The sequence below is a fragment of the Roseomonas acroporae genome, assembly GCF_023223525.1.
GTDB lineage: Bacteria > Pseudomonadota > Alphaproteobacteria > Acetobacterales > Acetobacteraceae > Roseomonas_E > Roseomonas_E acroporae.
This window is the reverse complement of sequence record NZ_JALPRX010000031.1, coordinates 1-54,743: the sequence shown is the minus strand read 5'-3', so window position 1 is coordinate 54,743 and position 54,743 is coordinate 1. Positions and strand designations below refer to the sequence as shown.

The 54,743-nt window shown below is 73.8% G+C and carries 51 protein-coding genes; 30 read left to right on the top strand and 21 right to left on the bottom strand.

What is annotated here, in order from left to right; genetic code table 11:
• Positions 1–37: 37 nt before the first annotated feature.
• Positions 38–1,153, bottom strand: coding sequence for a LacI family DNA-binding transcriptional regulator (locus M0638_RS08650; RefSeq protein WP_248666573.1), 1,116 nt, complete (start codon positions 1,151–1,153; stop codon positions 38–40).
• A gap of 215 nt (positions 1,154–1,368) precedes the next feature.
• Between M0638_RS08650 and M0638_RS08645 the strand changes: the two genes are divergently transcribed.
• Genes M0638_RS08645 through M0638_RS08620 form a run of 6 tightly spaced genes read left to right on the top strand, consistent with a single transcriptional unit; the run spans position 1,369 to position 7,251 of the window.
• On the top strand, positions 1,369–2,469 hold the full coding sequence (locus M0638_RS08645; protein WP_248666572.1) for a TauD/TfdA family dioxygenase: 1,101 nt from the start codon (positions 1,369–1,371) through the stop codon (positions 2,467–2,469).
• A 54-nt stretch (positions 2,470–2,523) separates the two neighbouring features.
• Positions 2,524–3,501, top strand: coding sequence for a Bug family tripartite tricarboxylate transporter substrate binding protein (locus tag M0638_RS08640; RefSeq protein WP_248666571.1), 978 nt, complete (start codon positions 2,524–2,526; stop codon positions 3,499–3,501).
• 13 nt (positions 3,502–3,514) lie between these two features.
• Positions 3,515–4,798, top strand: a complete 1,284-nt coding sequence (locus M0638_RS08635; protein WP_248666570.1) for an aconitase/3-isopropylmalate dehydratase large subunit family protein — start codon at positions 3,515–3,517, stop codon at positions 4,796–4,798.
• On the top strand, positions 4,795–5,295 hold the full coding sequence (locus M0638_RS08630) for a LeuD/DmdB family oxidoreductase small subunit (RefSeq protein WP_248666569.1): 501 nt from the start codon (positions 4,795–4,797) through the stop codon (positions 5,293–5,295). The genes M0638_RS08635 and M0638_RS08630 overlap by 4 nt, the downstream gene beginning before the upstream one ends.
• A gap of 23 nt (positions 5,296–5,318) precedes the next feature.
• On the top strand, positions 5,319–6,221 hold the full coding sequence (locus tag M0638_RS08625) for an isocitrate lyase/PEP mutase family protein (RefSeq protein ID WP_248666568.1): 903 nt from the start codon (positions 5,319–5,321) through the stop codon (positions 6,219–6,221).
• Between the two features lie 25 nt (positions 6,222–6,246).
• Positions 6,247–7,251, top strand: coding sequence for a Bug family tripartite tricarboxylate transporter substrate binding protein (locus tag M0638_RS08620; RefSeq protein ID WP_248666567.1), 1,005 nt, complete (start codon positions 6,247–6,249; stop codon positions 7,249–7,251).
• A gap of 96 nt (positions 7,252–7,347) precedes the next feature.
• On the opposite strand, the gene M0638_RS08615 is transcribed toward M0638_RS08620, so the two are convergent.
• The 7 genes from M0638_RS08615 to M0638_RS08585 form a co-directional block, all read right to left on the bottom strand.
• Positions 7,348–8,346 carry a Bug family tripartite tricarboxylate transporter substrate binding protein gene (locus M0638_RS08615; RefSeq protein ID WP_248666566.1) on the bottom strand — a complete coding sequence of 333 codons (999 nt, stop codon included), beginning with the start codon at positions 8,344–8,346 and terminating at the stop codon, positions 7,348–7,350.
• A gap of 129 nt (positions 8,347–8,475) precedes the next feature.
• Positions 8,476–9,678, bottom strand: coding sequence for a pyridoxal phosphate-dependent aminotransferase (locus M0638_RS08610; RefSeq protein ID WP_248666565.1), 1,203 nt, complete (start codon positions 9,676–9,678; stop codon positions 8,476–8,478).
• A gap of 280 nt (positions 9,679–9,958) precedes the next feature.
• Positions 9,959–11,158, bottom strand: a complete 1,200-nt coding sequence (locus M0638_RS08605) for a pyridoxal phosphate-dependent aminotransferase (protein ID WP_248666564.1) — start codon at positions 11,156–11,158, stop codon at positions 9,959–9,961.
• A 36-nt stretch (positions 11,159–11,194) separates the two neighbouring features.
• On the bottom strand, positions 11,195–12,007 hold the full coding sequence (locus M0638_RS08600) for an ABC transporter permease (protein WP_248666563.1): 813 nt from the start codon (positions 12,005–12,007) through the stop codon (positions 11,195–11,197).
• A gap of 40 nt (positions 12,008–12,047) precedes the next feature.
• Positions 12,048–12,914 (bottom strand): ABC transporter permease, encoded by an 867-nt coding sequence (locus M0638_RS08595; protein ID WP_248666562.1) that lies wholly within the window; start codon positions 12,912–12,914, stop codon positions 12,048–12,050.
• Positions 12,914–14,053: an ABC transporter ATP-binding protein gene (locus tag M0638_RS08590; RefSeq protein ID WP_248666561.1), complete on the bottom strand. Its 1,140-nt coding sequence runs from the start codon at positions 14,051–14,053 to the stop codon at positions 12,914–12,916. The genes M0638_RS08595 and M0638_RS08590 overlap by 1 nt, the downstream gene beginning before the upstream one ends.
• 8 nt (positions 14,054–14,061) lie before the next feature.
• On the bottom strand, positions 14,062–15,267 hold the full coding sequence (locus M0638_RS08585) for an extracellular solute-binding protein (protein WP_248666560.1): 1,206 nt from the start codon (positions 15,265–15,267) through the stop codon (positions 14,062–14,064).
• A 405-nt stretch (positions 15,268–15,672) separates the two neighbouring features.
• Here M0638_RS08585 and M0638_RS08580 point away from each other — a divergent pair, with 405 nt between their 5' ends.
• From M0638_RS08580 to M0638_RS08560, 5 genes are all read left to right on the top strand, one after another.
• Positions 15,673–16,068 (top strand): hypothetical protein, encoded by a 396-nt coding sequence (locus M0638_RS08580; RefSeq protein WP_248666559.1) that lies wholly within the window; start codon positions 15,673–15,675, stop codon positions 16,066–16,068.
• Positions 16,069–16,164: 96 nt separating this feature from the next.
• Positions 16,165–19,755 carry a glycosyl hydrolase family 28-related protein gene (locus tag M0638_RS08575; protein WP_248666558.1) on the top strand — a complete coding sequence of 1,197 codons (3,591 nt, stop codon included), beginning with the start codon at positions 16,165–16,167 and terminating at the stop codon, positions 19,753–19,755.
• Positions 19,755–20,555, top strand: coding sequence for a hypothetical protein (locus tag M0638_RS08570; RefSeq protein WP_248666557.1), 801 nt, complete (start codon positions 19,755–19,757; stop codon positions 20,553–20,555). Before M0638_RS08575 ends, M0638_RS08570 begins: the two co-directional genes overlap by 1 nt.
• Positions 20,556–20,625: 70 nt before the next feature.
• Positions 20,626–21,000 carry a phage tail fiber protein gene (locus M0638_RS08565; protein WP_248666556.1) on the top strand — a complete coding sequence of 125 codons (375 nt, stop codon included), beginning with the start codon at positions 20,626–20,628 and terminating at the stop codon, positions 20,998–21,000.
• Between the two features lie 550 nt (positions 21,001–21,550).
• Positions 21,551–23,092 (top strand): hypothetical protein, encoded by a 1,542-nt coding sequence (locus tag M0638_RS08560; RefSeq protein WP_248666555.1) that lies wholly within the window; start codon positions 21,551–21,553, stop codon positions 23,090–23,092.
• 203 nt (positions 23,093–23,295) lie between these two features.
• Here the strand turns inward: M0638_RS08560 and M0638_RS08555 are convergent, their stop codons facing one another.
• The gene (locus M0638_RS08555) at positions 23,296–23,952 is read right to left on the bottom strand and encodes a flavin reductase family protein (protein ID WP_248666554.1); all 657 of its coding nucleotides are present in this window, start codon (positions 23,950–23,952) and stop codon (positions 23,296–23,298) included.
• A 551-nt stretch (positions 23,953–24,503) separates the two neighbouring features.
• Positions 24,504–25,202 carry a DUF2848 domain-containing protein gene (locus M0638_RS08550; protein WP_248666553.1) on the bottom strand — a complete coding sequence of 233 codons (699 nt, stop codon included), beginning with the start codon at positions 25,200–25,202 and terminating at the stop codon, positions 24,504–24,506.
• A 260-nt stretch (positions 25,203–25,462) separates the two neighbouring features.
• On the opposite strand from M0638_RS08550, the gene M0638_RS08545 reads away from it, so the two are divergent.
• Genes M0638_RS08545 through M0638_RS08525 form a run of 5 tightly spaced genes read left to right on the top strand, consistent with a single transcriptional unit; the run spans position 25,463 to position 29,900 of the window.
• Positions 25,463–26,335, top strand: a complete 873-nt coding sequence (locus M0638_RS08545) for a branched-chain amino acid ABC transporter permease (protein WP_248666552.1) — start codon at positions 25,463–25,465, stop codon at positions 26,333–26,335.
• Position 26,336: 1 nt separating this feature from the next.
• Positions 26,337–27,179, top strand: a complete 843-nt coding sequence (locus tag M0638_RS08540) for a branched-chain amino acid ABC transporter permease (protein ID WP_248666551.1) — start codon at positions 26,337–26,339, stop codon at positions 27,177–27,179.
• Entirely contained in the window at positions 27,176–27,937 is a 762-nt protein-coding gene (locus M0638_RS08535) for an ABC transporter ATP-binding protein (RefSeq protein ID WP_248666550.1), read from the top strand. Before M0638_RS08540 ends, M0638_RS08535 begins: the two co-directional genes overlap by 4 nt.
• 3 nt (positions 27,938–27,940) lie before the next feature.
• Complete coding sequence (locus M0638_RS08530) at positions 27,941–28,687, top strand: ABC transporter ATP-binding protein (protein WP_248666549.1); 747 nt, start codon at positions 27,941–27,943, stop codon at positions 28,685–28,687.
• Between the two features lie 34 nt (positions 28,688–28,721).
• A complete protein-coding gene (locus tag M0638_RS08525) occupies positions 28,722–29,900 on the top strand; it encodes an ABC transporter substrate-binding protein (protein WP_248666548.1) in 1,179 nt (392 codons plus the stop codon).
• A 41-nt stretch (positions 29,901–29,941) separates the two neighbouring features.
• Here the strand turns inward: M0638_RS08525 and M0638_RS08520 are convergent, their stop codons facing one another.
• On the bottom strand, positions 29,942–30,487 hold the full coding sequence (locus M0638_RS08520; RefSeq protein ID WP_248666547.1) for a MarR family winged helix-turn-helix transcriptional regulator: 546 nt from the start codon (positions 30,485–30,487) through the stop codon (positions 29,942–29,944).
• A 284-nt stretch (positions 30,488–30,771) separates the two neighbouring features.
• On the opposite strand from M0638_RS08520, the gene M0638_RS08515 reads away from it, so the two are divergent.
• From M0638_RS08515 to M0638_RS08505, 3 genes are read left to right on the top strand one after another with little or no spacing between them, the layout of a single operon-like run.
• Complete coding sequence (locus M0638_RS08515; RefSeq protein WP_248666546.1) at positions 30,772–31,257, top strand: flavin reductase family protein; 486 nt, start codon at positions 30,772–30,774, stop codon at positions 31,255–31,257.
• Between the two features lie 55 nt (positions 31,258–31,312).
• The gene (locus M0638_RS08510) at positions 31,313–32,791 is read left to right on the top strand and encodes a 4-hydroxyphenylacetate 3-hydroxylase family protein (protein WP_248666545.1); all 1,479 of its coding nucleotides are present in this window, start codon (positions 31,313–31,315) and stop codon (positions 32,789–32,791) included.
• A gap of 16 nt (positions 32,792–32,807) precedes the next feature.
• The gene (locus M0638_RS08505; protein WP_248666544.1) at positions 32,808–33,188 is read left to right on the top strand and encodes a cupin domain-containing protein; all 381 of its coding nucleotides are present in this window, start codon (positions 32,808–32,810) and stop codon (positions 33,186–33,188) included.
• 85 nt (positions 33,189–33,273) lie between these two features.
• On the opposite strand, the gene M0638_RS08500 is transcribed toward M0638_RS08505, so the two are convergent.
• The 4 genes from M0638_RS08500 to M0638_RS08485 are packed head-to-tail and all read right to left on the bottom strand — an operon-like array spanning position 33,274 to position 37,896.
• Entirely contained in the window at positions 33,274–34,224 is a 951-nt protein-coding gene (locus tag M0638_RS08500) for a tripartite tricarboxylate transporter substrate binding protein (protein WP_248666543.1), read from the bottom strand.
• A 53-nt stretch (positions 34,225–34,277) separates the two neighbouring features.
• The gene (locus tag M0638_RS08495; protein ID WP_248666542.1) at positions 34,278–35,063 is read right to left on the bottom strand and encodes an SDR family NAD(P)-dependent oxidoreductase; all 786 of its coding nucleotides are present in this window, start codon (positions 35,061–35,063) and stop codon (positions 34,278–34,280) included.
• A 46-nt stretch (positions 35,064–35,109) separates the two neighbouring features.
• A complete protein-coding gene (locus M0638_RS08490) occupies positions 35,110–36,141 on the bottom strand; it encodes a zinc-dependent alcohol dehydrogenase (protein ID WP_248666541.1) in 1,032 nt (343 codons plus the stop codon).
• A gap of 15 nt (positions 36,142–36,156) precedes the next feature.
• A complete protein-coding gene (locus M0638_RS08485) occupies positions 36,157–37,896 on the bottom strand; it encodes an acetolactate synthase catalytic subunit (RefSeq protein ID WP_248666540.1) in 1,740 nt (579 codons plus the stop codon).
• A gap of 95 nt (positions 37,897–37,991) precedes the next feature.
• Here M0638_RS08485 and M0638_RS08480 point away from each other — a divergent pair, with 95 nt between their 5' ends.
• Positions 37,992–38,678, top strand: a complete 687-nt coding sequence (locus M0638_RS08480) for a GntR family transcriptional regulator (RefSeq protein ID WP_248666539.1) — start codon at positions 37,992–37,994, stop codon at positions 38,676–38,678.
• Between the two features lie 201 nt (positions 38,679–38,879).
• On the opposite strand, the gene M0638_RS08475 is transcribed toward M0638_RS08480, so the two are convergent.
• Both M0638_RS08475 and M0638_RS08470 read right to left on the bottom strand, forming a co-directional pair.
• A complete protein-coding gene (locus M0638_RS08475) occupies positions 38,880–39,479 on the bottom strand; it encodes a Crp/Fnr family transcriptional regulator (RefSeq protein ID WP_248666538.1) in 600 nt (199 codons plus the stop codon).
• Positions 39,480–39,784: 305 nt separating this feature from the next.
• Positions 39,785–40,549 carry an enoyl-CoA hydratase/isomerase family protein gene (locus tag M0638_RS08470; protein WP_248666537.1) on the bottom strand — a complete coding sequence of 255 codons (765 nt, stop codon included), beginning with the start codon at positions 40,547–40,549 and terminating at the stop codon, positions 39,785–39,787.
• 218 nt (positions 40,550–40,767) lie between these two features.
• Here M0638_RS08470 and M0638_RS08465 point away from each other — a divergent pair, with 218 nt between their 5' ends.
• From M0638_RS08465 to M0638_RS08420, 10 genes are all read left to right on the top strand, one after another.
• The gene (locus M0638_RS08465) at positions 40,768–41,256 is read left to right on the top strand and encodes a MaoC family dehydratase (RefSeq protein ID WP_248666536.1); all 489 of its coding nucleotides are present in this window, start codon (positions 40,768–40,770) and stop codon (positions 41,254–41,256) included.
• 109 nt (positions 41,257–41,365) lie between these two features.
• Positions 41,366–42,325 carry a Bug family tripartite tricarboxylate transporter substrate binding protein gene (locus M0638_RS08460; RefSeq protein ID WP_248666535.1) on the top strand — a complete coding sequence of 320 codons (960 nt, stop codon included), beginning with the start codon at positions 41,366–41,368 and terminating at the stop codon, positions 42,323–42,325.
• Positions 42,326–42,580: 255 nt separating this feature from the next.
• Positions 42,581–43,975: an aminotransferase-like domain-containing protein gene (locus tag M0638_RS08455; RefSeq protein ID WP_248666534.1), complete on the top strand. Its 1,395-nt coding sequence runs from the start codon at positions 42,581–42,583 to the stop codon at positions 43,973–43,975.
• 324 nt (positions 43,976–44,299) lie between these two features.
• Positions 44,300–44,743 carry a RidA family protein gene (locus M0638_RS08450; RefSeq protein WP_248666533.1) on the top strand — a complete coding sequence of 148 codons (444 nt, stop codon included), beginning with the start codon at positions 44,300–44,302 and terminating at the stop codon, positions 44,741–44,743.
• Positions 44,744–44,759: 16 nt separating this feature from the next.
• On the top strand, positions 44,760–45,929 hold the full coding sequence (locus M0638_RS08445) for an aromatic ring-hydroxylating dioxygenase subunit alpha (RefSeq protein ID WP_248666532.1): 1,170 nt from the start codon (positions 44,760–44,762) through the stop codon (positions 45,927–45,929).
• Entirely contained in the window at positions 45,919–46,719 is an 801-nt protein-coding gene (locus M0638_RS08440) for an ABC transporter permease (protein WP_248666531.1), read from the top strand. Before M0638_RS08445 ends, M0638_RS08440 begins: the two co-directional genes overlap by 11 nt.
• A 180-nt stretch (positions 46,720–46,899) precedes the next feature.
• Positions 46,900–48,054: an aromatic ring-hydroxylating oxygenase subunit alpha gene (locus M0638_RS08435; RefSeq protein ID WP_248666530.1), complete on the top strand. Its 1,155-nt coding sequence runs from the start codon at positions 46,900–46,902 to the stop codon at positions 48,052–48,054.
• Positions 48,055–48,081: 27 nt separating this feature from the next.
• Entirely contained in the window at positions 48,082–48,876 is a 795-nt protein-coding gene (locus M0638_RS08430) for an ABC transporter ATP-binding protein (protein WP_248666529.1), read from the top strand.
• Between the two features lie 102 nt (positions 48,877–48,978).
• Positions 48,979–49,821: an ABC transporter permease gene (locus M0638_RS08425; RefSeq protein ID WP_248666528.1), complete on the top strand. Its 843-nt coding sequence runs from the start codon at positions 48,979–48,981 to the stop codon at positions 49,819–49,821.
• Positions 49,818–50,885 (top strand): ABC transporter substrate-binding protein, encoded by a 1,068-nt coding sequence (locus M0638_RS08420; RefSeq protein ID WP_248666527.1) that lies wholly within the window; start codon positions 49,818–49,820, stop codon positions 50,883–50,885. Before M0638_RS08425 ends, M0638_RS08420 begins: the two co-directional genes overlap by 4 nt.
• Positions 50,886–51,023: 138 nt before the next feature.
• On the opposite strand, the gene M0638_RS08415 is transcribed toward M0638_RS08420, so the two are convergent.
• The 4 genes from M0638_RS08415 to M0638_RS08400 form a co-directional block, all read right to left on the bottom strand.
• The gene (locus M0638_RS08415; RefSeq protein ID WP_248666526.1) at positions 51,024–51,437 is read right to left on the bottom strand and encodes a GCG_CRPN prefix-to-repeats domain-containing protein; all 414 of its coding nucleotides are present in this window, start codon (positions 51,435–51,437) and stop codon (positions 51,024–51,026) included.
• 174 nt (positions 51,438–51,611) lie between these two features.
• Positions 51,612–51,869 carry a hotdog family protein gene (locus M0638_RS08410; RefSeq protein WP_248666525.1) on the bottom strand — a complete coding sequence of 86 codons (258 nt, stop codon included), beginning with the start codon at positions 51,867–51,869 and terminating at the stop codon, positions 51,612–51,614.
• Positions 51,870–52,085: 216 nt separating this feature from the next.
• On the bottom strand, positions 52,086–52,790 hold the full coding sequence (locus tag M0638_RS08405) for a nucleotidyltransferase family protein (protein WP_248666524.1): 705 nt from the start codon (positions 52,788–52,790) through the stop codon (positions 52,086–52,088).
• 309 nt (positions 52,791–53,099) lie between these two features.
• A complete protein-coding gene (locus M0638_RS08400; RefSeq protein WP_248666523.1) occupies positions 53,100–54,128 on the bottom strand; it encodes a GHMP family kinase ATP-binding protein in 1,029 nt (342 codons plus the stop codon).
• Between the last annotated feature and the right edge of the window lie 615 nt (positions 54,129–54,743).

Genomic DNA, 54,743 nt, shown 5'->3' with positions numbered 1-54,743 from the left:
GCGCCGGGCGCATCGCCGATCCGGCCGGGTAGCCCGGTCACCCCGTCTCCCGGCCCGCATCCCCGTGGCTGGCGCCCGTCGCCGCGCCGGCGGGCAGGCGCGCCGAGCGCCCGACATGCAGCGTGCCGCGCAGCGTGACGAGTTCGTCGGGGGCCGCCGGATCCTCCATGCGGGCGAGCAGCAGGTCGAGCCCGCGCCGCACCACGGCCCGGAGCGGCTGCACGATCGTGGTCAGCGCGTAGGGCGGCCGCAGCGCCGCCGCCACCCCGTCGAAGCCGACCACCGAGACGGCGCCGGCCGCTTCCACGCCCTCCCCTTCGACCGATGCCCCCACCGGCACGGCGCCGGCGCGCAGCGCGTCGATCAGCCCCATCGCCAGCCCGTCGCCGACGGCGAACACGGCATCGGGCCGCTCCCCGGGCGGCATGGCGGCGATCCGCTCCCCCGCCGCCCAGCCGCCCTCGCGGGTGGCGCCGCCGTCGAAGCGGCAGGCCAGCGCCACGCCCCGCGCGGCGAGGCGTTCGACGAAGCCGCGCTCCCGGTCCAGGCTGGTCGAGGTGTCGGCATTGCCGCCGACCACCGCGAAGCGCCGGTGGCCGCCGGCGAGCAGGAAGTCGGCGAGCCGCGCCCCGCCCTCCGCGTTGTCGCAGCACACGGCGGCACCGTGCTCGCGCGCGACGCGGTTGATCATGACCAGGGGCACGTCGTTGCCGGCGCAGATGGCGGCGATGCGCGAGGGCAGCGCGGCCGAGGTCACGAGGCAGCCATCCACCTGGTACTGCAGCAGGGCCTGGGCGGTGCGGTCGTCCATCGAGCCCTCGCCGGCGTGCAGCAGCAGCAGGCGCAGGCCGCGTTCGGCCGCCTGCGCGACCAGCTCCTCCAGCAGGGCCGGGTAGAAGGGGTTCTGCATCGGCCCGAGCACCAGCCCGATCAGGCCGCTGCGCCCGCCGAGCAGGGTGCGCGCCAGGGCGTTCGGCGCATAGCCGGCCTCGGCGGCCAGCGCGTCGATACGGCGCCGCGTCGCGGGCGAGATGCGCGCATCGCCGCGCAGCGCGCGCGAGACGGTCGAGATCGAGACGCCGGCCGCCTGGGCAAGGGAGAGCAGCGTCGCCCTGGCACGGGCAGGCCGCGTCGGCGGGGCCGGAACATCCATGCGGCGATCCTAGCAGAGATCGGCACAGGACAAAGCTTTGCATGATTCCTGTCCCGCATGAGCCATTCAGGACGATATTGCACTGCAATATAGCCGGATTTTCCTTGTGCAAAGGTTTGAACAAAATTCTTGCAAGCCTGCCGTCCGCCGCGCATGCTCCGGCCCGCCGGCCGATCCGGACAGCGACGAACAACGAAGAAGCAAGGGGGAAGCGGATGCGCCGCAGGATCCTGTCCGAAGCCGATTGGCGGCCCACCGACATCGAGGCCTCCGAGCGCTGGCTGCGTCCGGTGACGGCGGCGGAGTCGGCCGACCTCGCCGATGCCGTGACGGCGCTGCGGGCGAGCGGCCGGCCGCTGCTCGAGATCACCCGCCGGGACGTGCCGCTCGGCCGCTTCGCCGCGGTGCTGGACAAGGCGCGCGCCAGGCTGGAGGACGGGCCGGGCTTCGTCGTGCTGCGCGGCCTGCCCACCGCCGACCGGCCCGCCGAGGAGAACCGGCTGATGGCCTGGGCCATCGGCACGCATCTCGGCGTGGCGCGGCCGCAGGGCAGGCAGAGCCAGCTCATCTCCGACGTGCGCGACGCGGGCGGCACCTACCGCAGCGGCAGCGGCCGCGGCTACAACACGAATTCCGAGCTGGACTACCACACGGATGGCAGCGACGTGGTCGGGCTGCTCTGCCTCAACACCGCCCGCAGCGGCGGGCTCAGCCGGCTCTCCAGCGCCGTCGCCATCCGCAACGCCCTGCTGGAGACGAGGCCGGATCTGGTCGAGGCGCTCTACGGCCTGTTCCCGCACAGCCGCCAGAACGAGGAGGCGGCGGACGAAGCGCCCTGGTACATGGCGCCGGTGTTCAGCGAGCGCGACGGCGCCTTCGCCTGCCGCTACATCCGCAACCACATCCGCTCGACGCAGGTGCCAGGCGGGGCGATGGAAGGCGCGCCGCGCCTGACGCCGCTGCAGCACGAGGCGCTCAATGCCGTGCAGCGCATGGCGGAAAGCCCGGAATTCTCCTTCGACATGTGGCTGGAGCCGGGCGACTTCCAGCTCGTCAACAACCACGTCCTCGTCCACTCCCGCACCCACTACGAGGATTTCGAGGAACCCGGGCGCAAGCGGCACCTGCTGCGGCTGTGGCTCTCCGTGCCAGGGGCGCGGCCGCTCTCGCCGGCGCTGCGCGAGGTCTACAAGAGCGTCGAGCCGAACAGCGTGCGCGGCGGCTTCCAGGGGCGCGGCATCACGCCCGAGCTGGTCGCCTACCAGGCGCGCGCCGCGGCCGAACTCGGGATGCGCGACACGCCCTACCGGCTCTGACGCGGCGAGACACGGCGGCGGCCGGAAGCAGGGATGCGGGGAAGGAAAACGGGAATGACCATCCAGCGCAGGGCGCTGCTCGCGGGTGCCGCCGGCCTCGGCCTCGCCCCGGCCGCCGCCACGCGGGCACGGGCCGAGACCTGGCCCAGCCGGCCGATCCGCGTCGTGGTTCCCTACTCGCCCGGCGGCGGCACCGACATCTTCACCCGCGCCCTGGCCGAGAGCCTGCGCGCGCGCCTGGGCGAGACGCTGGTCGTCGAGAACCGCGCCGGCGCCAACGGCGTGGTGGGCGCCGAGATGGTGAAGAACTCTCCGCCCGACGGCTACACCTTCGCCGTCTGCACCGGCGCGCACGTCGTCAACCGCTACGCCATGCGCTCCATCCCGTTCCATCCGGTGCACGACTTCACGCCGATCGCGCTGCTCTCCAGCTTCGCGCTGCTGATCGCCGTGCATGGCGGCGCGCCCTGGCGCGACATCGCCGCGCTGGTGCGCGACGCCAAGGCGAGGCCCGGCGCCATCTCCTACGGCACGACGGAGGCCGCCACCAGCTTCGCGGGCGGCGACTTCGCCCGCAAGGCCGGGATCGGCATGACGGAGATTCCCTATCGCGGCAGCGGGCCGATGCTGAACGACCTGATCGCCGGCCACCTGCCCACCTGCTGGACCAGCACCGTCTCCGTGCTGCCCTACATCCAGGACGAGCGCATCCGCGTGCTCGGCGTCACCTCGGCCGAGCGCTCGCCGCTGCTGCCCGGCGTGCCGACCATCGCCGAGGCGGGCGTGCCCGGCTACGAATTCACCGCGTGGTACGGCATGTACGGCCCGCCCAATCTGCCGGCACCGATCGCGCTGCGCATGGCCACGGCCATCGAGGAGTCGCTGCAGGAGCCGGCGCTGCGCCGGAAATTGCAGGAGCTGGGCGCCGACGTGAAGCCGGTCACCGGCGACCGCTTCGCCGACTTCCTGCGCCGTGACGATGCCCGCTGGGCGCAGGCTGCGCGGGACGGGCTGATCAACGTCTCGCAGTAGGAACCCGCGCCGCATGACCGGCCTGACCATCACCGAGAAGATCCTCGCCGCCCATGCCGAGGGCGGCAGCGCCCGGGCCGGCGGCATCGCCACCATCCGCCCGGACGTGGTGCTGCTCAACGACGTCTCCGGTCCGCTCGCCTTCGAGCAGTTCGAGGCGATGGGCGCCGCGCGCCCCTTCGATCCGGCGCGCATCGTGCTGGTGGCCGACCACTTCGCCCCGGCGCCCAACGTCGCCGCCGCCGGCGCCATCCGCATGACGCGCGAATTCGCCGCGCGCCACGGCATCGCGCACTACTACGAGCCGGGCTCGGGCGGCATCGAGCACACGCTGCTGGCCGAACTCGGCATGGTCGGGCATGGCGGCATCGTCTTCGGCGCCGACAGCCACACCTGCACGGCGGGCGCCTTCAACGCGCTCGGCATCGGCTTCGGCTCGACCGACCTCGCGGCGGCGCTCGCCACCGGCCGGCTCTGGCTGCGCGTGCCGGACAGCATCCGGGTGGCGCTGACCGGCGCGCCCGGCCCCTACGTCACCGGCAAGGACGTGATCCTGGAGGTGATCCGCCGCATCGGCTCCGACGGCGCGGCCGATGCGTCGCTGGAATTCGGGGGCCCGGGCGTCGCCTCGCTGCCGGTGGATGCGCGCATGGCGGTCGCCAACATGGCGGTGGAGGCCGGCGCCGACACCTGCGTCTTCGAGGGCGACGCGCTCTCCGCCGCGCGTGCCGCCGAGACCGGCGCGCCGGCCGCGCCGCCCGTCGCCGCCGACCCGGATGCCGCGTACCGCGCGCGGATCGCGATCGACCTCGGCGCGCTGGAGCCGATCGTGGCGCGGCCGCCCTCGCCGGCCGCCGGCGTGCCGGTCGGCGCGCTGCGCGGCCAGCGCGTGGACCAGGTCTATATCGGCAATTGCGCCAACGGCACGATCACCGATCTGCGCCAGGCGGCCGAGATGCTGCGCGGCCGGCGCGTGGCGCCCGGCGTGCGCCTCGTCGTGGTGCCGGCGACGCAGCGCATCTGGCGCCAGGCCCTGGCCGAGGGGCTGCTGGACGCGCTGGCCGCCGCCGGCGCCGCCGTCTCCACCCCCACCTGCGGCGCCTGCTTCGGCGGCCACATGGGCATCCTCGCCGCCGGCGAGACCGCCATCGCCACCACCAACCGCAACTACCGCGGCCGCATGGGCGACCCGGACTCGCAGGTCTTCCTGGCCAATGCCTGGGTCGCCGCCGCCGCCGCCGTCGCGGGCGAGATCGTCCCGCCCGGCAGCCTGCCCGTGCCCGCGGAGGCCGCATGATGCCGGGGATCGCGATGCAGGGAGTCGTCCACCGCTACGGCGACGAGGTGAACACCGACGTCATCCTGCCCGGCCGCTACCTCGCCCTGCGCCGGCCGGAGGAGCTGCGGGTGCACTGCCTGGAGGGGCTCGATCCCGGCTTCGTCGATCGCGTCCGTCCCGGCGACATCCTCGCCGTCGGGCGCAATTTCGGCTGCGGCTCCTCGCGCGAGCACGCGGTGGTGGCGCTGCGCGCGGCGGGCGTCGGCGCCATCGTCGCCGTCAGCGCGGCGCGCATCTTCTACCGCAACGCCATCAACCTCGGCCTGCCGGTGCTGGTCTGCCCGGAGGCGGCGCTGGCGCTGCGCGCGGGCGAGCCGGCGACCATCGACCTCGAACACGCCACCATCCATCAGGGCGGCGCGACCTGGCAGGCGCAGCCGCTCGGCGCGGAGGTGCGCGCCATCCTCGCCGCCGGCGGGCTGGTGCCGCGCGTCCGCGCCCTGCTCGCCGCCTGAACCGATTCCACAGGAGACCACCCATGGCCGATCCCAGGCTGAAGGCCGCGCTGCGCGCCGGCGAGTTCATCGTCGCCCCCGGCATCTTCGACATGATCTCGGCGCGCGTCGCCGACCGGATGGGCTTTTCCGCCCTCTACGCCACGGGCTATGGCACCGTCGCCTCGCATCTCGGCGTGCCGGATGCCGGCATCGCCACCTACACCGACATGGTCTCGCGCATGGCCCGCTTCGCGCAGGGCAGCAGGACGCCCGTCATCGCCGATGCCGATACCGGCTATGGCGGCCTGCTCAACGTGCGCCACACCGTGCAGGGCTACGAGGCGGGCGGCGTTACCGCGATCCAGATCGAGGACCAGGAGGTGCCGAAGAAGTGCGGCCACACCCCGGGCCGCCGCGTCATCCCGGCCGAGGAGATGGCGCTGAAGATCGAGGTCGCGGTGGAGGCCCGGAAGAGCGACGACTTCCTGATCATCGCCCGCACCGATGCCCGCACCACGCTCGGCCTCGACGAGGCGATCCGGCGCGGCAGGCTCTACCGCAAGGCCGGCGCCGACATCGTGTTCATCGAGAGCCCGGAGAGCGAGGAGGAGATGCGCCGCATCGGCGGCGAGATCGACGCGCCGCTGCTGGCCAACAACGTCGACGGCGGCGGCCGCACGCCGATCCTGTCGCGCGAGACGCTCGCCGCGATCGGCTACAACATCGCCATCTACCCGGCGCTGGGTTTCCTGGCGGTGACGCGGGCGCTGGAGCAGGCCTATGCCCACCTGCTCAGGGAGGGCGACACCAACGCCCTGCCCGCCGGCACGCTCTGCGACTTCGCCGCGATGAACGAGCTGATGGGCTTCCCGGAGGTGTGGGCGTTCGACGCCAAGTGGGCGAAGGCCGGCCAGGACGGCGGCGGCCGCCAGGCGGCCGAGTAGGCAGGGGAGCGGAGAGGGGAACGCCATGCACGGCTCCATCACCCGTCGCGGCCTCGGCGCGCTCGGCGCCGGGCTGCTCGCCGCGCCGGCGCTCCCCCGGCGCGGCGCCGCCGCCGGCACCGCCGCCGATTGGCCGGACCGGCCGGTGACGCTGGTCGTCCCCTTCACCCCCGGCGGCGCCTCCGACACGCTGGCGCGCCAGATCGGCCAGCACTTCCCGCGCTTCGCCAACGGCCAGCCGCTGGTGGTGGAGAACCGCTCGGGCGCCGGCGGCACGGTGGGCGGCGGCTACGTCGCCGCGCAGCAGCCGAACGGGTACACGCTGCTGATGGCCGATGTCGGCGCCAACGCGATCGGCCGCGAGCTGAACCCGCGCCTCGGCTTCGACCCGATGACGGCCTTCACGCCGATCATCCACCTCGTCAACCTGCCCGCCGTGTTCTTCGCCCACCCCGACGTGCCGGAGCGGACGCTGCCCGAGGTCATCGCCAGCGCGAAGGCGCGGCCGGATTCGTTCAGCTACGCCTCGGCCGGCGTCGGCAACGGCAGCCACCTGTTCATGGCCCTGCTCTGCCGCCGCGCCGGCGTCTCCATGATCCACGTGCCCTACCGCAGCGGCTCGGAGATCGTCACCTCGGTGATGCGGGGCGAGACGCAGCTCGGCTTCCCCAGCCTCTCCTCGGCGCTGGGGGCGTTGCGCGCCGGCTCGATCCGCCCCATCGCCATGGGCAACCCGGAGGGCAGCCCGGCCCTGCCGGGCATCCCGCCCGTGAGCCGCGTGCTGCCGGGCTTCGACGTCGCCGTCTGGTACGGCGTCGCGGCGCCCGCCGGCATGGCGCCGGATCTGGCCCACCGGATCAACGAGGTGTTCGGCCGGATCGCCGCCCTGCCGGCGGTGCGCGAGGCGGTGTTCAGCACCCAGGCCGGCCAGGTGGTCGGCGGCTCCTCGGAGGATTTCGCCCGCTTCCTGCGCCGCGAATACGACACCTGGACGCCGCTGATCCGCGAGGGCGGCATCCGCACGGAGTAGCGGCCGGCGCCGGCACCGGCGCGCCGGCCATCGCGAGCGTCGCCCGCGCCCCGGGAGGCGAACGGTCCGCGCCTCAGGAGGCGAACGGTCCGCGCCTCAGGAGGCGACGATGTTCGCGTCCCTGGCCACCCGGGTCCAGTCGGCGACGAAGCGCGCGATGTGGTCCGTGTAGGCGGCCCCCAGCATCGGCTGCGGCGGCGGGTAGCTCGCCAGCTCCTCGAAGCGCGTCCGCAGCTCGGGGCGGGCCAGCAGGCGCGGGATCTCGGCGGTCAGGCGCTCCGCCACCGGCGCGGGCAGGTTCCGCGGGCCGGACAGGCCGATCCAGTTGCCCGCCGTCATGCGCGGCAGGCCGAGCTCCGCGCAGGTCGGCACGGCGGGGAACAGCGGGACACGCACGGCCGAGCTCATGGCCAGCGCCCGCAGCGTGCCGTCGCGCAGCATGCCGACATTGGTGGTCAGCGGGTCGATCAGGCTGTCGATCGCGCCCGCCATCAGGTCCTGCAACCCCGGCGCGCTGCCGCGATAGGGCACGTGCGTCAGCTTCGGCAGGTTCGCGTCGCGCTCCATCACCGCGCCGAGCAGGTGGCCGGAGGAGCCGATGCCGGAGGAGCCGTAGGTCACGTTGCGGTCGCGCGCGGCGGCGCGCAGGTCGTCCAGCGTGCGGAAGGGGGAATCGCCCTTCACCAGGATCACGCTCGGCGTGTCCACCAGCATGCCGAGATGGGTGAAGTCGGCCACCGGGTCGTAGGGAAGCTGGGGGTAGATGCCGGCGGCGAAGCCGTGCGGCGAGGCGTGGCTGATGACCAGCGTGTAGCCGTCGGCCGGGCTCTTGGCGACGTGGTCGGCGCCGATCGTGCCGCCGGCGCCGGCGCGGTTGTCGATCACCACGCCCTGGCCGATCGCCTGCCCGAGCGGCGGCGCCACCAGCCGGCCGATCACGTCGGCCAGGCCGCCGGGCGGGAAGGTGGCGACGAGGCGCACCGGGCCGCGGCCGGGCCAGGCGCCGTTGGCCTGGGCGCGCGCCCCCCGGATCCGCAGGAGGGTCGGTACGGCGAGGAGGCCGGCGGAGGCGGCGAGGAGCTGGCGACGACGCATGGGGCGGGTTCCGGCGAAGGGTTTCGCGCCGGAACGGAGCAAGTCGTATGCCAGATGATGGGCGGGCCGGGGGCCCGCCTGCGGCGATCCATGCGGGCCAGCGGCGGCCTCGTGCCGCCGCGGCGGGGCTCAGCGCAACGAGCGGCAGAACTCCTGGATGCGGGCGCAGCCCTCGCGCAGGCTCTCGGTGTCGGTGGCGTAGGAGATGCGCATGTAGGGGCTCATGCCGTAGGCAGCGCCCTGCACGGCGGCGACGTGCTTCTCCTCCAGCAGCGCCGTCACGAAATCCGTGTCGCCGTCGATCCGCCGGCCGCCCGGCGAGGTCTTGCCGAGGCAGCCGGCGATGTTCGGATAGACGTAGAAGGCGCCTTCCGGCTTGTGGCAGGAGATGCCCTCGGCCTGGTTCAGCCAGTCCACCACGAGGTCGCGGCGCTCCCGGTACACGGCCTGCCGCTCGCGGATCAGGTCCTGCGGCCCGTCCAGCGCCGCCGCCAGCGCCGCCTGCCCGACGGTGGAGACGCCGGCGGTGAGCTGGCCCTGCACGTTGGCCATGGCCTTGATCAGCGGCGCGGGGCCGGCGCCGTAGCCGACGCGCCAGCCGGTCATGGCGAAGGTCTTGGAGGCGCCGTTCAGCGTCAGCACGCGGTCGCGCAGCGCCGGCTCCACCTCGGCGATCGTGCAGAACTCGAAGCCGTCGTAGAGCATGTGCTCGTACATGTCGTCGCTCATCACCCACAGGTCGGGGTGGCGGCGGAGCACCTGGGCGATGGCGTGCAGCTCGGCGCGGGTGCAGGCGGCGCCGGTCGGGTTGTTCGGGAAGTTCAGGATCACCCAGCGCGTGCGCGGGGTGATGGCGGCCTCCAGATCCTCGGGGCGCAGCTTGAAGCCGTTGTTCTGCGGGCAGTTCACCAGCACCGGCACGCCGCCGACCAGCTTGGCCATCTGCGCGTAGGAGACCCAGAAGGGCGCCGGGATCACCACCTCGTCGCCCGGGTCCACCGTGGCCAGCAGCGCGTCCATGATGATCTGCTTGCCGCCGTTGGCGACCAGGATCTCGTTCTCGGCGAAGTCGAGGTTGTTGTCGCGGCGGAACTTGCGCCGGATGGCGTCGCGCAGCGCCGGGGTGCCGGCATAGGGCGGGTACTTGGTGTCGCCGGCCAGCGCCGCCCGGTGCGCCGCCTCGATGGCGTGCGCGGGGGTGCGGAAGTCGGGCTCGCCGGAGGAGAGGCTGATGACCCGGATGCCGCCCTTGGCCATCTCGCGCGCCTTGGCCGTCATGGCGGCGGAGGCGGCGACCTCGACGTTCTGCAGGCGCTGGGCGATGGCGGGCATGAGCGGGCTTCTCTGGGTGCGGGGCCGATGGCCGGCGTGGCCTCGGGGCTCTGCCCCGGACCCCGCCAGGGAAGGCGCCGCCTGCCCTGGACCCATCCGCCCAGGGGCGCAGCCCCCTTGGAAACCCCGTTGCGGGACGGCTGGCCCGGCTGGGGGAACGGCCGGGGCCCCGAACGAGGAGAGGTGCAGGAGGGCCTTGCCCTCCTGCCGGATGGGTACCCAGGGAAGGCGGCGCCTTCCCTGGCGAGGTCCGGGGGCTGCGCCCCCGGCCCCGGCCTTCTCAGCGCAGCCCCTGGCAGAACTTCTGGATGCGCCGGCACGCCTCCTCCAGCGACTTGTCGTCGGTGGCGTAGGAGATGCGGAAGTGGCCGGGAAACATGAAGGCGCTGCCGTGGACGGCGGCGACGCCCTCCTCGTCCAGCAGCGCCACCACGAAGTCCTCGTCGCTCTCGATCTTCTTGCCGCCGGCGGTGGTCTTGCCGAGGCAGCCATGCACGTCCGGGAACACGTAGAACGCGCCCTCCGGCTTGTGGCAGCGGATGCCCGGCGCCTGGTTCAGCATCTCCACCACCATGTCGCGGCGGCGCTGGTAGGCGGCCACCATGACGGGGATGCTGTCCTGCGGGCCGGTCAGGGCCTCCAGCGCCGCGGCCTGGGAGATGCTGGAGGTGCCCGAGGTGCTCTGGCTCTGCAGCTTGTCCATGGCCTTGATCAGGGCGACCGGCGCGCCGGCGAAGCCGATGCGCCAGCCGGTCATGGCATAGGCCTTGGAGCAGCCGTTCATGGTCACGGTGCGGTCGCGCAGCCTCGGCTCGACCTGCAGGATGGTGGCCGGCTTGAAGTCGTAGGTGAGCTTCTCGTAGATGTCGTCGGTGAACACCCAGACGTCCGGGTGGCGCAGCAGCACGTCGGTCAGCGCCTTCAGCTCGGCCGCGGTGTAGGCGGCGCCGGTCGGGTTGCAGGGGTTGTTCAGCACCAGCCACTTGGTGCGCGGCGTGATCGCGGCCTCGAGCTGCTCGGGACGCATCTTGAAGCCGGTGTTCTGGCCGCAGGGGACGATGACCGGCTTGCCCTCGGCCAGCTCCACGATGTCGGGATAGCTGACCCAGCAGGGGGCGGGGATGATCGCCTCGTCGCCCGGGTTGATGGTGGCCAGCAGCGCGTTGAAGATCACCTGCTTGCCGCCGGTGGAGACGATGATCTCCTCCGGCTTGTAGTCCAGGCCGTTCTCGGTCCGGAACTTCTCGGCGACGGCCTTGCGCAGCGCCATGGTGCCGGCGTTGTCGGTGTACTTGGTCTCGCCGCGCTGGATGGCGGCGATCGCCGCGTCCTTGACGTTCTGCGGCGTGTCGAAATCGGGCTCGCCGGAGGACAGGCCGATCACGTCCCGCCCCGCCGCTTTCAGCGCGCGCACCTTGGCGGTGATCGCCATGGTCTGCGACGGGGAGATGCGGTCGAGGCGGTCGGCAATGAGCTTCATCGGTCCTGTACCCGTTCTGGCGGGAAGAGGCGGAACCTAGCCGCCGTGGGGGGCGCCTTCAACCCGCGCAAGCCGGTCCAGGATCAGGGCAGCCATGCCGAGGCCGCCGCCCAGCGCCGCCAGCAGCACCGCCGCCAACGCGTTCACCTCCGGCGTCAGGCCCAGGCGCAGCGCCGAGAACAGCACCATGGGCAGGGTGGTGGCGTCCGGCCCCGAGACGAAGCTCGCCACCACCACGTCGTCGAGCGAGAGGGTGAAGCCGAGCAGCCAGGCGGCGGCCAGCGCCGGGGCCAGCAGCGGCAGGGTGACGGTGAGGAAGGCCGTGCCGGGGCCGGCGCCGAGGTCCCGCGCCGCCTCCTCCAGCGCCGCCTCCATCCCGGCCAGCCGCCCCTGCACCACCACGGCGGCGTAGGCGGCGCCGATCGTCGCATGGGCGAGCAGCAGGGTGGCGGCGCCGCGCGCCGGCGCCCAGCCGAACACCCCTTGCAGCCCGGCCTGGACGGCGACGAGGAACAGCAGCAGCGAGAGGCCGGTGACGATGTCGGGCAGCACCAGCGGCGTGCCGAGCAGCGCGCCGAAGGCGCCGCGCCCGGGGAAGCGGCCGAGGCGGGCCAGCGCGTAGCCGGCCAGCGCGCCGAGCACGGTGCCCAGAGTCGCGGCGCCGGCGGCGATGCGCAGGGAGAGCCAGGCGGCCTCCAGGATGCGCTCGTCGGCGGCCAGGGCGGCGAACCAGCGCAGGGAGAAGCCGCCCCACTCGAACGGCGTCGGCCCGCCGCTGAAGGCGTAGGCCACCAGCAGCAGGATCGGCGCGTAGAGGAAGGCGAGGCCGAGGGCGAGGCCCCACCTCATGGCCCGCCCCCTGCCGCCGCGCGCCGCGCGGCCCGGCCCCTCACCGCCGTTCCTCCAGACGCTGGAACAGCGCCACGGGCAGGATCAGCAGGGCGAGCAGCGCCACGGCCAGGGCGGCGGCGCGCGGCCAGTCGCGGATGGTGAAGAACTCCGTCCACAGCACCCGGCCGACGAGCTGCGCCTCGGGCGGGCCGAGCAGCTCGGGGATCACGAATTCGCCCGCCGCCGGGATGAACACCAGCAGGAAGGCGGCCGCGGCGCCGGGGGCGGAGAGCGGCAGGGTGACGGTGCGGAACACCGTCCAGCGCGACGCGCCGAGATCGGCCGCCGCCTCCTCCAGCGCCGGGTCGCGCCGGGCGAGCGTCGCGTAGAGCGGCAGCACCGCGAAGGGCAGGTAGGCATGCGTCATGCCGAGCAGCATGGCCGGCTCCGAGTAGAGCAGCCGCAGCGGCTCCTCGGTCAGGCCGAGCGCGAGCAGCACGCCGTTCACCCAGCCGCTGTCGCGCAGCAGGCCGATCCAGGCGGCGAGGCGCAGCAGCAGCCCGGTCCAGAAGGGCAGCAGCACGGCCAGCAGCAGCAGCGGGCGGCGGCGCGGCGGGGCGGCGGCGATCGCCAGCGCCATCGGGTAGGCGAGCAGCAGGCAGAGCCCGGCGGTCAGCCCGGCGACGCGCAGGGAGCGCAGGAAGGCGAGGCCGTAGAACGGGTCCTCGGCCAGGGCGGCGAAGTTCCCGGCCGTGCCGCGCCAGGCCCAGGCGCCAGCCTCACGCGAGAGGGGGGGGTCGAAGGGCGGCATGCCCTCGCCTGGGGAGGAGAGAGCGATGCCGAGCACCACCAGCAGCGGCACCGCCACGAACAGCACCAGCCAGAGGGCGGGCGGCAGCAGCACCAGGGCGCGGAAGCGTCGCATCAGTCGGCGAGCGGGACGTTGGCCGAGTCCGGCCAGCGGAGCCGGATGGCGGCGCCGCGCGGCGGCGGCGGCTCGGCGGGGCCGAGGGCGACGCGCAGCGAGGCGCCGCCGGGCAGCCCGACCAGCACGGTGGAGCCGGCACCGCGATAGGCCACCTCGCGCACCGTGCCGGCGGCGGCGTTGGGCTCGGTCGCCATGCCGGGCGCCGGGGCGGCGGCTTCCGCCGCCAGCCGGATGCGCTCCGGCCGCAGCGCCACGGTCAGCGGCGCGCCCTCCGGCGGCGGCGCCCCGGCGAGCCGCAGCGCCAGCCCGCCCGCGCAGCGCAGCAGCCCGCCCGCGACGTGCCCCTCCAGCAGGTTGGCGCCGCCGAGGAAGCCGGCCACGAAGCGCGTCGCCGGGCGCTCGTACAGCGCCTCCGGCGTGTCCACCTGCACCAGCCGGCCGCCCTGCATCACGCCCACCCGGTCGGCGAGGCTCAGCGCCTCCTCCTGGTCGTGCGTCACCATCACGAAGGCGGTGCCCTGCGCCTCGGCCAGCCGCCGCTGCAACGCGCGCAGCTCGAAGCCGGTGCGCTCGCGCAGCCCGGCGTCGAGCGCGCCCAGCGGCTCGTCCAGCAGCAGCAGGCGCGGGCGCTTGACCAGCGAGCGCGCCAGCGCCACGCGCTGCCGCTGCCCGCCCGAGAGCGCGTGCGGCCGCCGCCGCGCCAGCCCCTCCAGCCCGACCAGCGCCAGCGCCTCGTCCACGCGCCGCGCCAGCGCCGCGCCGCGCACCCCCTCGCGCCTGAGCCCGTAGGCGACGTTGTCGAACACCGAGAGGTGCGGGAACAGCGCGTAGGCCTGGAACATCATGTTCACCGGCCGGTGCTGCGGCGGCAGCCCGGCGAGGTCGCGCCCCTCCAGCAGCAGCCGGCCGGAATCCGGCGCGTCGAAGCCCGCGATCAGCCGCAGCAGCGTGGACTTGCCCGAGCCCGAGCCGCCGAGCAGGGCGAAGAACTCGCCGTGGCGGATCTCGAGGTCGAGCCCGTCCAGCACCGTGGCGGCGCCGAAGCGGCGGGTCAGCGCCTCGGCGCGCAGCAGCGGCGGCCCCTCGGTTCCGAGGGCGGCGGCAGGCGCGGGATGGCGGCCCGGGATCGCGTCCATCGACCGATTCAGCGCCCGGCCTTGAAGCGGGTCCAGAGCCGCATGCGCGGCCGCTCCGCCGCGGCCGGCAGCGTGCCCACCACGAAGCCGCGCGACAGCGCCTCGGCCGAGGGCCAGACATCGGGGTCGTCGCGCACCTCGGGCACCACCAGCGGCCGCGAAGCCGGCACGGCGTTGGGGTAGCGCACGCGGCTGGTGATCGCGGCCATGATCTCGGGGCGCAGCAGGAAGTCGATCAGCCGCTCGGCGCCCTCCGGGTTCGGCGCGTCGGCCGGCACGGCCAGCATGTCGAAGGAGAGCTGCGCGCCCTCGCGCGGCGCCACGTAGCGCAGCACCACGCCGCGCCCCGCCTCGCGCGCCCGCGCCGCCGCCTGGATCGCGTCGCCGGAATAGGCGAGGGCGAGGCAGATCTCGCCGGTCGCCAGCGCGTCGATCATGCCGGCGGAGTTGATCGCGCGCACATGGGGGCGGATCGCCAGCAGCGCCGCCTCGGCGTCGCGCAGGTCGGCCGGCGCGGCGCTGCCGGGCGGGCGGCCGAGCCAGCGCAGCACGCTCGGCAGCACGTCGGTCGCGCTGTCCATCACCTGGATGCCGCAGCGCGCGAGGCGCGCGGCGTTCTCCGGGCGCAGCAGCAGGTCGAGGCTGTCCTGCGGCGCGTCCGGCGCCAGCGCCCGCACGCGGTCGGGGCGGATCGCCAGCCCGACCGTGCCCCAGAGATAGATCGCGCCGTGCCGGTTGCCGGGATCGACGGTCGCGACGCGCGCCATCAGCGCGGGGTCGAGGTTGCGCCAGTTCGGGATGCGGGCGCGGTCGAGCGGGCGCAGCGCGCCGGCGCGCAGCAGGCGCGCGAAGGTCGGCTCGGCGGTCGGCACCACCAGGTCGTAGCCGGAGCGGCCGGCGGAGAGCTTCCCCTCCAGCGTCTCCAGGCTGTCGAACACGTCGTAGCGCACGCGCAGCGCGGTCTCGCGCGTGAAGCGCTCCAGCACGGCGGGGTCGATGTAGTCGGACCAGTTGTAGACGTTGACCGTGCCCGCCTCCGCCTCGACCCCGGCCCGGGCCGGCACCGTCAGGCAGCAGGCGGACAGCAGGAGAAGCAGGCGGAGCCGCCGCGCCGCCAGGGCCGCGCCCGGCGGGAGCCAGCGGCTCCGGGGACGGGCCCGGGTGGCGGTCCCGGCGCGGCGCGTCGGGCGGCGGAGGGGGGCGGCAGCCGGCATCGGACTCCTGCGGCGGGGCGCTGCGTGGCCGGATCGTAGGATACGCTTCGCGGGACCGCGACGTGCCGCGTGGCGGTGAAGGCGGGCAGGACGCGGGCGGCGGCGGGGCGGCGGGGCGGCGGGGCGGCGGGGCGGTAGCAACTAGGATATTTTTCCTTGACATGGGGAAAAAGTTCCGGCAAACGGGGTCTGCCACCGGGCGAACTGCGCCCGGCGCGTCCCCCCTCCCCCCGTCCCGCATCGTTCCAGCGTGGCGGCGCACCCTTCCGGCACCGGAAGCGGCGCGCCGCCCGAGGAGGATCCGCATGTCCGCGACCCTGCCCCACCGGTGCCGCGGCACCGGTGCGCCCGCGCGTGCCGCGCGCGACCGCGCCGTGCCGGCGCGCACCGGCGGCTGAGCGACCCATGGCCTTCGACCCGCACAACCTCACGGTCCTCGCGCAGGGGAACGGCTTCACCCTCTGGCACTACCGCACCGCCGAGCCGCAGGCCGCGGTGATGGCGGTCGGCTACTTCGACACGGCATGGAACACGCTGCAGATCGGCGACGTGATCGTGCTGCACACGGCCGACAGCGTCGCCCTGACGCCGGTGCACGCGCTGCCGCCGCCCGGCACCAGCCTCGGCGGCCGCCTCGTGCTCGACGACGCGCCGACCGGGCAGGCCGGCCTCGCCACGTCGAGCCACCTTTTCGCCCTTTCGCTCGCCGCCGCCGCCGGCTTCGCCGTCGCGCGGCCGGCGGTGCTGCACCAGGCGGGCGGGCGGCTGCTGCTCCAGAACGGCGGCACGCTGCTGGTCTGACCGGCCGCCGCGCCGGGCACCGCCGACGCCCTCTCCCTTCCCCCGACGCCACCCCTGCCGCCCCACGGCGATCCCGACACGAGGATTCACCGACCCATGGCCGATGCCAAGATCACCGACCTGCCTTCGGCGAGCACGCTGAGCGACACCGACCTCGCCCCGATCGTGCAGGGCAACGGCAGCGGCGCCGAGACACGCCGCGCGACGGTGGCGCAGCTGCGCGCCGGCGTGACCGGCGAGCGCCTGGTGCACGTGCGCGACTTCGGCGCCACCGGCGACGGCGTCACGGACGACACCGCGGCCTTCGTCGCCGCGCTGGCGGCGGGCAGCCGGGTGGAGCTGACGCGCGGCCGCACCTACGTGGTGGGCGAGCTGACGATCACCGGCGGCCACACGCTGGAGGGCAACGGCGCCACGCTGCGCGCCCGCGCCGGCGCCGCCTACATCCTCAAGCTGAGCGGCCTCCGGCCGCAGCTGCACAACCTCGAGCTGGAGGACGGCACGCTGGCCCTGCCGCGCCAGACCACGCTCGCCACCGCCGCCGCGACGGGCGCCACGAGCCTCGCCGTGGCCTCGGGCAGCGGCATCCAGGCACGCATGACCGTGGCAGTGGAACTCGACAGCGGCGACTGGCACCTCGCCCTCGCCACGGCGGCCACGGGCGGCGCGGTGACGCTGGACCGCGCCCTGCCGGGCGCCGCCGCCGCCGGCCGCCGGCTGCGCGCGGTGCACGCGGCCCTCTGGCTGACCGACGCGCAGCGCTTCGTGGTCAGCCGCGTGCTGTTCACGAGCTGCTGGGGCGCCCTCGTCGCGAAGCCGGAGGCGGCGGGCGGCACCGGGCCGCGCAACGGCGAGATCAGCCACCTGCGCGGCACCGGCGCGCGGCTGTTCGGCGCCGCCGCCTATGCCGGCGCCGCCGACATCCTCTGGGCCGACCTCGGCTTCGACGGCGCCGACGCCACGAGCGGCACCGCCGTGGCCACCGGCGCCGCCGCCTTCACCCTGCCGGCCAGGGCCTTCCTCAGGAGCGAGGTCTCGGTCAGCGTCAACGGCGTGGCGCAGGATGCCAGCCGGTGGAGCTTCGCCTCGGGCGGCGCCGCCATCCAGTTCGCGAACGGCTACGTCCCGGCCAGCGGCGCCTCGGTGGCGATGAGCGTCGTGCAGCGCGGCGCGCGCGGGCTCTACTTCGACGGCACCGTCGCCGCCGCGAACGGCGCCGGCCAGCGCCTCGCCGACGTCACGGTCAGCGGCGCGGCGGTCGGCCTGCACCTGCGCGCCGCCGCCGCCGTGCTGTGCCGCGACCTGGTGGTCGCGGCGCCGAGTCTGGACGGGGTGCGCATCGAGGACGGGCTGGCCGATGCCCGCTTCAGCGGCTGCGCCGTGGCCGGCGCCGGCGGCGCGACGCTGCGCGCCTCGGGCACCTGCACGCGCGTGCTCATGGAGGGGCTGCAGACCGCGCGCGCCGCGGCGGCGGACCGGGCCGACGGGCTGCTCGGCGACAACGTCGTGCTGGCCTCCGGCACCATCGTCGCGATCGACACGGCGAGCTGGCGCGGCCCGGACTTCGTCGTCTCGGGCGGCGGCAGCGCGCCCGGCGCGCTCTCGCCGGCCGCCGCCATGCCGGCCGGCGGCACCGCCGCGCGCCCCGCATCCCCCGTCAAGGGCCAGTTCCGCTACAACACCGACACCGACCGGATGGAGGTGTTCGCCGGCGCCACCGGCGCCTGGGGCGAGCCGGCGCTGCGCGGCGGGGACACCATGACCGGGCCGCTGACCCTCGCCGGCGACCCGACCGCGGCGCTGCACGCCGCCACCAAGCAGTACGTGGACGCCAATGCCGGCGGCGGCGGCGGCTCCTTCACGCAGTCCGGCACCGGCGCGGTGACGCGCACCAGCGCGGACAAGCTGCGCGAGAGCGTCTCGGTGCTCGACTTCGGCGCCTCGGGCAACAATTCCACCGACAACGTCGCGGCCTTCGGCAAGGCGATCGCCTATCTCGCCGGGCGCGGCGGCGGCAGGCTGCTGGTGCCCGCCGGCATCTACGTCATGGCCTCGGCGCTCGCCATGCCGGCCACGAGCCGCGTGACCCTGGTGGGCGAGAGCGCCAACAGCACCGTGCTGCGCTTCACCGCCGCCGCCGGCAACGGCATCAGCTTCACCGACGACTACCATTGCGGCCTGGAGCGGCTGGCGGTGGAGGCCGGCGCCGGCCGCCAGGCGGCCGGCTTCTACGGCCAGGGCAGCACCGGCGTCGCCGTCAGGCTCACGCGGTGCAACTTCGGCACGCGCCTCGACAAGGTCTCGGTCTGCAACTTCGCCGACCTGGTGCAGCTTCTCGGCTGCTGGGACGTCCGGCTGAACGACCTGTTCATGCACTGCTTCAGCGGCACCGGGCTGCTGATCGACCGCGACCGCACCGCCGGCACCGCCGCCTACGGCGCCACCTGGAACGGCATGGGCGGCGGCACGCTGGCGCGCGACCTCTACATCTCGAACAAGGGCTTCACCGGGACGAAGACGGCGAGCACCGGGCTGCGCATCCGCGCCTCGGGCGGCGAGGACATGCGCTCGGTGCAGATCACCGAGCCCAACACCGGCGTGCTGATCGACCCGCCCGACGGCGGCGTGCAGTACCTCTACATGGAGAACGTCGCGCCCGACAGCTGCGGCGGCGACGGGTTCGTGCTCGACGCCACGCTGGGCGGCGTGATCGGCACGCTGCGCCTCGGCCAGTGCTGGTCGAGCTACAACGGGCTGGTCGGGCTGCGCTGCAAGGCGGTCAATTACGGCGACGGGCGGCCGGCCCTGCGCTCGGTGCGCTGGAGCGGCGGCTACATCGGCCAGAACGTGCAGGAGGGCGTGCGCCTGGAGGGCGGCACCGGCATCGCCATCGAGGCCGTGACCATCGCCCGCAACAGCCGCAGCACGGGCGGCGCCTACGACGGCGTCTACGCCGCGGCGGGCGTCGGCGGCTTCGCGATCCGCCGCTGCCGCATCGGCAACGACGACGGCACCACCTCGCAGCGCTACGCCTTCTACCTCGCCGCCGGCGCCGGCACCGGCATCACCCTGACCGACAACGACACCTCGGGCAACTGGACCGGCGACGCCTCGATCAACGCGACGGGCACCGTCACCTACGTCAACTTCACCGGCGTCCTGCCGAAGTACCAGCCCGCCATCGACAGCTCGGTGACGGTGAAGGGCAGCGCGGGGCAGAGCCTCACGGCCTATGCCGACACCGCCGGCGAGGTGGTGATGGAAAGCTTCGTCACCGCGACGCCCGCCACCAAGGGCGTGCTGAACCTCAACAAGTACGGCGGCATGGTGAAGCTGCCGCTGACCCTGGCGCGCCAGGGCATGTCGGAGGTGGCGGTGGCGCTGACCGACGCGGCCACCGTGGCGCTCGACAGCACCGCGGGCAACATGTTCACCCTGCTCGCCACCTCGGGCGTCGGCGCCACGCGCGCGCTCGGCCTGCCGGCCAACCTGCCCGCCGGCGCCACCGCCTGGTGCTGCCAGATCCTCTACACCCAGGACGGCACCGGCGGGCGGGCGCTGACGGGCGCCGCCGGCGTCACGCTCAAGGGCACGGTGAACACGGCGGCCAGCGGCAGGACGCTCGTCACCCTCTCGACCTTCGACGGCGGCGCCAGCGCCATCGCCGTCGCGACGAGCCTCGCCTGATGCTGCCGGGCCTGGGCTTCGTGCCCCTTCCGGCGGCGGCCACGCCATGGGCCGCCGCCCTCTTCGGCAGCAACCTGCGCGACTGGTACGCGGCCAACGACGCCGCCTCCGTCACCCTCGCCTCGGGCGCCGTCTCGGCCTGGGCCGACAAGGGGCCGGCCGGGCGCAACCTGGCGCAGGCCACCGCGGCCAGCCGGCCGACCGTCTCCGCCGGCGCCTTCCCGACCGGGCGGGACGGCATCAGGTTCGCCTCCGCCTCGGCGCAGCACCTGCTGGTCAACGACGCGGGCCTGCTGGCGGACTTCGGCGGGGTGCTGCCCTGCACCTTCGCGTGCGCGTTCATCTCCGCGTCGAGCAACGCCTCGCAGGCGGTGTGGGACCTCGGCGCCCCCGGCTCGGCCGCCGGCAACGACCGCTACGGGCTGTTCACCTTCACCTCCGCCAGCGTGTTCGCGCGCCGCGGCAACGGCGTCAACATCAACTTCCCCGTGGGCATCACCACGGGCACCCGCATGGTGGTCGTCATGCGCAGCGACGGGACGAACCTGTACGTCGACGCGAAGTACCAGCTCGGCGGCACCGGCACCGTGACGACGTGGAGCGCCAGCACACTCGCCAACAGCAGCCTCGCGAGCCTGTCGCGGCTGACGCTCGGCGGGCGCTTCAAGGATGGCGAAGCCGCCCCTTCGCTCCCCGCGGACTGCACCATCGGGGAGTACCTGACCGTCAACCGCTACAGCACCGACACCGAGACGGCGTCGCTGCGCGACAGGCTCTGGACGGACTGGTTCAACGTCTGAGCCCGCGCCCCGACGACACCAACGCCAACGCCCCAGGCGCCGCCACGCGGCCGGCAGGAGATATGCCCGCATGACTGTGCTGACCGACTACGCCCGCAGCCTCCTGGCGCGCACCCTGTGCGGCAGGGTCCCCGCGGCGCCGAGCGCGGTGTTCGCCGCCCTCGGCACCGGCGGCACCGCCGCCGCCGGCCTGACCGGGGAGCCGGTGGGCGCCGGCTATGCCCGCCAGCCCGTGGCCTTCACCGGCGACGGGGTGCAGCAGAACGGCGCGGCGCTCGTCTTCTCCTTCACCGCCGCCGCGGGCACGCTGACGCATCTCGGCCTGTTCGACGCCGCCGCCGGCGGCAACGCGCTGAGCTGGTCGGCCCTGTCGCAGCCGGTGCCGGTGCCGGCCGCGGGCAGCGTGACGATCGCCGCGGGCGGCCTCGTCGTCAGCGGCGGCTGACGCAAGGGGCGACCGACGCAGGGGACAACCGGCGCAGGGGGCGGCCGACGCGGGGGCGGCGGGGGCGCGTGGCGTTTCATGTTGCAACGCACAGAGGCAGGCTGTACCCACGGCGCCGCATGCGGTCACGCTCGAAGGCGATCCCGGCGTTCGCGGCCCCCGGCGGATCCGGCGTTCCGGCCCCGCCGGCCGGGCCCCCGCCATCGCCGCTCCCGCCCGCCCCGCGCCCGGCCCGCCTGCCGGACCGTCGGGCGGCCCCTGCCCGGCTGCCCGCCCGGTTGCCCGCACGGCTGCCCGCCCGGTTGCCCTCCAGGGCGGCGGCCGGCCGGGCGGACCCGCGGGGGACACGCGGCGCACCCGCCCTCCCGCCTCCCGGTCCGCCCTCCGCCCCCCCTGCCGGCGCGGTGCCGCGCACCGCCGGTGCGCCGCCGCGCCTCCCAATCCCCGGAATTCTGCCGTGAACCGATCCCCGCCCGCCCAGCCCACGACCCCACGGCGTGCGGCTCCACGGCATGCGGCTCCACAGCATGCGGCCCCACGGCATGCGGCCATGGGCTGGGCCGACCTCGCGCGCCGCCTGCTGCTCACCGGCGAGCAGCCGCTGGAGCTGCGCATCGGTCGCGCCGGGATCGGCTGGCTGGTCGGCCTCTACGCCGCCGCCGCGCTGGCGGCGCCGCTGCTCTATCTCGGCTGGCACCTGGAGGCCTACGCCGACGGCAGCTACTTCTCCTTCGCCCTGCTGGCCCGGCAGTCCTGGGACTACGTCTGGTCCAACTTCCCGGGGCGCCTTTCCACCTTCCTGCTCTGCGTCGAGCCGGCGGCGGCGTGGCTGGCCCTGACCGGCGACGATGCCGGCGCGCTCCGCCTCTACGGCATGCTGTTCGGCGCCATGCCGCTGCTCGGCCTGCTGGCCTCGCTGGCGGTGCTGCCCCGGCATGCGCGCGGCGAGCTGCTCTGGCCGGCGGTGAGCTTCCTGGTCTTCGGCCTGCTGACGCTGGGCTTCCCCACCGAGACCTGGCTGACCCAGAGCGCCTTCTGGCCGCTGCTGTTCGCCATCCGCCACCTGCCGGAGCATCCCGCCGGCCGCCGGGGCCACCTCGCCGCCCTGGTGCTGCTCGGGGCGGTCTACGTCTTCTCGCACGAGGCGATGGTGCTGGGGCTGCCGCTGCTGGCGCTGGCGGCGCTGCGCCTGCGGGGCGGCCCCGGCGGCCGGCGGCTTCTCGCCACCGTCGCCGCCGTCTTCGCGGCGCTGCTGCTTGCCTGGGTGGCGGTGAAGGTCGGGCTGCGCCCGCCCAACGCCGAGACCACGGAGCGGGTCGCCGCCAACCAGTTCAGCCTGCTGATGCCCAAGGCCCAGCTCACCAACCCGCTGCTGCAGAAGGCGGGCATCGTCCTCGCCCTGCTGGTGCCGGCCTGGCTGCTCTGGCCGCGCTTCCTGCAGACCTCGCGCGCGCGCCGCGCCGCCATCCTCTCGGTCGCGGCCGCGGTGCTGGCGGCGGCACTGGTCGCGGCCTGGGGCCTCTACGGCCCGCACCGCTACGCGGCCCGGGCGGTGGTCCTGTTCGCCACGCCGGCGCTCGGCCTGCTCTGCCTGCTGACCCGGCTGGACACGGGCGAGGCGCTTCCGGCCGGCGACCGGCCCCGGGTGCGGTTCGACGCCTGGCCCTACCTGCCGGTCGTCGTGCTCGCCCTGGTCCTGCACCTCGGCGAAGGGGCGAAATTCCTGCGCGAATGGGCGCGCTTCAGCGCGCTGCTGGGCGCGGTCGCCGATGGCCGGGCGCCGCTCGAAGGCCAGCCGAGCCTGGGGCTGCTGCCCGAGGGCGAGCCGCCGCCCCCGGCGGGGCCCGGCCAGGGCTTCCCCGGCCGCGACACCCCCTGGCAGCTGAGCTGGAACTGGACCCTGCCCTTCAATTCCTTCCTGGTGGCCGAGGGCTTCGCGCCGCGCCAGATCGTCCACAACCGCTACGCCCGCTACGATCCGGTGAGCTGCGACCAGCTCCGGGCGCTGGCGGTCGCCGGCACCGGCCTCGGCGAGCACGGGCTGCGTCTGCTGCGCGACTACGCCTGCGCGCATGGGCGGCCGCCCGGCTGAAGCATTCCCGGGCCGGGCGGGGACGCCCGGCGACCCGGGAAATGCGCGGGAACGCTGGCCAGGACGGCGCGCTGGCGGGCAGGAACTGGGCGGGCGGAAACGGGCGGGCGGGGATGCCCGGCGGCAGGCCGGATGCCCGCCGCGGCCCAGGGCGCCGGCGAGGCATCCGGTGGTGCCGCCCCGGAGCGGCGGCCCTGCCGCCCCTATCCCGGCCGGCGCTCCGGGATACGGCCGGCGCGGTAGTCCGCCTCCGACATGGTCGGCAGGTCGAAGCGCTCGCGCGTGCCGGCATAGCCGTGCCCGCCCATGCGGCCCACTGCGTCGATCGCGGCCGGATCGACATGCAGCCGCGCATCCACCGCGTCGGCGCGGATATGGGCGTACACCACCTCCCCCAGGATGATCTCGCGCGAGGTGCCGATCTCCAGGAAGGAATGCAGCCGGCACTCCAGCGCCGCCGGCGCCTGCGCGACATGCGGGCAGGCGACGGCCCGGCCGGGGCGCATCTCCAGCCCCGCCTCGGCCAGCTCGTCAACCCCGGCCGGGAAGGGCACGGCGGAGACGTTCATCGCCTCCACCAGCGCGTCGGAGACGATGTTGACGGTGAAGCAGCCCGTCTCGCGGATGTTGCGCCCCGTGTCCTTGGGCGTGCCGTCGGGGCGGAATTCGACGCCGAGCGCCAGGATGGCGGGATCGGCCGAGAGGCAGTTGAAGAAGCTGAACGGCGCGGCGTTGGCGCGCCCGGCCGCATCCACCGTGGTCACCCAGGCGATCGGCCGCGGCACCACCGTGCCGATCAGGATCTTGTAGCGTTCGCGCGGCGTCAGCGCGGCGAATTCGAACCCGGCGGTTCCAGTCATGCCCGGCCTTCCCGTGTCATGGCCCGCGACAGGCAAGCTGCGGGCCATCGGCCGGCCCGGAGTCGGGTCCGGATGATCGGCCCCGAGGCTGGCGGTCGCGTCGATCGGGGCCGGGACGCCGCCCCGCTGCCGTCGCGGCGGTGCAGGACAGGCGCGAGGCAGCCGGGCGGGTACCGCGCGGCCCGAGCACCGGTGGCGCTGCTCCCCTCGGCGTCGTCATGGCCGGGAATCCCCGCTCGTGATCGTCGGGCCGCCCAGCCCGCCCGGGAGCCGGGCACAGGCCCGGGCGGCTCCGTGCCGGCGGCCGTGCCCAGGTCGGGGGCATTGCCTGCGAACCCCTTGGGCAGCGCGGACCTGTCGGTGGGGCCACGCGATGCAGGCCTGAACACGGGTTCATGCCTCGCTCGGCGAACCGCGCCCCTCCGCTTCCGTCCCGTCAGCATGCGACCGGCCGATGCCGCCGGCGGATGCGTGGACCGACGCCGGCGCGCTCGCCCCGACGCTGCCGGCGGATCTCCACCGCCGCGAGCCGTCCGCCCCTCGCGCGCCCCTCAGCCCGGCAGCCAGCGCGCCTCGTAGCGGTGCGTGATGCGGCGGCCGAGCACGGGATCGTGCAGCTCCATGGCGAAGACCCGGCGCGGCCGCAGCCCGCCGATCACCGGCAGCGTGCCGCCGAACATCAGGCTGCCCGGCGCCAGCGCCTGGCCCGATCGGGAGCCCAGCCGGGCATAGGCCGCCACCGTCTCGCGCGGGTCGAGCATCGCGGCGACGCTGCCCTGCTGGTAGAGGACGCGCTCGCCGCCCTCCTCCACCCAGGAGCGGATCTCCAGCGAATCCCAGTGCGGCGCCACCTCGTCGAAGCGCCACAGCACGGGCGCCACGGGCTTCGGGCACATCTGCTTGGAGACGGGGATGGAATAGCTCTCCACCTTGCGATCCGTGTGGTCGGAGCCGAGGCCCACCCACCAGCTTCCGTCCGCCGCCACCAGCAGCACGTACTCCGCCTCGCCGCTGGACTCGTCGCCCAGGCAGTCGATCCGCGTCGCCGTGGTCGGCATCTCGACGCCGGCGCGGTAGAAGCAGGGCGTGCTCGCGGGCGGCGCGATGCCGAGTGCCGCCAGCTCGTCGATGTGCTCCTGCACCTTGTGCGGGTCGCGGCCGGTCCAGCCGGCGATCACGAGATCGACGATCCGCTCGCTCCCGCGCCGCGTGCCGCTTCCGTCCTGGAATTCGAAGGTCAGCTCGACCATGGATGGGCTCCCCTGCCAGCCGGCCGCCCTGTCGGCGGGCCGATTTAACCTAGCTGGAAAAAGTTATTTACAAAGCTATTTTCGTGTGGGAAATCGGCCTCAGGCGGCTGAGATCGCCACGGGACGGATCTGACCAGCCGCGACAGGCCCTCACAACGGGGATCGCTCATGCCGCGCGCCGCCTTGCCCGGATCGACCGCCCGCCCGGCGCGATCCGGCCCCAGCATTCCTGCCTTCCGGCCGAACGGGCCGCGCCACCCATGATCGCGCAGCAGCTCGTCAACGGCGTGATGCTGGGCGCGATCTACATGCTGGTCGCGGTCGCCTTCACCCTGGCCATCGGCATCCTCAACTTCCTCAATTTCTCCATCCCCGGCCTGTTCATGGTGGGCGGCATGGTCACCTGGGCGCTGCTGGCGCAGGGCTGGCACTGGAGCATCGCCGTCGGCGCCGCGCTGCTGGCCGCCGCCTTCGTGGCGCTGCTGGTCGAGCGCCTCTCCTACCGCCCGAGCCGCGACGCCGATCCCGAGGTGCCGCTGGCCAGCGCCCTCGGCTTCCTGATCCTGCTCGAGAACCTGTTCGTCATCCGCTACGGCTCCGACCAGCTCTCCTTCCCCGCGCTGCTGCCGGACTTCAACTGGCGCCTGGGCGGACTCGTGATCGGCGGCGCGCAGCTCGTCAGCCTCGCCGTCGCGGTGGCGCTGGTGTTGTGGCTCTCGGTGCTGCTCAGGCGCACCAATACCGGCCGGCGAATCCGCGCCGTGGCCGAGAGCCGCGAGACGGCGGTGATCCTCGGTGTCGATGTCGGCCGCCTGGTGCCGCAGGTCTTCGTCTCCTCGGCCGTGTTCACCGCCGCCGGCGGCGTGCTGTTCGCGCTGAACTACCTGCAGGTCTCGGCCACCATGGGCGAGGGCGTCGGCTTCAAGGGCGTCGCCGCCATGATCATCGGCGGGATGGGCAGCATCTGGGGCGCCATCCTGGGCGGGCTGCTGATCGGCCTCGCCGAGGTGCTGACCATCGGCTTCCTCGGCGCCGACCTCGTCGACATCGCCGTCTACGGGCTGCTGCTGGCGCTGCTGATCCTGCGGCCCGAGGGGCTGCTCGGCCGCCCCGCCGCGCGGGAGAAGCTGTGACATGACCGCCTACCAGACCGGGCTGCTGGTGATCCTGGCGCTCAACGTGCTCGGCGCCTTCGCCGTGTACCTGCCGCTCTCGGCGGGGCAGCTCAACCTCGGCATCGCCGGTTTCATGGCCGTCGGCGCCTATGCCGCCGCCTGGCTCGGCAACGAGCAGGGCTGGGGTGCCACCGCCGCCATCGCGGCCGGCGGGGGTGCCGCCGCCCTGGTGGCCTGCGCCGTTGCCGTGCCGATCCTGCGCACCCACGGCATCTACCTCGCCCTGGCCACCTTCGCGCTCGGCCAGGTGATCACGGCGGTGTTCCTGAACCTGGAGCCGGTGGGCGCCGCCGCCGGCTACCCCGTCACCGAGCACATCGGACCCGCCGCCGTGCTGCTGACCACGCTCGGCGTCGCCGCGCTGGTGCTGCTGCTTTCCTGCACGCGCTTCGCGCTCTGCCTCACCGCCATCCGCAGCGACGCGGTGGTGGCGGACCTGATGGGCATGCCGGTACGCGCGCTGAAGGTCGCGGCCTTCACCCTGGGGGCGGCCATCGCCGGCCTCTCGGGCGGGCTCTACGCGCTGCACTACAACTACGTGGAGGCGCAGCATTTCGGCGTGATGCTGAGCACCTACACCGTGCTCTACGTGCTGCTCGGCGGCACGCGCAGCGTCTGGGGGCCGATCCTCGGCGCCGCCTTCTTCACGCTGATCCCGGAGCTGCTGCGGGCCAGCGCCGGCTGGCGCTACGCGATCTTCGCCCTGCTCGTCATCCTGTTCATGGCCTGGCGCCCGGCCGGGCTGCTGACCGGCGGGCTCCGTCTTCCCTGGCGCCGCCGAGCCGCGGAGGAAACGCCATGACGCCGCTCTCCCTCTCGGTCGAGGGGCTGACCAAGAGCTTCGGCGGCCTCTCGGTGATCCGCGACCTCTCCTTCACCGTCCCCGCCGGCTCGGCCACGGCGCTGATCGGGCCGAACGGCGCGGGCAAGAGCACCGCGTTCAACCTGATCACCGGCGTCTACCGCCCCGATGCCGGCCGCATCCGGCTGGGGGGCAAGGACATCACCGGCACGCCCTCCCGCCGGCGCATCGGCCTCGGCATCGCGCGCAACTTCCAGAACATCCGCCTGATGCCGCACCTTTCCGTGCTGGAGAACCTGCTGGTCGGCCAGCACGTCCGGGCCGGCGGGCTGATCGACCTGCTCACGCCCTACCGCCTGCTGCCGAAGCATCGCTGGCGGGCCGAGGCGTTGGCGGCGCTGGCCGAGTGCGGGCTGGAACGCCACGCGGCGGAGCGGGTGCAGGGCCTGCCCTACGGCATCCGCAAGCGCATCGACGTGGTGCGCGCCACCCTCTCCCGCCCCGGCCTGCTGCTGCTGGACGAGCCCGCCGCCGGCCTCAACCCCACCGAGACCCAGGCGCTGCACCGCCATCTCGACATGCTGAGGGCCAGGGGCATGACCCTGCTGATCGTGGAGCACGACATGCACTTCGTCGGCCGCACCTGCGGCCATGTGGTGGTGCTGAACTTCGGCGAGAAGATCGCCGAGGGCAGCCTGGCCGAGGTGCAGCGCGACCCGCTCGTGCGCGAAGCCTATCTCGGCGGCATGGCGGCCTGAGCCATGGCGCTGCTCGACATCGAGAACCTCGCCGTCTCCTACGGGCCCGTCGCCGCGCTGCGCGGCGTGACGCTCGCGGTGGAGGAGGGGCGCATCACCACCATCCTCGGCGCCAACGGCGCGGGCAAGAGCACGCTGCTGCGCGCCGCGCTCGGCGCCGTCGCCCCGCGCGCCGGGACGATCCGCTTCGCCGGCGCGGACGTCACGCGCCTGCCGGTACACAAGCGGGTCGCGGCCGGCCTCTCGCTGGTGCCGGAGGGGCGGCGCATCCTCATCACCATGACGATCGAGGAGAACCTGCTCCTCGGCGCGCATCTGCGCCCCGACCAGGGCGCGGTGCGGGCCGAGATGGCGGCGATCTACGACCGCTTCCCCAACCTCGCCAGCCGCCGCCACATGGCGGCCGCCTGCCTCTCCGGCGGCGAGCAGCAGATGCTGGCGATCGGCCGCGCCATGCTGGCCAGGCCGCGCCTGCTGATGCTGGACGAGCCCTCGCTCGGCCTCTCGCCGCTCTTCGTCGAGCGGCTGTTCGGCCTGATCGCCGAGCTGAACCGGGGCGGCCTCTCCATGCTGCTGGTGGAGCAGAACACCGGCCTCGCCCTCGGCGTCGCGCACCACGCCGTGGTGCTGGAACTCGGCCGCGTCGTCATGCAGGGCGATCCCGCCGTGCTGGCGCGCGACCCGCGCCTGCAGGAAGCCTATCTCGGCGAGTCCGCCGAGCCGGCGCCGCAGCCGATCCCCGCCGCCTGACCCCCTTCGACCCCTGACGCAGGAACGACATCGCATGCGACGCAGAACCCTCCTCGGCTCCGCCGGCCTCCTGCTCGCCGCCCCCGCGATCCGGGCGCGCGCGCAAGCAGCCGGCGAGCTGGTGATCGGCTTCGCCATGGCCAAGACCGGCCCCTATGTCAGCCTCGCCAACACCAACGAGGTGGCGGTCGACCTCGCCGTCGCGGAGATCAACGCGGCAGGCGGCATCGGCGGCCGCCGCCTGCGCGTGGAGAAGTTCGACACGGGCGGGGACCCGCGCCAGGCCTCGCTCGCCGTCCAGAAGCTGGCCGAGGACAACAGGGCGCTCGCCATCATCGGCCCCTTCAGCTCCTCCGAGGTGCGCGTCTCCTTCCCCGTCGGCGAGCGGATCGGCGTCGTGCAGATGTCGATGTCCTCCTCCGCGCCGGGCCTCGCCAAGCCCTACAAATTCGCCTTCCGCAACACGCTCGACGAGGGCAAGGTGATCGGCGAGGTGCTGGCCGCGCTGGTCGGCCGCAACCTGCCGCACGCCGCCGCCGCCATCGCCTACGCCACCGACGACACCGTTTCGAAGTCGGTCGGCACCGCCGTGCTGCCGGCGCTGTTCCGCGAGCGGCAGGTCGCGGTGAAGGGCTCGGTGGACTTCCAGTACCGCGCCTTCGACCTCTCGCCGCAGGTCTCGCAGCTCGCGCAGATGCGCCCCGACATCATCGGCGTCGGCGCGCCGCCCGAGGCGATGGTGGCGCTGGCCAAGGAGCTGAAGCGCCAGGGCGTGGGCGGGCGCATGATCGCCGGCACCACCGTCGCCGACCCCGACCTGCCGCAGCGCATGGGCGAGGGCGGCAACGGCGCGCTGGTCGGCACCACCTTCTTCGAGGGGCTGAACGACCGCACCCGCGCCTTCGGCGCCCGCTTCGCCGAGGCGGCGCGCCAGGCCGGCATCGCCCGCACCCAGCCGAACGGGCAGGACGCCTCCTCCTACGACATCGTGCTGCTCTTCGCCGAGGCGATGCGGCGCGGCGGCGTCACCGGCGACCCGGCGAAGCTGGCGCAGGAGCGCACGGCGATCCGCGACCAGCTCCTGGCGCTGCGCGAATTCCCGTCGCTGGAAGGGCCGCTCTCCTTCGGCCAGGACCACGACGCGGTGAAGCCGATCTACGTGGTGGAGGCGTCGGACGGCGCCTGGAAGCTGTTCGAGACGCGCCACGGGTGAGCCGCCCCGGGATGGCCGCGCCCGGCCATCCCGCCCCGCTTCTACCGGCCGGCCGCGATCCGGTTGCTGGCGAGGAACTTGACGAGGTTGAGGGATTGCTCGCCGGTCAGCACCAGCTTCGCCATCAGCGCCCGCAGGCGCTGGAATTCGGTGCGGCTCAGCCCGTCGAACAGCGCGTCGTTCACCGGCTGCTGCAGGCTGCGCAGCTCCACCAGCAGCGCCCTGCCCTTGGCCGTGGTGCTGAGCAGCACGCGGCGCCGGTCCTCCGGATTGACCTGCTTCTCCACCAGCCCGGCGGCGACCAGCCGGTTGACCTCGATCGTCACGAAGGCGCCGCTGAGATGCAGCTTCGCCGCGACCTGGTTGATGCCGAGCCCGTCCGGCGCATCCTGGCCGTGGGCGACGGTCATCAGGATGGTGTACTGCGCGCCGGAGAGCCCGATCGCCGCGCCGAGGTTGTTGCGGATCTCCTGGATCTGCGCCGCGAAGGCCAGCGTGTCGTGCAGCATCTGGCGGAATTCGGCGTCGGAGCCGTCCACCAGCAGCTCCGGCCGCGAGACGCTCATGGACGGGCTGGAGCGCGACAAGGTTTCCCCACTCTGCCTTCTCCCCGGAGGCTTTTCCCCGAGGGACTTTCCCCAGGGGCTTTCCTCCGGGGGATTTTCCTAGGGGAGAAAGCTTATCACACGGGAATGGCGGTGCAAGCGAGGCCGCGCCGCCATGCACGATCCCTTGAACAGGACAGGAAAGTTCGGCCGCCACGGCATCGGCCACCACGGTGTCCACAGCACAAAAAAGACTTTGCAAAAAAGCTTTCTATATGGCATTAATACGGCGGGGCAACACGGGCTTCGGCGGAGGCAGAGCGGCGATGGACACGCGTCAGTTCCGGAACGCGCTGGGTCGGTTCGCGACCGGCGTGGCGGTCATCACGGCGAAGGGGCCGGAGGAGGCCCCGATCGGCATGACCATGAGCTCCTTCAACGCGGTCTCGCTCGACCCGCCGCTGGTCCTGTTCTCGGTGGATCGCCGGGCGAACAGCCTGCCCGCCATCCTGGCCGCCGAGGGCTACGCGGTGAACGTGCTCGGCCAGGACCAGCAGCCGCTCTCGGACCGCTTCGCCCGCGCCGGCATCGACAAGTGGGCCGGCGTCACGCACCGCCTCGGCCATGCCGAGGCGCCGCTGCTGGAAGGCGCCATCGCGCATTTCGAATGCGCCCCGCACGCTGTCCACGAGGCGGGCGACCATGTCATCGTCGTCGCGCGCGTCCTCCGCTTCGCGGCGTGCGACGAGGCGCCGCTGATCTTCTTCGGCGGCCGCTACCGCGGCCTGGCCGGGACCGCCAACACCCCCTGAACCGCCCCCCTGAACCGTATCCCCTGAACCGCACCCATTGGCAGGAGCACGATCCATGCTGAAGACCGGCGAGATGCACACGGCGAGCCTGCGCGACGGCCGCACCGTGTTCGTGAATGGCGAGCGGGCGGGGGACGTCACCACCCACGCCGCCTACCGCAACGTGGTGCGCTCGGTGGCGGAGCTGTTCGACTTCGCCGCCGCCCCGGCGAACCAGTCGCTGATGACCTACGAGACGGAGTCGGGCGGCCGCGCCAACCGCATCTGGCAATTGCCCGAGAGCCATGCGGACCTGCTCACCCGCCGCCGGGCGCTGGAGGCGTGGACGGCGCGGCATGGCGGCTTCCTCGGCCGCGCCCCCGACCACGTCGCCTCCTGCATCGCCGGCATGCACATGGGCCTCGACGTCTTCGAGGCCTTCGACCCGAAGCGCGCCGCGGCGCTGGCCGACTACTACCGCTACGCCCGCGACAACGACCTCTACCTCACCTACGTCATCATCAACCCGCAGGCCGACCGCTCGCGCAACGCGGCCGAGCAGAAGGACCCGTTCCTCTCGGCCGGCCTCGTCGACCAGGACGCGGGCGGCATCACCGTGCGCGGCGCCAAGATGCTGGCGACGGGCGGCATCATGGCCAACGAGGTGTTCGTCACCTGCATCCAGCCGCTGCAGCCGGGCGAGGAGCGCTACGCCCTCTCCTTCGCCATCCCGATCAACGCGAAGGGCGTGAAGCTGCTCTCGCGCAAGTCCTACGAGCAGGGTTCCCCCTCGGTCTTCGACAACCCGCTCTCCTCCCGCTTCGACGAGAACGACGCGGTGATCTGGTTCGACGACGTGAAGGTGCCCTGGGACCGCGTCTTCGTCGCCGGCGACCTCGCCATGTGCCAGAAGCAGTTCCACGCCACGCCGGCGCACGTCTACCAGAACTACCAGGCGATGATCCGCCTCTCGGTCAAGCTGCGCTTCCTGGTCGGCCTCGCGCGCCGCATCACCGAGATCAACGGCATCGGCAACTTCCCGCAGGTGCGCGAGACGCTGGGCCAGCTCGCCGCCGAGGCCGGCATGGTCGATGCGCTGGTGGCGGCGATGGAGGTCCGCGGCGCGCAGCGCGGCCGCTACTTCGTGCCGCACCGCCACACCCTCTACGCCGCGCAGACCCTGACGCAGCAGCTCTACGGCAAGGTGCTGAACACGCTGCGCGAGCTGGCCGGCGGCGGCATGATCATGCTGCCCTCCTCGGTGCAGGACTTCGCCAACCCCGAGATCGCCGGCCTGATCGCGCGGACGCAGCAGTCGCCGGCGGCCGGCGCCGAGGAGAAGGTGAAGTTCTACAAGCTGGCCTGGGACGCGGTGGGCTCCGAATTCGCCTCGCGCCACGCGCAGTACGAGATGTTCTATGCCGGCGCCACCTTCGTCACCAAGGGCCACTCGCTGCGCACCTACGACTGGGACGCGGCGACGGCGCTGGTGGACGGCATGCTCGCCGGCTACGACCTCGCCGACGAGCTGCCCCCCGCCGCCGACGCCGCCTGAATCGAGGAGCATTCCCATGGCCATCAACAAGGCACACGACGAGTTCCACGCGCTCGACATGGCGCAGGGCTGGGAGGTGCCGCCGGGCTATCCCGCCGGCATCCAGCAGAAGATCCTCTCCGGCGCGCTGGACGAGGCGAACCGGCGCGGCTCGCGCACCCGGCTGCTGCGCTTCCAGCCGGGCGTGTTCACCACGAAGCCCTTCGTGCACGAGTACTGGGAGGAGGTGTACCTCGTCTCCGGCGACCTCACCGTCGGCAACGACGAGCAGGGCCGCGGCGGCGAGCGCTTCGCCCCCAACACCTATGCCTGCCGGCCGCCGGGCGCGGTGCACGGGCCGTTCCGCTCCGACGATGGCTGCCTGCTGCTGGAGATCCACTACTTCGACCCGGCCTGAGCGGCCGGGCGGCGCGGCGGCGGCCACGCCGGCCGCTGCCGGCACGGGACCGCGGCCGCCGGACCGCGGCGGGGCGTCGCGCCGCCTACCGCCGCCCCTCGCCCGTCGGCAGCAGCGCGAGCGCCTCCCGCATCGCCGCGTGGTCCCTGACCAGCATGGCGCGGTATTCCTCGCCGGTCATCGTCGCCGGGTCCACGCCGAGGCGGCCGAAGGCGTCCCGCAGGGCCGGCGTCGCCGTGGCCGCCTGCAAGGCCGCTTGCAGCCGCTCCACCACCGCCGGCGGCGTGCCCTTCGGCACGGCGAGGCCGAGCCAGGAATCGATCGCCACGTCGTAGCCGGCCTCGCGCAGCGTCGGCACCGCGGGATGCTCCGGCCAGCGCACCGGGCTGGCCGAGGCCAGCAGGCGCAGCTTGCCCGACTCGATCTGCGACAGCACGTCCGAGGGGTTCTGCACGATCACCTCGACCTGCCCCCCGAGCAGCGCGACCACCGCCTCGCTGCCGGAGCGGTACGTCGCCTGCTCGAAGCGCGCCCCCGTCCGGCGGCCGAGCTCGAAGAGGGCGAGGTTGTTCGGCGGCGACGGCGCGCCGAAGAACACGCTGCCGCGCCGCGCCGCCGCGACCAGGTCCTGGATGGTCCGGTACGGTGAATCGGCGCGGACGACGATGCCGTAGCGGTAGCGGCCGAAGGCGCCGACGAAGGCGAAGTCGTCGAGCCCGTAGCTCACGCTCACCATGTGCGGCGCGATCGCCATCGAGGCATAGGTGGCGACCGCGACGTTGTAGCCGTCCGGCTTCTGCTGCGCGACATAGGCCGGCCCCAGCGTGCCGAGCGCGCCCGGCCGGTTCACCACCACCATCGGCCGGCCGAGCCGCGACGACATCTCGCGCGCCAGCTCCCGGCTGGCCGCATCGGTGTTGCCGCCGGCGCCGTAGTTCACGGTCAGGATCAGCTCGCGCTCCGGCCACGCCTCGGCGCGCACCGGCGGCGCGGCGGCACAGGCCAGCATCGCCCCAAGCAGCATTCTGCGCTGCATCGTTCCTCTCCCTGTCATGCCCGAATGGAACCGGCCGCCGACCGGCGGCCGCGCTACGGCATGTAGCTGCCGCCGCCGACGTCGATGGTGGTGCCGGTGAGGTAGGCCGCCGCGTCGGAGGCGAGGAAGGCGACCACCTCGGCCACCTCCGCCGGCTCGCCGAGCCGGCCGAGCGGGATGCGGGCCAGGAAGGCCTCGTTCATCCCCGGCGCGGCGCCGGCCACCATGTCGCTCATGATCCGGCCCGGCGCCACGCTGTTCACCGTGATGCCGTCCCGCCCCAGCTCCGCCGCCAGGTTGCGCGCGAAGCCCATCAGCCCGGCCTTGGAGGCGCCGTAGTAGGCGCCGGTGATGCTGCTCGGCACGTGCGCGGCCTGGCTGGTCATCATCACGATCCGCCCCCAGCCGCGCGCCCGCATCACGGGGATGCAGCGCTGCGAGAGCAGGAACGGCCCGGTCAGGTTCACCGCGAGGACGCGGTTCCACTCCTCCAGCGGGATCTCCTCCACCGGGCGCTTGCGGCCATCCACCTTGGGCGAGACGCCGGCGTTGTTGACCAGGATGGCGAGCCTCTCCCACCACGCCCCCAGCGTCTCCGGCAGCGCCGCGACCGCCGCCGCGTCGGCCACGTCGAGCCGGATGGCGCGCGCCTCGCCGCCGGCGTCGCGCAGCCGCGCCGCGGTGTCCTCGACGCCATCCAGCACGTCGGCCAGCACCACCGGGTGCCCGGCGGCGGCGAGCCGCGCGGCGATGGCGGCGCCGAGGCCGCGTGCCGCGCCGGTGACGAGGGCGACGTGATCGGCCGCCCCGCCGCCGGAATTCTCTGTCGCTTCGCTCATGCGATTCCTCCGTCGCCTCGCTCGTGGGAGGCCTCCGTCGCCACGCTCAGGGGATCAGCATCACCTTGCTGGCGGCGCGCTGGCGCGCCAGCTCGAAGCCCTCCAGCCCGCGCGACAGCGGCAGGCGGTGGGTGATCATCGGCCGGAACGCCTCGGGCTCGCGCGCCAGCAGCGCCAGCACCTTGTCCCAGCTCGCGCGGGAGGTGCCGTGGCTGGCGCGAAGCTGGTGGCGCATGCGCACGAATTCGGTCAGCGGCAGGGTGAGCGGCGCGGCGTGGATGCCGGCCGCGACGATCACGCCGCCCCGGCGCAGCACGGCGAGCCCGTCATTGATGCTCGCCGGATGTCCCGTCGCCTCCAGCACCACGTCCACCGGCGCGCCGCCGGTGAGGCGCAGCACCTGCCCGGCGAGCGGCGCCTCGGCGACGTCGACCAGATCGGCGAAGCCGAGCGCGCGCAGCACGTCGAAGCGCGGCGCGTCGGCGCGGCCGGCGACGATCACCCGCGCGGCGCCGGCGGCGCGCGCCATCAGCGCCAGCCCCTGGCCGATCGTGCCCGGGCCCAGCACCAGCACCGTGTCGCCCAGCCCGACCTCGCCCACCAGCACCGCCTCGCAGGCGACGCCGAGCGGCTCGGTCAGCGCGCCCAGCTCGGTGTCCACCGCCGCCGGCAGCACCAGGCAATTGGCGGCCGGCACGGTGAGCCGCGCGGCGAAGCCGCCGTCGCGGGTCAGGCCGATCGTCGCCTTGCGGGTGCAGCCGCGCGGCTCGCCGCGCCGGCAGGCGTCGCAGCCGCCGCAGGCCACCCAGGGGATGACCGTGACGCGCGTGTCCGGCGCCAGCCCGGCACCCGGGCCGGCGCGCAGCACGCGGCCGGCGAATTCGTGCCCCATGGTGAGCGGCAGGTGCGGCACCATGAAGCCGTAGCCCTCGGTCCACTCGTAGGCATGGACGTCGGAGCCGCAGATGCCGGCGGCCTCCACGGCCACCGTCACCTCGCCGGGACCGGGCGGCGCCGGCTCCGGCGCCTCCCCGGGCACGAGGCCGAAGCCGGCCCCGGTCTTGCGCAGCGCGAGCATCGCCGGGCTCCCCGCTCAGAACGGCTCGGGGACGTGGCCGCCGTAGAAGGTGATGGGCGGGCTGGCCTCGGGGTCGGTGATCACCTCGATCAGGCCCGGCTCGCCCGAGGCGAACGCCGCGTCCAGCGCCGCGCCGACCGCCTCGCCCCGCTCGACCCGCACGCCGCGCACGCCGCAGGCCCGCGCGATCGCCGCATGGTCCACCTCGGCGAAGTCCACGGCGATGGTGTGGTCGCCGAACTTCACGTCCTCGGCGTGCTTCTGGTAGCCGAGGATGCCGTTGTTCAGCACGATCAGCGTTACCGGCGCGCGCAGCCGGCGCAGCGTCTCCAGCTCCGCCCAGGAATGGCCGAAGCCGCCATCGCCGACGAGGCAGACCACGCGGCTGTCCGGCGCCGCGACCTGCGCGCCGATCGCCAGCGGCAGGCCCCAGCCGAGCCCGGCCAGGCCGCGCGGCGTCAGGAAGCGCTGCCCGGCGCGGCGGGCGGTGAGGTAGTTGGCGATCCAGATGGAGGAGTAGCTGGCATCCGCCACGGCGATGTCGTCCGGGCGCAGGCGGCGGTCCAGCTCCGCCATCACCCGCTCCGGCCGCACCGGCCCGCCGTCGCGGCCGCAGACCCCGGCCACGGTGCGGCGCCAGTCCGCGACGCCTGCCGCGATCTCGCGCTCCAGCGCCGGCCGCGCCGACTCCCGCGCCGCGAGGTCCTGGCGCCGCAGCGCCGCGTGCAGCGCCGCGAGCGTCAGCTTCGCGTCGCCGACGAGGCGCAGCGCCTCGTAATTGCGCCCGACCTCCATCGGGTCGGCGTCGAGGTGGATGAAGCGCGCGCCCTTCGGGAACAGCTTCCAGCTGTCGGTGCCGTTCTGGTTGGTGCGGCTGCCGACCAGCAGGATCACGTCGGCGCGGTCCACCATCGGCCGCAGCGCCCGGGTGCGGCTGCCGCGCCCCATGAAGTAGCCGACGATGCCGAGGCTGAGCGGGTGCGTCTCGTCCACCGCGCCCTTGCCCATCACCGTGGTCGCGACCGGCAGGTGCGCGTCCTGCTGCAAGGCCGCAAGCTCGGCCGCCGCGTCGGAGAGATGGACGCCGCCGCCGGCCACCACCAGCGGGTGCCGCGCGCCGGCCAGCAATCCGGCGGCCGCCTCGACGGCGCGCGGATCGGCGGCGGCGCGGTCCAGCGGGTAGGTGCCGAGGCTGGCGCGGCGCGGCGAGGGCGGCGGCGCCGCCTCGGTCAGCAGGTCGGCCGGCACCAGCAGCACCGCGGGGCCGGGGCGGCCCGAGGCGGCGGCGGTGAAGGCCATGTCCACGTAGTCCTCCAACCGGTCGGCGCGCTCGATGCGGCGCACCCACTTCGCCACCGGCTCGAACAGCCTGATGTGGTCGAGGTCCTGGAAGGCGTTGCGGTCCATCGCGTCCCGCGTCACCTCCTGCACCAGGGCGACGATCGGCACCGAGACCTTCAGCGCCTCGGCCAGCGGCGGCACCAGCAGGGTGGCGGCCGGCCCGTTCTGCGCGGTGACGACACCGACCTTGTGCGAGATGCGGGCGTAGCCGTCGGCCATCGTCCCGCCGGCATTCTCCTGCCGGTACACCTTCTGCTCGATCCCGGCATGCGGCGCGGCGAGGTGGAAGGCGGAGGGCAGGCTCTGCCCGAAGGTCAGAGTCACGCCGTGGCGGGCGAAGGCTTCCGCCAGGCGCAGGGCGACGGTGGCGTTGGCGGAGCCTGCCGTCGGGGACAGGGCGGCGGTGGCGGGCATGGGCGGTCTCTCCCGGAATGATATTTGATGCTTGATATTTGTTATATCAAATTTTGGCGCTGGTCCTGTCAAGCGGCCTCGCGCAGAACATCCGCATGAGCGACGACCTCACCCTCATGCCCGTCGGACGGGACGAGAACCTGGCGGGCAAGGTCTACCGGCAATTGCGGCAGGCGCTGATGCGGGGCCGGCTGCGCCCCGGGCAGCGCCTGGTGCACCGGGTCGTCGCGGCGGATCTCAAGGTCAGCCTCACCCCGGTGCGGGAGGCGCTGCTGCGGCTCGCCTCGGAGGGCGCGCTCACGCTGGATGCGCGCGGGATCGCCGTGGTGCCGCACCTGCCGCCCGAGCGCTACGCGGAGATCCTCGCGCTGCGGATCGAGTTGGAGGGACGCGCGGCCGAGGCCGCGGCGCGGCGGGCGGACCCCGAGGCGGTGGCGGCGATGGCGGCCATCCATGCTCGGCTGGCCGCCGCCAAGGCGGCGGGCGCGCTGGAGGCGGTGCTGGCGGAGAACGAGGCCTTCCACTTCGCGCTGATCGAGCTGGCCGCCATGCCGGTGCTGGCGAAGCTGGTGGAATCGCTCTGGATGCAGTGCGGGCCGACGATCCGCCTGCGCTACGAGCGGCCGGCCGGGGCGCCGCCCGGGCAGCATCCGCACCTCGCGCTGCTGGCGGCGCTGCGCCGGCACGACGCGGCGGCGGCGCGCGCCGCCATCGTCGAGGACCTGCAGGGCAATGGCCGGGTCCTGCTCGAGCTTCTCTCCGGCCGGGCGGATCCGGCCTGACGGGACCGGGGCCACGGCCGAGGCCGGCGCGCGGCTCGCGGCCGTGGACGGCGTGACGGGAATGGCGCCAGCGGCACCGCCACGCCGACGGCCGAGTCCGGCATCGTCCGTGACGGGCGGGCCGGAACCGCCCGGCGCTCCGCCCGGCCCGCCACCGCCCGTCCCATGCCGCCGGGAAGCGCGCGGCGGCCGCGGCCGGCGTCAGGCCGGGATACCCGGCCCCTTCGCCCGATCGTCCTGCCTCGCCTGCTGCCGCCGCTTGAGGCGGGACAGGTATTGCGGCGTGATCGCGAGATAGGAGGCGATCAGATACTGGGGCAGGAGCTGCCAGATCCCGGGCAGCTCGCTCAGCATCCTGTCGTACCGCTCCTCCGCGGTGAGCACGCGCAGGCCCATGTAGCGCCTGTGCTTCCGGTTGAAGGCATCCTCGACGAGCCGCGCATCGAGGCGCAGCCAGCCGGGATGGCGCGCGAAGGCCGCGCGACGCAGCTCGTAGGGCCAGGCGATGACCGTGCACGGGGTCACCGCCTCGATGCAGACGTCGGACGGCAGCCCTCGGGAGACGCCGTGCAATGCCAGAGCGAAGTGGCCGGGGAGGATCAGGTCCAGGACGACCTTCTCGCCACGCTGCGACACGCTGTAGACCTGCAGGATGCCGCTCTGCAGGAGGCCGACCTCGTGATGCGTCTGGCCGATCCGGCAGAAGGCGTCGCCAGGGCGCAGGGCACGCTGCTCGCCGAGGCCGAGCATCCACTGGATCTCCTCGTCCGGGAGATCCGACCGGCGAGCGATGTAGTCCACGATTCCCTGCATGACCGCCCGTGCCGCCTCGCCGCGCAGAAGAGCCGGAGACCGGCCCCGGCGACGCGCATGATTCCGGAGACATCGGGACGACGCAACGGAACGGGCGGCAGGGTGGCGCCGCGACCGGGCTTTCCCGCTCGGCGAGCGGCACGCGCGCGCGGGAGGATCGTCTTGGGATGCGGCGATCCGCGCCCCGGATTCATCGCCCATCGCCGCGAGGCGGCCCGCGGCATCGATTCTCGTATCCGGCCAGGGCACGGCGACGGCGATCCAGCGGCCGCCGGCGCGCGGGGCGCGGCCGCTCAGGATCGCCAGGACGGCGGACGCTTCCCGACGAAGGCGCTCAGACCCTCCCGGCAATCCTCGGTGCCGGACACCACGGAAACGAGGTCGACCGCCCCCGCCGCGCCCTGCCGGTAGCCGTTGTCCGCCGCGCGGAGGAAGGCGTCCCTGCCCAGCCGCATCAGCGCCGGCGACTTGCCCGCGAACACCGCGGCGAGCCTGCGCGCCTCGTCGAGCAATTGCGGCGCCGGCGCGTGGCGGCTCACCAGCCCCATCCGCACGGCTTCCGGCACGTCGAACACCCGGCCGGTGAACAGCAGGTCGAAGGCGTGGTAGCGGCCGACGAGACGCGGCAGGTGCGTGTAGTGGATCGCCGGCAGCAGGCCGATGTCGAGCTCCGGATAGCCGAAGGTCGCGTCGTCGGCGGCCACGATCATGTCGCAGGTGATGGCGATCGACATGCCGCCGCCGCGCGCCGCGCCGGCGATCGCGGCGATCGAGGGCTTGCCCAGCGCGGCCTGGCGCTCGCCCAGCTCGACGTAGAGCCTGCCGACCAGCGCGTGCCTCTCGGCGGGCGAGCGGTCGAGGAAGGAGGCGAGGTCGATGCCGCCGCAGAAGCGCCCCGGTATGGCGCTGGCCAGGATCACGGCGCGGACCTCGGGGTCCCGCCGCGCCCGCTCCAGCGCCTCGAACAGCGCGTCCAGGAAGGCGTCGGTGATCGCGTTGACGGGGGCATGGTCGAAGAGGATCTCCGCGACGCGGTCGCGCACCGAGTACGCGATCATCGGCCGGCCCGTTCCCCGCCGCGCCGGGCCCGGCTTCCGGTCACGCCGCCAGCCACGCCGCCGGTCACGCCACCAGTCACGCCGCGCATGCTGCCACCATCGTCCCCTCCCGGCGGGCACGTCGTTCCGACGCTCTTGACCTGGCCCGCCGGAGAGCCTGATAGAGAGCCGGTTGCGTGTCGACGGAATTTTCGGCGCGTGCCGCAACGGGGATGGAAATGGCCGATTTCGACCCCGCCGCGCACCGGCTGGTGGCGGCGCAGCGCTGGTTCGAGGATTTCGCCCTGGGCGAGCGGTTCCTGCTGCCCAGCCGCACCATGACGGAGGCCGTCTTCCTGGCGTTCCAGGCGGCCAGCGGCGACAACCACCCCGTCCACTACGACGTCGAGTACTGCCGCCGGCACGGGATGCCGCACCTGCTGGCGCACGGCCTGCAGACGCTGATCCAGACCGCGCCGGGCGCCGGCCTGTTCCCGCATCTCGTCGAGGAGTCGCTGGTCGGCTTCGTCGAGCAGTCCAGCCGCTTCGAGAAGCCGGTCTTCGCCGGCGACACGCTCTATCCGGCCCTGGAGGTCGGCGAGCTGACGCCGCAGCGCAGCACCGGCATCCTCGGACTGCACAGCACCGTCCACAACCAGCGCCGCGAGCTGGTGCTGCGCGGGACGATGCGCTTCGTCATCCGCAGGCGCCCGGCCCGCCCGGGGTGAGGGCTGCGCCGCGGCCGCGGCGCCCCCGGGCGTGCCCCGCCTCTCGGACAATTCCCGGCCGGCGAACGGCCGCGGCGCCGGCATGGCCCGGCCGACAAGGGAGGCTCGAATGATCCGACGCCGCGACCTGCCCGCCCTCGTGGCCGGCCTGTCCCTGTCCGTCCCCTGCGTGGCGCGCGGTCGGGATGCGCCCGTCACCCTGGTCGCGCCCTTCCCGGCCGGCACGGTCACCGACAACGTCGCGCGCACCGTCGGCCAGGCCATGCAGGAGACGCTGGGCCAGCCCGTGATCGTCGAGAACCGCGCCGGGGCGCAGGGCACGCTCGGCGCGGCGCATGTCGCCCGCAGCGCGCCGGACGGGCAGACGCTGCTGGTCGGCTCCTCGATGATGTTCGTCGCCCGCAGCCTCTACCGCTCGCTTCCCTACGACCCGGTGGAGAGCTTCGCCTTCGTCTCGGGCATCGGATCGACCTCGATGATGCTCATGGTGGCCCCGGCCTCGCCCATCCGCACGACCGCCGACCTGATCGCCGCGGCGGGGCGGCGGGACAGGCCGCTGACCGTCGCCTACGGCTCGCCCAGCGGGCAGCTCACGCTCGCCCTGTTCACCACGGCGACCGGGACCAGCCCCCTGCCCGTCAGCTACCGCGGCATCCCGCAGAGCCTGACTGACCTGGCGGGCGGGCATGTCGACGTCGCCATCGTCGATCTCGGCAGCGGCATCGCCCAGGCCAGGGCCGCCGGCCTGCGGCCGATCGCGATCTCGGCCGCCCGGCGCAGCGCCGCCGCGCCGGAGGTGCCGACCCTGCAGGAGGCCTTTCCCGGCATCGGCACCGCGCTGGAGACCATCATCGCCCTCCAGGCGCCGGGCGGGACGCCGGCCGAGGTGGTGGCGCGGCTGGACGAGGCGGTCCGGGCCGGGCTGGCGAGGCCCGAGGTGCGGCGGCAATTCGCCCTCCTCGCCACGACGCCGCTGCCGCTCTCCGCCGCCGGGCTGGCGGACCGGGTGGCGCAGGACAATCCGCGTTGGGAGGCGCTGATCAGGCAGGCCGGCATCCGGCCGGAATAGAGCATTTTCAAGCTGAGCGTCCTCGCTCAGCGGCTCGAAAAATGCGAAAAATCAAAAGGCTGGAGCCGTTCCAGCCTGATACAATCAGGCTGGAACGGCTCCAGCCGCCGCGCGCCGGTGGGCGCCGCCCCGCGCCGCGCGGCCGGCGGCGCCTCCCGGGAGCGAGGCGGCGTGCTGACCCGGGCGCGGGCGATGCGGACATTCGCGGGCAGTCGCGGTTGACCGATTCACACACCGCTGCATACAAGCCCGCCGATGCAACCGCCCCCCTGGCTCGCCCTGCTGCCGGCGCTCGCCGGCCCGCGCTACCTCGCGATCGCCGAGAGCATCGTGGCCGCCGTGCATGCCGGCACGCTGCGGCCCGGCGACCGGCTGCCGCCGCACCGGGACCTGGCGCAGTCGCTCGGCCTCAACGTCAGCACCGTCACCCGCGCCTACGCCGAGGCGCAGCGGCGCGGGCTGACGCGCGGCGAGACCGGGCGCGGCACCTTCATCACGCTGCCGCCGGGCGAGGACGGGCCGAGCAGCCTGTGGAAGGGACTGGCGGCGCCCGGCTTCGTCGACCTGTCGCACAATTTCCCGCCCACCGCGCCGGCCGACAGCGCCGCCGCCGCCGTGGAGGCCGCGCTGCTGTCCGGCCCGGACCTGCGCCGCCTCCTGCCCAGCCAGACCGGCGCCGGCCTGCCGGAGCACCGCGCCGCCGGCGCCGCCTGGCTCGGGCGCTTCGGCATCCCGGCGACGGCCGACGACGTGGTGGTGACCAGCGGCGGGCAGCACGGGCTGCTGCTGGCGATGGCCGCGCAGACGCGGCAGGGCGATCCCGTGCTGACCGAGGAGCGCGGCTTCTACGGCCTGAAATCCGTGGCCGCCATGCTGGGCCGCCCCCTGGTGCCCGTGCGCATGGACCAGGAGGGGCTGATGCCGGACAGCCTGGACGCCGCCTGCCGGCGCACCGGCGCCCGGCTGCTGGTCTGCGCGCCCACCCTGCACAACCCGACCACGGCGACCATGCCGCTGGAGCGGCGGCACGCCATCCTGCGCGTCTGCGAGCGCCACGGCCTCGGCCTGGTGGAGGACGACGTCTACAACTTCCTGATGGAGACGCCGATCCCGCCCTTCGCGGCGCTGGCGCCGGAGCGGACCACCTACGTCACCAGCGTCTCCAAGGTGATCGGACCGGGCTGGCGCATCGGCTTCCTGCGGGCGCCGCGCGACCTGTCGCACCAGATCGGCACCGCCCTGCGCGCGACGACGCTGATGGCCTCCACCATCGCGGCGGAGATCGTCGCGCGCCTCGTGCGCGGGCAGGCGCTGGAAGGGGTGGCGGCGCGGCTGCGGGAGGAGATCCGGGCGCGGCAGCGCCTCGTCGGCGCCACGCTGGGGGTGCCGCAGGCGCTGCGGCACCCCAGCGCCTTCCATGTCTGGCTGAAGCTCGGCCCGCGCTGGACCGAGGATGCCTTCGTGCGCGCCGCCGAGGCGCGCGGCGTGGGGGTGACGCCGGGTTCGGTGTTCGAGGTCGGGCCGCTGGTGCGCGACGACGCGGTGCGCATCTGCGTCAACGCGGCCGCGTCGCGCGAGGTGCTGGAGCGCAGCCTAGAGACGCTGCGCGCGTTGTTCCTGGCGCAGCCGGCGGCGGCCGCGGGCGGCTGAAGGGGCGCCGGCGGCCGGCGGCGCGGCCGGGGCACGGCCCGGCCCGCGGTCCCTGCCAGCCGCGGCGCGGCCGGCCCGTGCCCTGGTCCCGACGGGGGAGGCAGGGATTGTACGGGCCGGTGTGTGAATCCGCGCCCGACGCTGTGCAGACGCCGGGCACGCTGCTCCGGGCATCGCCAGCGCCCCCGCCGCCGGGTCCGTCCCGCCGCGACGGGGCCGCGGGGTGGAGCGCCCGCCATCCCGCCCGCGCCGGCCGGCGCCCGTTGCACACGGTCTGGCATGGCCGATGCATACAAGTCCCGGGCAGCCCCGCCAGGACCGGACATGCCCCCAGACACCAATCTCGGCCCGGCCCAGGCCGGCGACACCCCGCCGCTGTTCCACATGGTCGCGGGCGGGCCGCGCCCCGTGGCGCCGTTCAGCCACGCGGTGGAGCACGACGGCTGGGTGTTCGTCACCGGCCAGATGCCGGACAGCGTCGCCGAGCCCGGCGTGCTGCCCGAGGGCATCGTGGCGCAGACGCGCAACGTCATGGCCAACCTGGACACGGTGCTGCGCGGCCTCGGGCTGGGGCTGGAGCACGTGCTGATGGCGCGCGTCTACCTGACGCACTTCGCCGAGGACTACGGGCCGATGAACGAGACCTATCGCGGCTTCTTCCCACCCGACCGGCTGCCGGCGCGCACCTGCATCGGCGTCACCGGCCTCGCCTACGACGCCCGCATCGAGATCGACCTGGTGGCGCGGCGGCCGACGAACGCCGCCTGAACCGGAGGAGGCAGCCATGGCGCAGACCGAACCGGCCGAGGACCCCGGCGAGCTTCCCTACCGCCGGCACGGCATCCCGGCGCTCGGCTTCGAGAACTACTGGTACCCGCTGCTGCTGGCCCGCGAGGTCGGGCGCAGGCCGAAGGCGGCGCGCCTGCTCGGCCGCGACATCGTGCTGTTCCGCGACGCCGGCAAGCTGTTCGCGCTGGAGGACCGCTGCCCGCACCGCGGCGTGAAGCTCTCGCTCGGCGCCTGCGAGTACCGCAACAGCGGCACCATCAGCTGCCCCTACCATGGCTGGGTGTTCGACGGCGCCTCCGGCCGCCTCGTCGCCGCCCTGATGGACGGGCCGGACTCGCCCATCACCCGCAAGGTCGGCGTCCGCTCCTACCCCGTCCGCGAGCATGCCGGCATGATCTGGCTCTGGCCGGGCGAGATGGCGCCGACGGCGCTGGAAGACGACGTGCCGGAGTGGGTCGGCGACCAGAACCGCTTCTTCTCCATCCCCATGTACACCGACTACAGGTGCAACTGGCGCGCGCTGGTGGACAATTGGGGCCAGGACCACCACGCGCAGTACGTCCATCGCAGCTCGCCCGAGCTGCTCTTCCAGCCCGTCCTGCCCTTCGCCCTGACCCTGGAGCCGACGGTGCTGCCGGGCAACAAGGGCATCGCCTTCAAGCGTTCCGGCGGCATGACCAGCGCCGAATTCCCCGGCCTCGGCCGCTTCCCGAACAACGAGTGGTGGCGCGTGATGAAGCCCACCGGGCGCGGCAACGTGCGCGGCTTCCAGGAGAGCAAGGCGCACCGGGTCTACGGCATCAGGAACCAGTCCGAGGTCTGGCTGCCGGGGCTGGTGGTGGTCGGGCGCCTCAGCGGCGAGTACGCGCTGATCCAGTGGGCGGTGCCGATCGACGCCGGGACCACGCGCTGCTTCAACATCAACAATTTCCGCCGGCTGGGCCGCTGGCGCGAGATGCTCGACCGCGTCCACTACTGGCTCTGGCGCGGCTGGGCGCACGACCGGATCTTCTCCGACCAGGACAAGGTGCTGGTGGAGGCGCTGGTGCCGGGGCCGGAGCGCCTGTCCAGGAGCGATGTCGGCGTGATCTACTGGCGGAAATTCGCGGGCGCGAATGCCCGCCGGCCGGACCGCCCGGCCGAGGCCGCGCGCGATGTCGCCTGAGGCCGCGCATCGCTGGCGGCGGCGGATGGCGGCGCTGCTGCCGCCGGCGCTGTTCCTCGCCGCGGTGCTGTCGCTGTGGGAGCTCGCCGCGCGCCGCCTGGGTCTCGATCCGCTGATCCTGCCGGCGCCGACCGACATCCTGGCGCAGCTCCTGGCCGGCTTCCGCAGCGGCCTCTACCCCGTGCACCTGGGCGTGACGCTGCTCCAGGCCGGGCTCGGCTTCGTGCTGGCGGTGGCGGCCGGGGTCGGGCTCGGCGCGCTGGTGGCGCGCTCGCCGCTGCTGGAGCGCACCCTCAACCCGTTCCTGATCGCCTTCGAGGCGATGCCCAAGATCGCGCTGGCGCCGCTGGTGATCGTCTGGTTCGGCTACGGCATCGGCTCCAAGGTGGTGCTGGCGGCGGCGATCGCCTTCTTCCCCGTGCTGGTCAGCACCATCCTCGGCCTGCGCGCCTGCGAACCCGGGCGGATCGACGTGCTGCGCGCGCTGGGCGCCACGCCCGGCCAGATCTTCCGGCTGGCGCGGCTGCCGAGCGCCCTGCCCTACATCTTCGCCGGCGTGAACGTGGCCGTCGTGTTCGTGCTGCTGGGCAGCATCGTCGGCGAGTTCGTCGGCGCCAAGCAGGGGCTCGGCACGCTGATCCTCTACGCCAACGAGAACCTGGAGACGGCGCAGACCTTCTCGATCCTCGCCGTGCTGGCGGCGCTCGGCCTGCTGCTGCATCTCGGCGTGGAGGCGCTGCGCCGCCGGCTGCTGTTCTGGGCGGAGCCGGTGGAATTGCCGAGGGCGTGACCGGATGGCGCCGGCGGCGGCACGGCCGGGTGGCAGCCCGATAGGTGGCACGCGCCACGCAGCAGCGCGGGGCGCTGGCACGAAACCTGCTGGGTTCGGGCGGGATGCCGACAGGCACAACGAAGCCGACGGGCAAAACGAAGCCGACGGGCACAACGAAGGAGCGGCCGAATGCGCGCGATGACGGAACCGGATGACCTGTTCGATCCCCGCCATTTCCTCGGCGTCCGCCGCTCCTTCGACCAGGCCGAGACCCTGCCGCCCTGGTGCTACACCTCGCCCCGCTTCTACCAGCGGGAGAAGGAGCGCATCTTCCACCGCTACTGGAACTGCATCGGCCACCAGAGCCGCGTGCCCGAGCCCGGCAGCTACATCACGCTCGACTACGCCGACGTGCCGCTGATCGTGGTGCGCGGCAAGGACATGCAGGTGCGCGCCTTCATCAACTCCTGCACCCATCGCGGCTCCATCATCCTGGAGGGCGAGGGGCAGTGCAACGTGATGAAGTGCCCCTACCATGCCTGGGCCTTCTCGCTGGAAGGCGAGCTGGTCGGCACCCCGCTCTTCGAGGAGAGCGACAGCTTCCGCAAGGCCGGGCACGGGCTGAGCCGGATCCGGCTGGAGGTCTGGTGCGGGCTGATGTGGATCAACCTCGATCCCGACGCGCCCGACCTCCTTTCCTATCTCGGCGACCTGCCGGAGCGCGTGGCGCCCTGGAGGACCGACGAGATGGTCTGCGTCGCCCGGCGCGAATTCCCGGTCCGCTCCAACTGGAAGTTCTACGCCGAGAACTGGAGCGATGGCTACCACGTGCCCTTCGTCCACCAGACCACGCTGAACAGGAAGCGGGTCTCGAAGCGGGACTTCCACGACCCGGCGATCCACCTCGGCAACTACCTGATGCACTACACCTACTTCAACGGCAGCCGTGGCACGCCGGAGGGGCAGAGGAAGTTCCCCGAGCTGGACCTGCCGCCCGAGCTCAAGATCGGCACCTTCTTCCCCTACGTCCACGCCAACGCGATGATCGGCTTCGCGGTGGACATGGTGAGCTGCACCGAGATCCATCCCGAGGGACCCGGCAACTGCCGCCTCTTCACCACCACCATGGTGCCGAAGTCCACCACGCAGACGCCGGACTTCGAGGAGGTGCTGGGGCTGTACCTGAAGTACGCCGACAAGGTCCGCGACGAGGACGTGATCGCCGCCGAGCGCCAGCAGCGCGGCGCCGAATCCGCCTTCAACCGGCCGGGCTGCTTCACGCCGCAGGACAGGCTGGTGCACGACCACGACCTGTGGATCCTCGACCGCGTGGTCGGCAACGCCGCGCCCTGAGGGCCGGGCGCAGGGATGGAGGCCGGGATGTCGGCATCGCTGATCGCCGTCCGCGAGCTGAGCAAGGTCTACCCCACCGCGGGCGGCGAGCGCGTGCAGGCGCTGTCGCGCATCACGCTCGACGTGGCGCCGGGCGAGTTCGTCTCCCTGGTCGGCCCCTCGGGCTGCGGCAAGACCACGGTGATGCGCATCCTGGCCGGGCTGCTCGGCGGCTACACGGGCAGCGTCGTGGTGGGCGGGCGGGCGCTGCACGGGCCGAGCCGGGACATCGGCGTGGTGTTCCAGGACGCCAACCTGATGCCCTGGCGCAACGTTCTCGCCAACGTCATGCTGCCGGTCGAGGTCCTCGGCCTCGACCGGAAGGCCATGCGGCCCCGCGCCGAGGCGCTGCTGCGCCTCGTGGGGCTCGCCGGGTTCGAGCGCAAGCTGCCCGGCGAGCTTTCCGGCGGCATGCGCCAGCGCGTCGCCATCGCCCGCGCCCTGGTGCACGACCCCGCCATCCTGCTGCTCGACGAGCCCTTCGGCGCGCTCGACGCCATGACGCGCGACAGCATGAACGTGGAGCTGGCGCGGATCGCCGCCGAGGCCGGCAAGACGGTGTTCCTGATCACGCACTCCATCGCGGAATCGGTCTTCCTCAGCGACCGCGTGCTGGTGATGTCGAGCCGGCCCGGCCGCATCGTCGACGCCATCCCGATCGAGCTGCCGCGCCCGCGCGGCCTCGACATCATCGCCGCGCCGGCCTTCGCCGCCACCGTGCTGCGCATACGCGGCCTGCTGGAGGAGGGCGGCGCCCCGGCCACGGTGACCCTGGCCCATTGAATCGGGCCCATTGAATCGGGCCCCGCCGAGCCGGCGCCCGGAGGTCCGGACCTCGTCCGGGGTCCGATGCGCCGGTCCGCCGGCATGACGGAGGAGACCGCGATGCTGCAGGCCACCGCCTCCCGCCTGCCACGCCCGCGCGCCATGCCCTGGCCGGCGCTGCGGGCCGCCCTGCGGCGCCGGCCGGAGCTGCTGCTGACGCCGCTGCTGGCGCTGGCGCTGCTGCTGCTCTGGGAGGCGGCGGTGCGTGGCGGCCTGGTCGGCCGCTTCGTGCTGCCGGCCCCTTCCGCGGTGCTGGTCGCGCTGGGCGCGGGGCTCGCCGACCTCTCCCTGCCGTGGCACGCGCTGGTGACGATGGGCGAGGCGGCGGCGGGCTTCGCCATCGCGGTGGCGGCGGGCCTGGTGGTCGGCACGCTGGTCGCGGAATTCCGCATCCTGGAGCGTGCCGTCTATCCCTGGCTGGTCGCCATCCAGACCATGCCCAAGATCGCGCTGGCACCGCTGCTGGTGGTCTGGTTCGGCTTCGGGCCATCCTCCAAGATCGCCGTCGCGGCCGTCATCTCCTTCTTCCCGGTGCTGGTGACGACCCTGGCCGGGCTGCGCGGCTGCGACCGCGGGCAGCTCGACGTGCTGCGCGCGCTCGGCGCCGGGCGGTGGCGCTGCTTCGCCAGCGTCCGCCTGCCCAACGCCCTGCCGCAGATCTTCTCCGGCCTCTCGATCGCCGTGGTGTTCGCGATGACCGGCGCCATCGTCGGCGAGTTCGTCGGCGCCTCGGCCGGGCTCGGCTACCTCATCGTGCAGGCCAATGCGCGCATGGACATCCCGCAGGTCTTCGCCATCCTGCTGGTGCTCGGCGCCATCGGCGTCCTCGCCTACGCCCTCGTGCAGGCGGCGCGCCGCCGCCTGCTGTTCTGGTCCCCGCAAGCGGAGCCGAGCCGGACATGACCCAACGCCGTACCCTGCTGACCGGCGCCCTCGCCACCGCCGGCCTCGTCGCCGTCGTGCCGGCCTGGGCGCAGGCGCTGGTCAGGACCAGCTTCGGGCCGACCACCACCGACATCTCCACCGGCCATGCCGGCCATTCGTCGCTGCCGCAGGCGCTCGGCTACTGGCGCGAGGAGGGGCTGCAGAGCGAGGTGTTCGGCATCGCCGGGAACACGGCCGGGCTGCAGCTCATCTCGGCCGGCAACATCGACTTCATCAGCATCGTCGGCGAGGAGCTGATGCAGGCGCAGGTGCGCGGCATCCCGCTCCGGGCGGTGTACATGCACGCGCGCCAGCCCATCTCGCGCATCGTCGTCACCAAGGCCTCCGGCATCGCCTCGCTCGCCGAGCTGAAGGGCAAGGCCGTGGGCATGCCGGTGCTCGGCCCCTCGCCCTATGCCGCGGCGATGTTCAAGGAAGCCGGCATCGACATGCAGAAGGACATCCGGCTGGTGGCGACCGGCACCGGGGCGCCGGCGCTGCTGGCGCTGCGGCGCGGCGACATCGCCGGCTGGATCTCCTGGGACACGGCGGTCGCCGGCCTCGAGAACCGCGGCATGGAGTTCACCGAATTCCGTCCCGGCTACTTCAACGAGCTGTTCGGCAACGCCGTGATCGCGCGCGAGGAGATGATCCGCGACAGGCCGCAGCTCGTGGTGGGCATGTGCCGCGCCATCGCCAAGGCGGTGCATTTCGGCCTGGCCAACCCCGATGCCGCCATCCGCATCCACTGGCGCGCCTATCCGCAGACGAAGCCGCAGGGCGGCGACGAGGCGAGGCTGCTGGAGGAGGCGCGCCGGGTGTTCCTCGCGCGCTTCAACAGCTATGCGCTGAACGGAGTCGCCAATTACGGCGAGAGCCTGCCGGCGCAGTGGAAGCGCGTGGCGGACCAGATGAAGGAGGCCGGCGAGCTGCCGCAGGATTTCGACCCGGCGCGCGCCTACACCAACCAATTCGTCGAGCAGATCAATGCCTGGGACCGCTCCGCCGTCGAGGCGCAGGCGCGGGGCTGGACGGGCAACTGAGCGGGGCCGGTGCGGCGCCCGCGTCGATCTCCGGCGGGGCCGCCTGGCCGTCCATCGCCGATCGGCGACGGGATCGTTGCTGCCCGGCCGTGCCGGTGCCGGCCGGGCCGCGAGAGGGCCGCGGCGTCGCCCTGCCGCCTACTGCCAGCCGCCGTCCGGCAGCCGGCCGTGATAGGGGGTGTCGCGGCAATGCCCCCACGGGCCGCGCCAGAAGCCGGGCGGGCAGCCATTGCCGGCGTAGTAGGCCGGGGGCGGGGGCGGCGGCGCGTAGTAGCCGGGCACCGGCCCTGCCCAGCCGCCATGGCAGGCGCCCCAGGGGCCGCGCCAGCCGCCGGGACCGCAGCCATCGGCGACCCGGATGACCGGCGCCGCAGGCCGGCCGCCGGCATCGTCGGCCCAGGCGACGGCGGGGACGAGGAGAGACGCCGGCACGGCGGGCGGCGCGGCCGCCACGCCGGGCGTCCCGTGCGGAACGCCCTGCGCCAGGACGGGCGTGGACGCCAGCGCCCCGAGGGCCAGGGCGGCGGCGAGGAAGAATGTCGGTCGACGCATGGCACCGAACCTTCTGCAGCCGGGCGGCGGATCGGGGATCGGTCCGGAGGCCGGCGGAAGGATCAGGCCACCGCCGCGATGGAGCCGTGACGCTGCCGGGATGAAAGCCGCGTCAGACTTCCGGGGACGGGCGCGGCCGCGTCACCGGAAGGCCGGCCGCATCCGCGGGGCGCGTCACCGGCATCCTCCCGGCACGCGCCGGTGCACCATCATGCCGTTCCCGCCTTCCTGCACCGTGTCGCCGCGCCGCGTGCGCAGGTCGAATCCCAGCGCGACGATGCCGCGGTCCGCGTGCCGCGTCGGCCGCAGCGCCGTGACCTCGACCGATGCCTGGATCCGGTCTCCCGCCAGGATCGGCCCGGCGAAGCGCCGGCCGAGCGGGGCGATGGCGGCGAGCCGCGTCTGCGCCCGGTTCTTCGGCCCGTCCGCCATGGCGAGCCCGAGCAGGCCATGCGCGGTCCGCGCGGGATGGACGAGCGAAGCGCGGGCCGCCCGCCCAGGAGGCGCGCTGGCCCACCTTGTGCTCCCCGCGGTCGCGCGCGACGCCGGGGCGGTCGAGAGCGACCAGCGGGTCAGCAGCGCGCAAGCGCCGGCCGGTTGCGGCGCGACACGCTCACGATGCAGGCCGCGGAAGCTTCGGCGGGTGCCTCAGCGGGTCGCCCAGAGCGGGATCAGGTCCTGCGCCGCCGCGAAGTCCTCCGGCGTCCCGATATCGAGGAATTCGCCCTCGGCGGTGTAGGAGCGCACGTCCAGCTCGCCCGGCTCGGCCAGCAGCGCCGTCTCGAGCGAGAAGCGCTCCGGCTGCGGCCGGACCTGCGGCATGTCGCGCCGCATCACGTAGATGCCGCCGTTGATGAGGCCCGGTCCGCTGCCGCCCTTCTCGGCCACGCCCGTCACCCGGCCGTTCCGCGTCAGGATGCTGCCGTACCGGCTCCGGTCGGGCACGCGGCGCACGGCCAGGACGAGGTCGGCCTCCGGGGCCAGCGTTGCCATGGCGCGCAGGTCGGCCTCCAGCCACGTATCCCCGTTCAGGACGATGGCCCGTTCCGTCGTGCAGGCGCCCAGCGCCGCGTAGGTCGCGCCGCCGGTGCCGAGCGGCGACTCCTCCTGCACGTAGTCGATCTCCATCCCCGCGTGCCGCTCGCCGATGGTGTCGCGGATGACGTGGCCGAGATAGCCGGTCGAGAGCACCACGCGCGCGACGCCGGCGCGGGCCAGCCGGTCCAGCAGCCAGGCCAGGAAGGGCCGGCCGGCGACCGGCGCCATCGGCTTCGGCACGTCGCTCACCACGCTGCGGAGCCGTGTTCCCAGCCCGCCGGCGAGGACCACGGCGTCGAGACCGAGCGGCTTCATGGCCGGCACGGCGTGGTGACGCCGGACAGGGCGCCTCGTGCAGGAGCAGGCATGCTGTGTCCTTCAAGGATGCGCGGCGCGCCGCCGGCCGGCGAGCGGGGCGGAATGCCGCAGGAGGTGTCCGTACCGCGGCGGGGACCCTCCCCGACGGCGGGACGGACCTCGGCACGGGGGCGCCGCGTGGGAGGCTGCGCGCGGGGCGGCCCGGGCCCGTGGCCCTGCCGGCCCGCGGCGCGCGCTATCCCGCGCCCCGGCGGCGGGCGCCGCGGCGCCCCGCGGACGCCGCCCCGACGATCAGCGGACCGACGATCAGCGGACCGACCATGCGTTGGCGCCTTCCGCCGTGAAGACAACGGCCGCGACGCGGCATCCCCGCGCCTCCAGGCGCGAGATGATGGTCGGCTTCTTTTCCAGCGGGCAGAAGAACATCATGAAGCCGCCGCCGCCGGCGCCGGACACCTTGCCGGCATAGGCGCCGGATTCGGCGGCGATGTCCCAGAGTTCCTCGATGTGGGAGTTGCTGATGCCCGCGGCCATGGCGCGCTTCGACTGCCAGCCTTCGCGCAGCACCTCGGCCATGCCGTCCAGGTCGCCGTGCAGCAGCGCCTCCTTCATGGCGACGGCGTTCGCCTTGAGGTTGTGCATGGCGTCGATGGACTTCTGCACGCCGGCGAGGACGTTGCTGCGCTGGTCCTCGATGATGCGCGCGCTCTCGCGGCTGACGCCGGTGAAGCAGACCAGCATCCGGGCCTCCAGCTCGCGCACCGTGTCGGGCTTGATGCGCAGCGGGTTGACGATGACCCGCTCGCCGGCGGTGAACTCCATGAAGTTGAAGCCGCCGAAGGCCGCCGCGTACTGGTCCTGCCGGCCGCCGGCCAGGGCCATGTCCTCGCGCTCGATCTGGAAGGCGAGGCGGGCGATGTCGTACTCGCCGAGCGGCAGCTTCAGGAGCTCCTCGTAGGCCTGGATCAGCGCGACGACGAGGGTGGAGGAGGAGCCCAGGCCGGAGCCCGGCGGCGCCTCGCTGTAGGTCTGGATCGTGAGCGGCAGCGGGCGGCCGTGGTGGAATTCGCGCACGATGCGGTCGTGCACCGCCTTGACCAGGTCCAGCACCCCGTCGCGCGGCATGGGCGAGCCCGTCGCGGGGTACCGGGCGGAGAGGCCCGTATCCGCGCTCTCCAGCACCACCTCGCTGCCGCCGGAACGCAGCGTGACCCAGGCGTGGCTGGCGATGGTCGCGTTCAGCACCGCACCGCCGTACTCGTCCATGTAGGGCGAGACATCGGTGCCGCCGCCCGCGAGGCCGAGGCGGAAGGGAGCTCGTGCGCGTACGATCATGAAGCGACCCTGACAGAGTTGAACACTGCCGCGGCCGGTGCCGCGGCGGGCGACCGGACGTGGCGGATCCGCGCCCCGCGGCGACAGGTGGCGGCATGGTCCACCGCGTCCCGTCCCGTGCGGGTCGGGGCCGGTGCGCCTTCCCCATGGCCGGGGCCGCCCCGGCGCCCGGAGGCCGGCGGGAAACGCGGACGCCCGTCCACGATCGCCACGTGCATCATGCTCCGTTCCCTGTTCCGTTTTTCTGGAAAGACAAGAACGGGCGTCTGCCCGGCCGCGCGAAGCGGTGCATCCTGCCGGCATCCTGGCGCGGATTGGTCATATGCTCTACCACTTCTTCACGGATTACAACGTCGGAAGGCCATTCCACGGTGACGGATCGCGTGGCATCTTCGTTACGGCCCACGCATACGGCTTCCTGTACCATCGCAGTATTCGCCACGGCGACAGGAAGCATCGCCGCACGGATCGTCCGTGATACTCCCGGAAAATCCGGACACGAATGAGCGCAACAACCATCCGGGACGGGAAATCCGGCGCGGTGGGCGCCGTGGGCCCTGGTCCGACCTGGATCTGGTCCGACCTGGGTCCGGTCAGGGGCCGGACCCGGGCCGG

What these genes read in the sequence shown, in the direction of transcription:
- M0638_RS08650 (WP_248666573.1), bottom strand. Translation starts at nt 1,153, where the DNA reads ATGGATGTTCCGGCCCCGCCGACGCGGCCTGCCCGTGCCAGGGCGACG.
- M0638_RS08645 (WP_248666572.1), top strand. Translation starts at nt 1,369, where the DNA reads ATGCGCCGCAGGATCCTGTCCGAAGCCGATTGGCGGCCCACCGACATC.
- M0638_RS08640 (WP_248666571.1), top strand. Translation starts at nt 2,524, where the DNA reads ATGACCATCCAGCGCAGGGCGCTGCTCGCGGGTGCCGCCGGCCTCGGC.
- M0638_RS08635 (WP_248666570.1), top strand. Translation starts at nt 3,515, where the DNA reads ATGACCGGCCTGACCATCACCGAGAAGATCCTCGCCGCCCATGCCGAG.
- M0638_RS08630 (WP_248666569.1), top strand. Translation starts at nt 4,795, where the DNA reads ATGATGCCGGGGATCGCGATGCAGGGAGTCGTCCACCGCTACGGCGAC.
- M0638_RS08625 (WP_248666568.1), top strand. Translation starts at nt 5,319, where the DNA reads ATGGCCGATCCCAGGCTGAAGGCCGCGCTGCGCGCCGGCGAGTTCATC.
- M0638_RS08620 (WP_248666567.1), top strand. Translation starts at nt 6,247, where the DNA reads ATGCACGGCTCCATCACCCGTCGCGGCCTCGGCGCGCTCGGCGCCGGG.
- M0638_RS08615 (WP_248666566.1), bottom strand. Translation starts at nt 8,346, where the DNA reads ATGCGTCGTCGCCAGCTCCTCGCCGCCTCCGCCGGCCTCCTCGCCGTA.
- M0638_RS08610 (WP_248666565.1), bottom strand. Translation starts at nt 9,678, where the DNA reads ATGCCCGCCATCGCCCAGCGCCTGCAGAACGTCGAGGTCGCCGCCTCC.
- M0638_RS08605 (WP_248666564.1), bottom strand. Translation starts at nt 11,158, where the DNA reads ATGAAGCTCATTGCCGACCGCCTCGACCGCATCTCCCCGTCGCAGACC.
- M0638_RS08600 (WP_248666563.1), bottom strand. Translation starts at nt 12,007, where the DNA reads ATGAGGTGGGGCCTCGCCCTCGGCCTCGCCTTCCTCTACGCGCCGATC.
- M0638_RS08595 (WP_248666562.1), bottom strand. Translation starts at nt 12,914, where the DNA reads ATGCGACGCTTCCGCGCCCTGGTGCTGCTGCCGCCCGCCCTCTGGCTG.
- M0638_RS08590 (WP_248666561.1), bottom strand. Translation starts at nt 14,053, where the DNA reads ATGGACGCGATCCCGGGCCGCCATCCCGCGCCTGCCGCCGCCCTCGGA.
- M0638_RS08585 (WP_248666560.1), bottom strand. Translation starts at nt 15,267, where the DNA reads ATGCCGGCTGCCGCCCCCCTCCGCCGCCCGACGCGCCGCGCCGGGACC.
- M0638_RS08580 (WP_248666559.1), top strand. Translation starts at nt 15,673, where the DNA reads ATGGCCTTCGACCCGCACAACCTCACGGTCCTCGCGCAGGGGAACGGC.
- M0638_RS08575 (WP_248666558.1), top strand. Translation starts at nt 16,165, where the DNA reads ATGGCCGATGCCAAGATCACCGACCTGCCTTCGGCGAGCACGCTGAGC.
- M0638_RS08570 (WP_248666557.1), top strand. Translation starts at nt 19,755, where the DNA reads ATGCTGCCGGGCCTGGGCTTCGTGCCCCTTCCGGCGGCGGCCACGCCA.
- M0638_RS08565 (WP_248666556.1), top strand. Translation starts at nt 20,626, where the DNA reads ATGACTGTGCTGACCGACTACGCCCGCAGCCTCCTGGCGCGCACCCTG.
- M0638_RS08560 (WP_248666555.1), top strand. Translation starts at nt 21,551, where the DNA reads ATGGGCTGGGCCGACCTCGCGCGCCGCCTGCTGCTCACCGGCGAGCAG.
- M0638_RS08555 (WP_248666554.1), bottom strand. Translation starts at nt 23,952, where the DNA reads ATGACTGGAACCGCCGGGTTCGAATTCGCCGCGCTGACGCCGCGCGAA.
- M0638_RS08550 (WP_248666553.1), bottom strand. Translation starts at nt 25,202, where the DNA reads ATGGTCGAGCTGACCTTCGAATTCCAGGACGGAAGCGGCACGCGGCGC.
- M0638_RS08545 (WP_248666552.1), top strand. Translation starts at nt 25,463, where the DNA reads ATGATCGCGCAGCAGCTCGTCAACGGCGTGATGCTGGGCGCGATCTAC.
- M0638_RS08540 (WP_248666551.1), top strand. Translation starts at nt 26,337, where the DNA reads ATGACCGCCTACCAGACCGGGCTGCTGGTGATCCTGGCGCTCAACGTG.
- M0638_RS08535 (WP_248666550.1), top strand. Translation starts at nt 27,176, where the DNA reads ATGACGCCGCTCTCCCTCTCGGTCGAGGGGCTGACCAAGAGCTTCGGC.
- M0638_RS08530 (WP_248666549.1), top strand. Translation starts at nt 27,941, where the DNA reads ATGGCGCTGCTCGACATCGAGAACCTCGCCGTCTCCTACGGGCCCGTC.
- M0638_RS08525 (WP_248666548.1), top strand. Translation starts at nt 28,722, where the DNA reads ATGCGACGCAGAACCCTCCTCGGCTCCGCCGGCCTCCTGCTCGCCGCC.
- M0638_RS08515 (WP_248666546.1), top strand. Translation starts at nt 30,772, where the DNA reads ATGGACACGCGTCAGTTCCGGAACGCGCTGGGTCGGTTCGCGACCGGC.
- M0638_RS08510 (WP_248666545.1), top strand. Translation starts at nt 31,313, where the DNA reads ATGCTGAAGACCGGCGAGATGCACACGGCGAGCCTGCGCGACGGCCGC.
- M0638_RS08505 (WP_248666544.1), top strand. Translation starts at nt 32,808, where the DNA reads ATGGCCATCAACAAGGCACACGACGAGTTCCACGCGCTCGACATGGCG.
- M0638_RS08500 (WP_248666543.1), bottom strand. Translation starts at nt 34,224, where the DNA reads ATGCAGCGCAGAATGCTGCTTGGGGCGATGCTGGCCTGTGCCGCCGCG.
- M0638_RS08495 (WP_248666542.1), bottom strand. Translation starts at nt 35,063, where the DNA reads ATGAGCGAAGCGACAGAGAATTCCGGCGGCGGGGCGGCCGATCACGTC.
- M0638_RS08490 (WP_248666541.1), bottom strand. Translation starts at nt 36,141, where the DNA reads ATGCTCGCGCTGCGCAAGACCGGGGCCGGCTTCGGCCTCGTGCCCGGG.
- M0638_RS08485 (WP_248666540.1), bottom strand. Translation starts at nt 37,896, where the DNA reads ATGCCCGCCACCGCCGCCCTGTCCCCGACGGCAGGCTCCGCCAACGCC.
- M0638_RS08480 (WP_248666539.1), top strand. Translation starts at nt 37,992, where the DNA reads ATGAGCGACGACCTCACCCTCATGCCCGTCGGACGGGACGAGAACCTG.
- M0638_RS08470 (WP_248666537.1), bottom strand. Translation starts at nt 40,549, where the DNA reads ATGATCGCGTACTCGGTGCGCGACCGCGTCGCGGAGATCCTCTTCGAC.
- M0638_RS08465 (WP_248666536.1), top strand. Translation starts at nt 40,768, where the DNA reads ATGGCCGATTTCGACCCCGCCGCGCACCGGCTGGTGGCGGCGCAGCGC.
- M0638_RS08460 (WP_248666535.1), top strand. Translation starts at nt 41,366, where the DNA reads ATGATCCGACGCCGCGACCTGCCCGCCCTCGTGGCCGGCCTGTCCCTG.
- M0638_RS08455 (WP_248666534.1), top strand. Translation starts at nt 42,581, where the DNA reads ATGCAACCGCCCCCCTGGCTCGCCCTGCTGCCGGCGCTCGCCGGCCCG.
- M0638_RS08450 (WP_248666533.1), top strand. Translation starts at nt 44,300, where the DNA reads ATGCCCCCAGACACCAATCTCGGCCCGGCCCAGGCCGGCGACACCCCG.
- M0638_RS08445 (WP_248666532.1), top strand. Translation starts at nt 44,760, where the DNA reads ATGGCGCAGACCGAACCGGCCGAGGACCCCGGCGAGCTTCCCTACCGC.
- M0638_RS08440 (WP_248666531.1), top strand. Translation starts at nt 45,919, where the DNA reads ATGTCGCCTGAGGCCGCGCATCGCTGGCGGCGGCGGATGGCGGCGCTG.
- M0638_RS08435 (WP_248666530.1), top strand. Translation starts at nt 46,900, where the DNA reads ATGACGGAACCGGATGACCTGTTCGATCCCCGCCATTTCCTCGGCGTC.
- M0638_RS08430 (WP_248666529.1), top strand. Translation starts at nt 48,082, where the DNA reads ATGTCGGCATCGCTGATCGCCGTCCGCGAGCTGAGCAAGGTCTACCCC.
- M0638_RS08425 (WP_248666528.1), top strand. Translation starts at nt 48,979, where the DNA reads ATGCTGCAGGCCACCGCCTCCCGCCTGCCACGCCCGCGCGCCATGCCC.
- M0638_RS08420 (WP_248666527.1), top strand. Translation starts at nt 49,818, where the DNA reads ATGACCCAACGCCGTACCCTGCTGACCGGCGCCCTCGCCACCGCCGGC.
- M0638_RS08415 (WP_248666526.1), bottom strand. Translation starts at nt 51,437, where the DNA reads ATGCGTCGACCGACATTCTTCCTCGCCGCCGCCCTGGCCCTCGGGGCG.
- M0638_RS08410 (WP_248666525.1), bottom strand. Translation starts at nt 51,869, where the DNA reads ATGGCGGACGGGCCGAAGAACCGGGCGCAGACGCGGCTCGCCGCCATC.
- M0638_RS08405 (WP_248666524.1), bottom strand. Translation starts at nt 52,790, where the DNA reads ATGAAGCCGCTCGGTCTCGACGCCGTGGTCCTCGCCGGCGGGCTGGGA.
- M0638_RS08400 (WP_248666523.1), bottom strand. Translation starts at nt 54,128, where the DNA reads ATGATCGTACGCGCACGAGCTCCCTTCCGCCTCGGCCTCGCGGGCGGC.